The sequence below is a fragment of the Methanosarcina sp. DH2 genome (genome assembly GCF_020804225.1).
Lineage (GTDB): Archaea > Halobacteriota > Methanosarcinia > Methanosarcinales > Methanosarcinaceae > Methanosarcina.
Map to the genome: position 1 here is coordinate 1 of NZ_WJBI01000022.1, position 57,671 is coordinate 57,671.

The window sequence follows — 57,671 nt, forward strand, 5'->3', positions numbered from 1 at the left end:
CGTTACAGATCCTCTGATTGGAAATCTTATAGGTCCAGCTGAATCTCTGAATAACGATAATATTCTTGAAGTTGGAGAAACCTGGACRTACACTGGAACTTACACGGTAACTCAGCAGGACATAAACAGTAATGGTGGTGGTGATGGAGACATCGACAACACAGCTACGGTTGATTCGGAAGAGTTACCTCCACAGGAAGACAGTGAAGAGGTGCCAATTCAGCAGAACGCTTCTTACACTATCGATAAAATAGTGACAGATGTTGCAGGAAACGGACCAACAGGAAATGTGACAAAAGCTGGAGATGTGATCAGCTACCAGATTAATGTAACAAACACTGGAAATGTTGATCTGACTAATTTAAGCGTTACAGATACTCTGATTGGAAATCTTACAGGTCCAGTTGAGTCTATAAATTCAAATGAGATTCTTGAAGTTGGAGAAACCTGGACATACACTGGAACTTACACAGCAACCCTGATAGACGTTATCACGAATGGCGGTGGGGACGGATTTATAGAGAATATAGCAACAGTTGATTCCGATCAGCTTGGACCGGAAAGTGACAGTGCAGCTGTGCCCATAAAAATAATTCCAGTTTATGAGCCCAATCCGGCATATGAAATTGAAAAATCTATCATGGATGTGGACTCCAGAGGGCCGGCAGCCAGCGTAAAAGAAGCTGGAGATGTAATCACATACTCAATAGTGGTGACTAACACCGGAGATGCCGACCTGACAAACGTGGCTGTCACTGACTCACTGATTAATCTGGCAGGGCCAGTGGAGTCAAAGAATAAGGACAATGTACTGGAAGTTGGGGAAACCTGGACATACACAGGAATGTACACGGTTACGCAGCAAGACATTGACACAGAAGGTGGATTCGATGGATACATCGATAATGTGGCGACGGTAGACTGCGACCAGCTGGATTCGAAATCCGACAGCGCGAGAGCCCCTATAGAGGCATCTCCGGTGTTTGAGCCCTGCCCGGCATACAAGATCGAAAAATGCGTCACAGATGTTGACTGCAGAGGACCGACTGCAAGTGTCACAGAGGCTGGAGATGTCATAACATACCGGATAACAGTAGTAAACACCGGAAATATCGACCTGACTAATGTAGCTGTCACTGACCCGCTGATTAAAACGCTGAACGGGCCGGTAGAATCAAAAAATGTCAACGGTATTCTGGATGTAGGAGAGATATGGACATACACTGGCAGCTATAAGGTTACACAGGGAGACATAGAGATCAACGGAGAATGTGATAGAAATATCAACAACGTTGCACTGGTAGGCTGTGACTCAGATACCATAAGCAAGTGTTATGGCTACATCGATAACGTGGCAACGGTAGACTGCAATCAGCTGGATCCGAAATCTGATAGTGTAAGAGTAATAATAAAAAAAGCATCCACAGAAGAAGATTCGGCAGAAGAATACCCGATAGAAAAGAAACAGGATTATTGCATATACAAATCAATAATTGGAGTCGATCAGGCTGGAGATTATATAATCAACAAACCTGGAGACATAATAGAATACCAGATACTGGTGAAGAATGAAGGCAACACGGACCTGACAGGAGTTTCAGTAAGCGACCCGATGATTACACTGATAGGACCGACAGGAGATGAAATCGGACCGGGAGTCTTGAATCCCGGAGAGACATGGAAATTCGTAGGGAACTATACGGTAACTCAGACGGACATAAACAGTAACGGCGGAGGGGACGGGTTTATCGACAATACTGCAACGGTAAGCTGCAACGAGCTTCCGGACGAAAGCAGCAGTGTAAAACAGCCGATTGTCCTTACCTCAACTGATGACGTCAACAGTAGTGATGATGCCAACAGTAATGATGGTGCCAACAGCAATGGTGGCAATGGTGGCAATGGAAATGCTCATGTCTTCTCTAAACCTGCCAAAGACGTTGAAATGAATGAAAATAACGCAGGAGAAACTGGCACTGAAATATTGCTTGAACCTGAAATTAAAAGCTTTGAACAAAACATCGGAAATGCAGAAGCAAATGTTGAAAAGGTGCCAGAACAGGAAGAAAGCAAAGGTATTCCTGGATTGGTAATCTATGGTATAATCGGGCTGCTTGCAATACTCCTGTTTATATTCCTTCATAAAAGAAAGTAAAAACAGAGGAAATCACGTAAAAAAGAATTAATCGAACTCAATTCAGAAAACAATTAGATGAAGGCTTAATTCCTTCATCTAATTTATACACTTTTATTCTCAATCTTGTTCTCAATCCAAAAAGAGACGTTCAACAACAGTGAGGTTTTTTTGGCTCATTCAAATGGCAGCAAACAAAAAATAGAAATAAAAGTATTTTTCCGAGAGTTAGTTTTAGAAGGCCTTACGATGAAATTAAGGTAGTTAAGATGGTATAGACTCACAAAAACTCCTATTTTGACGTGAGAGCTTAGAAAGTATTAAACAATTAAAATAAAGAGTCGACCACGTTTGAAGCTAACTAATCTAAAAAAGATTTACATATCGAATTAATAGGCATCTGTTTTTTAATGCCGTTTTTATGTCGTTTTTAAGGATTTCGTTTTTTAGTCACCGTTTTTAAGGATCTCGTTTTTTAGTCGCCGTTTTTAAGGATTTCGTTTTTTAGTCACCGTTTTTAAGGATTTCGTTTTTTAGTCACCGTTTTTAAGGATTTCGTTTTTTAGTCGCCGTTTTTAAGGATTTCGTTTTTTAAAATAATCGTTTTTTAGGCTGCCGTTTTTCACAGATGCCTTGCACGCCAAATATCTTTTCATAAATATAAGATTACGGATGTACTGAAAATTTGATATAAACCTCCAGAGGTACTGTAAATTATCCAGAAAGTTGGAGACAAAAATAATAAAACAGAAGAACTTATTTTGTAATTATTAGAAGTCTTTGACAAGGTGTCAACCCTTTAAAAAGCTTTAGATTTTAATCAACTTTAATTGCAAAGTCTGGATTTTACAAAATCTGGATTTTACAAAATCTGGATTTTACAAAATCTGGATTTTACAAAATCTGGATTTTATGAAACTTGAGAGTCCTGGCAAAAAAATTATATAAGTGAAAATGAAATGGAAAAAAGAATAGAAAAAGTAAGCTCCCAGATAGTTAAATATCAACTAGTGGCAGCTGTCTTCTGAGATCTGGCAAATAACCTTCTCGATGCAGGGCAATCTTATAATCACTTATTGATCTGCACACTCTGTGTGTGTATTTTATGCAGTCAGTACCAACTTCCCCTTTAAACAGCAGCTTTTCTGTTTTTTCTATGAATTCAGGGTAGGTAAACACCAGTTCTTCTTTGGTGTGTAGAAAAAGGGCTGTAAAGTCCCTGTGAATACCCATGCTTCTTTTAAGCAACTCGACATTGAGGTGGTCTTCGGCGAGGTAGCTGTTGAATTTCACAAACGTATAAAAGTCTGCGATATTCTGATTTAAAGAGTTCAGAATTGAGTATAAGACGTTATCTGTTTCCGGAAGAGGAATATCCGGAAGATTGAGGTTTTCACCGTCAAAAGTTTCGTTTTCTTCAATATTTTGATCCCGGGTTGTCTCACGGTCCATTTTATCACCCTGGTATGACGTTTTATATTCTATCGTTTATCTTTTCAGAGGTAGATCTGGCAGTTTCCGTACTATAATAACGGAACCTATCTTTTACCTTTTTGAGGTGGCTTTCAGATACACCTACGGCTTGATATGGAAGCGTAAGTGTATCAACTGAAGTGCATCCAAGTGATATCTGTCCTGTGCAGGCTGTCGTAACCTGCTGCAAGTGCATCGCTTCCCCACTAGAAGCGGCTTTGCGGCATTTCACATGGAGGTCTGGACTCCGTTTTTGAATTCCGTTTTTCAATTCCGTTTTGGACTCCGTTTTTCCATTACTAATTCACTCCAGGGGTGCTGATCTTGAGGTTCTGATCCTGAAGTTGTACAAATAAACTTGATTCAACGATAGGCTTCTTGCATTTTACTATATATAAAATTATGTCTTAATAAAACTGACAAAATATAATTTTACAGAAACTTGCGTTTAGTTCTACCTAAAATTTACTTAAATGCATTATATACTGAGGAATGCTAGAATATATACCTGAGCCCCTAACCCGGAACCTATAAGACCTGTAAACTGTGGGACCTGTAAACTGTGAGATTTGTAAGTTGTGGAATCTGTAGACTATAGGAGATCTGTAAACTATAATGAATCAACTTACCGAATCCCGGAAAAAATGAATTTCGAGCTTTTAGTGAACAGGTTTAACTGTCATTAAATGCGCCCGTAATAAAGATACCGATAGGTTCAAAAGATGTCTGTAAACCTGATTTGCATGCTTTTAACTATTCGAAACGCGTCTGCCCTCAAACATATCCATCCCGACAGCTACGAACCCATATACAAGGCTCAGCACCAGAATAATAGTAGCTCCTGATGGGACATCAAGAGCATAGGAAAGGCCTATTCCGGTAACACTGATCGCTGTCCCGAAGGCGATGGAGATAAGCATCATGTGCTTCAGGTTATTGGTGAATTTACGGCTCAGGGTGGCAGGAATTGTCAGGAGGGCAATCACAAGGATAATGCCCACGACTTTGATAAGGACAACAATTGTAAGGGCAATAATACAGAGCAGGAAAAGGTAGAGCTTTTCGGTAGGAACCCCCTGTACAGTTGTGAACTCTTCGTCAAAGCATAAAGCAAGAAACTCCTTATAGAACAGATAAACTGCGCCCACTATGATGAGGTCAAGGGCAAGCATCAGATATAGATCAATACGGGGGACCGTAAGAATATTTCCAAAGAGGTAGGTCATCAAGTCAGGAGCATATCCTGGAGTAAGGTAGACAAAGATAACTCCCAGAGCCATTCCAAGAGACCAGAGTATGCCTATTGCACTGTCTTCCGGAATTTTTGATTTCTTGCTAACGGTACCCATAACAAGAGCTGCTAACAGGCTAAACGGAAGAACTCCGTACATAGGGTTGATTCCAAGATAATACCCAAGTCCTACGCCTCCGAAAGAAGCATGGGCAATCCCGCCACTGATGAAAACAATCTTTTTGACGACAACATAGGCGCCTATGATTCCGCAGGCAACGCTTGCAAGGATTGCTGCTGCAAGGGCGTTCTGGATAAAAGTATATTGCAGAAGATCAAACATTTTTTATTTCTCCTTGAGAGACTGTTTTTCGAACCTAATCCTTGATCTTCAGGAACTCCCTTTGTGCTGCTCCAGCACTCTATGGGGTACCCCATGAGCAATCAGTTCGACAGGGCACTGGTAGGTGGCTTCCAGATCCTCAGCCGGAATTTCTCTCGAGTTATGGTAGTGAAGTGTGCGGTTCAGGCAGGCTATCCTGTCCACATAGACAGAAACCGCACTGAGATCATGTGTGACCATAATAACTGCCATTTCATGCTTGAGCCGGTCCAGGAGCCGGTAAAGTTCGTCCTGCATGTGAGGGTCAAGCCCGGAGTTGGGTTCGTCCAGAAGCAGGAGTTTAGGATTTGTGGCAAGAGCTCGGGCAATAAAAACCCTCTGCCGTTGGCCTCCAGAGAGCTGTCCTATCTGCCGGTCCTTAAGCTGGAACATCTCAACTGTTCTCAGAGCCTCTTCAGCAGCCTTTTTGTCTTCTTCACTGTACTTTTTCAAAAAACCCGTATGGCTCATTCTGCCTGTCAGGACCACTTCCCAGACACTGATCGGAAAATCAAAGTCAAAACCTTTGTACTGGGGAACGTACCCTACAAGATCCCTACTTTTTTCCGGAGATTTCCCAAATATTTTCACGCTGCCTTTATAGGGCTTCAAGAGCCCGAGGAGCACTTTGAGAAATGTGGTCTTTCCTCCACCATTAGGTCCAATAATTCCGAGCAGTCCATTGGGCTCTTTTAATTCCAGATTTATGGCTTCAAGGATTGTCTGGTTTCCGTAACGGACCCAGACATCCTCTAGCTCTATAACCTTCTCCATTACCCTTCCTTCATAATATCGTTTTTTTATCTTACCCCGAATTATGTTCTTTTTATATTTAGATATAGAACCTGAATACAGGTTTTACACAAGGTTTCTGGCAAAAATATCGGATACGTTATCCATATTTGTGATGTAATCTTTTGCAATGGGGTCAACAGCCACTACCTCACCGCCAATCTCCTGAGCTAAAACTTCCGCACTCCGCGTACTGAACTGAGACTGGACAAAGATAACTTTAACATTCTTTTCCTTTGCAAGATCCACAAGCTTCGCGAGATCCTGCGCACTCGGCTCTTTTCCTTCAATCTCAACGGAAATCATGTTAAGCCCGTAGTCCTCGGCAAAATAGCCCCATGATGGGTGATAAACCAAGAAATTACTTCCCTCGCTTCCTTCTAGCTTTTCGCGGATTCTCTCGTCCAGAGCATCCAGTTCTTCAAGGTAAGCATCTTTATTCTGGGCATAATAAGCTTCGTTTTCAGGATCAAGTTTTACAAGTCCTTCATAAATATCTTCGACCATTATCTTTGCGTTTGCGGGAGATGTCCAGATATGTGGGTCCAATTCTTCGTGATCCTCATCGCTTTCTTCATCACGTTCTCCTTCTTCCTCCTCTTCATGGTCGTGTTCCTCAAGCTCTCTCAGTTCTAGCCCTTTGGAGCAATTTACAATAAGAGTGCCACTATTCATGGTCTCGAATTTGTTAATCCAGACCTCTTCGAAAGGCATACCGACTCCGACTGTCACTAACATGCTGGCTTTGCTAATTTCCTGGACTTCCTTTGGAGAAAGTTCATATGTATGGGGGTCCGCTCCGGGAGGGATTATGACAACGGTTTTTACTTTATCCCCTCCGACTTTTTCTACAAATTCAGCCTGAGGAACAACACTTACAGCAACTAGTATTGGCTCGTCAGTTTCTGACATTTCGGCTTCCTGTCCTGTATTCTCATTATCCCGTGAGTCGCCGGAATCTGTACAACCGCTGACAAAAATGCTCAGACCAACAATCAAAAGCACTAATATAGTTATGATTTTTAGCTTCATAGTTGAACTCCTGTTTTTTCACTTTCATTTTTATTTTATTGCTTCAATTAATTTATTTCTGGAAGGGACTGAAATAGGATTGATATGCGTAAGATAAATTTGACATATACCCAAAAGTTGAAATTATATCTGAGTTTTTTTGGCATTACCCCAAATTAGTCTCAAAGCCAGACGCGGATTTCATTCAACTCTTTATCATTCAACTCTTTATTAATGCTGGAAATTAATGATAATGCCCCTCATGAAAGCATTTCTCGTGGCTTATTTCTCCGCATACGCCGATCATCGGATGGCCCATCGAGTTGCAGATTTTGTTTACAGCATCCCTGGAAACAAAAGTTTCAAAACGAGAAACCTCAGCACATGCTTCCTCCGTTGAGAGGCCATAATGAGTAAAGAGAAGGCTCAAAATCCTGTGCCTCCGGACAAGAAATTCCGCATATGCCTTTCCCATTTCAGTCAGATCCACACCCCTGTATGGGACATGGTTCAGGTAGCCAGCCGTTGCAAGTTCGCTTAAGGTCTTGGTTGTTGTTGAAGGATCGACCTGCAGACAGGAGGAAATTTCAGTAGTTTTTACAGTGCCTTTTTTTTCAAGAATAAGCTTGAGATAATCTGCCTTTCTCGGAGAGAGCTCAAGGCCTGTAAATTCAGGATAATTTTGCTCATTCATATAGAGAAATATAAAAAACTGGTATTTATTGTTTGTTATACACCAAATTACAAACTTATATTTGTAGGATATCAAACTTAGAGGAAACTGGAATGTGCCTCTGGCAAAAAGTAAGAATATTAAAATCTGAGAAATAAAGTTCCAGTATAAAAAGACCGGTAAGTATGAAGAACTAAAGAACTCAGCAAGCATAGAAGACACAATAAACAAAATACTCGCCAAGGCCCGGGGAGTATAGAAATCTAGCAGGTATGAAAAAAGCGGATATGAAAATTCAGTAGAAAAAGATGTACACTCCGGAAACCAGCAAGAAGCTCACCCACCCATCAGGGCGCCTCCAAGAGTATTTGACCTGAAAACCTCGGAGGGTTCAAGTTCTGCCAGCTCTCTGAAAATCCAGAAGAATGGGTTATTCACATGTGAGATCATGAAAGTGCCTGAAGCCATTGCAAGGATCAGGATTTCCGCAGGAAGCCCAAGTTCCGGAACCAGAGGAAGAAGAAGGGATGGTGCAATAAGCATAGTTACGACTTTTGACCCCTGAACAGTTTGCAGGGCTGCTGCAACAAGAAAAGGTACAAGGATATGAGAGGAAAAAAGGTTAAGCTGTAGGAAAAACCTGCCTAGGGCCTCTCCTGCCCCTGTCATGGCGAGAGTTGCGCCAAGAGCTCCTCCCCCCACACAGGTCAAGCAGAACAACACCACTTCTCCTTACAGCTTTTTCGACCAGGACCCTGAACCATTGCAAACCCCAGTAATCTGCCGGAAATAATGGAAAGAAGAAACCCCATAAGCAATGCAGCGTTAGGGTTTCCCAAAAAAACAAACAGGGGGTAGGGATGCTCAAAGACGGCCTGAAACAGAATGAGGAGCAAAGGAAAAAAATCGGTGCATAAGTTTCAAGCCTGTTTGGTTTTCCAGTTTCTCTTCTCTGTACTGCATCCTTTCTTTGTATCCTCTCCTTTCTTTGTATCCTCTTTCTTTGTATCCTCTCCTTTCTTTGTACCCTATCTTTTCTTTGTACCCTATCTTTTCTCTTCGCTTCGATAGCTTTTTCCTGTATTACTCCTGACTCGTTCTTTTGTGCAGCTTCTACAACTTCTGTAAATGCTGCTTCTGTAAATCTTGGCTGAACCTGTTCCTGATTATTGTTTTCAGAAATTCTGACAGTTTCAATCTTTCCCAATCTTCTGGCATAGAGGTAACCTACAGTAGAAGTGGGAACAGCGATAAAAAACCCTAAAAGAATAAGCGTGTCCGTATTTGCTGAAAGTTCTTCTGCTGCGGAAATAATCACAGGGGAAGGGTATACCAGATTAAATGAGGCAACGGCCCCGAGTGCAAGGGCAGTTGCAGTGGAAATGGAGGGGTTATTAAGCTTGGAAGCCAACTCTTTTGCTATCGGAATAAAGATAACATAGGCAAGGATATAGCACATCGTTGGCACGGAAAAAAGAAAACCAAGGAAGTTCAGGGCAAACAGAGAATTTCTGGAAAAACGCATAATGTCAGACGCTATTAAAGACATTCCGCCGGTTTTCTGGAGCAAGGGTCCGATTATACTGCCACTGGTAATAATTATAGCAAAACGGGAAAAGACACCGCCCAGTCCCTGGGTTATTACTTCGACAGTAAGCATGGATTCTCCTGCAAACACTCCTGTGAGAAGAGATACAAAGATAAGGCTAAGGAAAGGGTGAAGCCTGAATTTTGCTGTAAGAAGCAGTATGGCTATAAGGGCGAAAAGGAAAATAAGGACAGGGTGCATATTTATCTAAATTTTCTTTGAAACTATAAACAATAAATTAAACAATAAATTATCGACAATAGAAAGTTTTCATCAGTCAGATATCACTTATAAGTTTTTAGATATTCTCTTCAGGAAGCTGCTCAGAAGAAGGGGATGAAGGGAATGAAGCGGAAGAAGCGGAAGAAGCGGAAGAAGAAAGCTGATTCAGTTCATCAATTTCTTCTTCTCCAAGTACTCTTGCAAGGTTCAGAAGAATAAGAAGTCTGTTCCCCGCTTTTCCGACCCCAGTTAGATATTCAGAGTTAATTTTCGATTTAATCATATCCGGAGTCGGTTCAATAGAAGAAAAAGGTAGTTTGAATATTCCGTTTACCGAGTTTACAATCATTCCAATCGTCGTATCCCTGACCCCTACTATAATAATTCTGGACAGGCTGTCATTTTCTCTGGAACTGAAGCCAAGACGCCTGTTGAGATCTATTACTACAATAATTTTTCCTCGCAGGTTGATTAGTCCTTTTACGCATTCAGGAGCCTGAGGAATACGCGTGATTTTTGAAATAGGTATGATCTCGGAGACCTGCATAATATTGACCCCGAATTCTTCTCCTGATAATTCAAAAACCACCAGCTGAAGTGATTCTTCAGAAAGTGATGAGTCTTCCTTTTCTGCTTTTTCCTTAAACATTTCAATTCCCCAAGGTCGATCCAAGATTTTAACCAGTTTATTTAAAACCAACCGTACATTTACTAATGTAACTTACCAACCATACATTTACCAACTGTAATTTACCAACCGTTATCTAACGATATTATTTAGCTAACCATACTTAGCAGCCGTATTTAATCAACCGTTATTTAACTAGCCATATTTAGCCAATAATGCTTTCTGGTTCCTCTTTTAAACTGCCCAGCCTGAACTTTTCAGTGGCTTTTTTCATCTTTTCCCCAAGTAAAGAGAGATCATTTGCCATACTGGCAAGCTCAGACATCGATGCACTCTGTTCTTCAAGAGCTGCGGCGGTTTCCTGGGTTCCCGCAGCGGACTGCTCCGATATAGAGGATATGTCTTCCAGCGTAGAGGTAATTTCTTCGATAGATGCAGACTGTTCTTCTGTAGCAGCTGCTACGTCCTCTATCATATTTGTGATTTCATTGATTGTAGAGACAATTCCAGTAACCATCTCAACTTCTTCACTAACCGATAATGAGCCATTCTCCACATTCTTTTTACTTGCTTCTATGCTTTTCACTGTATCACCGATACTGTTCCTGATCTCGTCAATCAGCCTGGAAATACTCTTGGCTGCACTTCCGGACTCTTCGGCGAGTTTACGGACTTCATCGGCTACAACAGAGAATCCTCTTCCATGTTCGCCTGCCCGTGCAGCTTCAATTGCGGCGTTCAGTGCAAGCATATTGGTCTGGTCTGCAATTCTGGTTATAACAGTTATGATCTCATTGATTTGCTGAGACTTAGAATCAAGTTCCTTAATAACAACATCAGTTTCATCTACAGAAAAGCGGATAAGGTCCATCTTTAACAGGACGTCCCTTGACACGTTTCCGATATTGTGAACGGTATCATTTACCAGATTTGTACTTTTAGAAACTTTCTGAGTATTATCCGCAACTTCCTGGATATTGTGGGTCATATCCTGCATTGCATGAGTTATATCAATAATTTTTGTGCTCTGCACCTCCGCCCCATTAGAGATTTCAGCTGCGGTTTCTGAAATCCTCCTTGATGCAGATGCCACTTCTTCGGAAGAGGCGGACATTTCTTCCGAAAGTATGGCAAGGTGCAGTGAACCTTCTTGAATTTCCTTTATCAGACTGCACAGGTTTCCAACCATTGCCTTAAAAGCCTCTGAAAGCTGAGAGATCTCGCTTCTCGAGGAGCCTTTAATGTCAACGTCAAGGTTTCCTTCCGAGACCATATCAGCAGCTTCAAGCAGTTCGTAAATGGGCTTTCTGTAAATGCTCAAAATGACAAAAACAAGTAAAGCACCAACGAGCATTGAAAGAAAAGTTACCAGAAAGATCTTGTTTATGGAGTTCGCAATAAGTGTATCCAGTTTTCCTTTCTGGTCGGCACTGGAAGCTGCAGCTACTTCTCCAACCCGGGCAGCTATAGCTGTCATATTTTTCTCTTCAATTGTTTTTCTTTCTTCTAGAATCTTAAACTGCTCGAAATCAGCCTGAAAATTTTCCGCACTTGTAAGTATTTCCTTTCCTGCGGCAATATTTTCAGGTCTTTCCATTCGCCCGTTTAAGTCTGTGGAAAGTTCAATAATATCTTCCATAAAGATATCGAAGTTATCTGCATATTGCTGCTCAGGGCTCACAGCATAATTTTGATACTCACTTTGGGCTTTCATTGTCAATACAATGATCTGCTGAGCGCTCTCGGCATTGGCAAATTTTTTCTCGAGAGTTTCATTTGGATAACCAGCTTCGAATTCCTCCCTATACTCAACCATCTGGTTTCTAGAAAGTTCATCTGCATTTGTTATTAGATTTTCACTATTTACAGCCAGTTTGTTTCTTATATCTGCCTGTTCGTCATCTGCATCAACGTATTTATCAAAAGCCTCCCGGAAACCACTGGAAGCTGCTAGAACAATATCCATCCTGTCGCGGTTCACAGGATCAAGGTAGCCTATGTATATTTCTTTGGATATCGCTGCCTGTGTGGGCACATGATCAAGATAATAGTAAACTTTTCCTTTATAATCCGGATCGCCATGAATAATGTAACTTTCCTCGGCTTGCAGGGCGCCCTGCATATCATTCATAATAGAAGTCATATTCTGGATAGCCCGGCTCTTTTTCTCAACTTCGTTCATACCTTGATAACCTGTATACCCCACAAAAAAAATCAAAACCAGGAGTAGGGCAAATCCTATTACCACGTGCCCTATTTTTGTGCTTTTATACATCTTTTTTCACCCGTACTTCCAGCTTCTTCGTCTTTAAACCCTTTCTATCCTGTAACCGAAATACAACTGCATGCGGTACCTGTTTAAATGAGTAGAAAGATATAAACTGTAAAAGATTTTTATCCAGATTTCCCAACTAGTATTCGATATAGATTGTTTAAGATTTGATATAGATTGTTTAAGTAGATTATTTAAGGATTCATAAATTTTCTGATTCTTGAAAAGAGTAAGAGCCTCAAATATTAGGACCGGAAGTCCACGCTCATCAACGATACTTCTTCTGAAGATTTCATTCAGGGAAATTCAGTAAGATAACTCGTTACTGTAAGAAACTCTTTGACCTGCGATCCAAAAATATCAAAATTTATGGGTTTGGAAAGGACAGCGTAACATCCGGCTTTAAGAAATTTCTGTTTACTTTCGGAATCACAATGTCCTGTGACAGCAACCACTCTTATGCTTTGTGTATCAGGATTACATTTTATTCTTTGTAGCAGTTCAAGACCATGCATCTTTGGAAGCTCCATGTCCATCAGTACAAGATCAACTTTGACCTTACTTAGAACTTCTAGAGCTTCAAAGCCGTTTTTTGCCTTCTTCGGATCATATCCGCAGGACTTCAGAAGATCAGCTTCAACAACAAGGTTAAGCAGGTTATCCTCAACGATAAGGATTTCAGGCATTTGATCAACTCCTGTGCTTGCTTAAAGGACTCTATGAACGAAATCTGTCTTACAGAAGTGCCGTTCTTACAGAGATATCGTTTTTACTGGGGGATATTTTGTAAAACGATTTTTACTATAGGGAACAGGTAAATGGCCTAATTGTATGGAATATTTTACCCACATCTTAGCAAAAATTCCATTATATACTCGCATAAATTTTCTATCGCAAGCAAACTTTCTCTTATATTTACGCATCTGAACATAATTTGTATGATTTGAAGGCAAATTGGTGGGAATCTGCAGGCTGGCGCTCAAACACTTACAACTAAATTTTAACACCAAATAAAACGGGTTTCAGTGACAAAAAAAAGACATTTAGTTCCCAGTGTCGATCCTTTGCATAGCGGTATAGCAAACAGCAGTAAATTCCCTGACTTAATAAAGATACTATGAATTCCCGTCTCATATAAAGTTATTTATTAAGATTTATACCACTATATCAATATATAAATTAAAAATAAAAGCATTCTGTTTTATTTTAATATGTTTTCAGAAAAAGATCAGCCCTACAGCGGTATGAAAACACCACTACCAAGCCTTTTAATGTTATTCTATGCATGAGCAAGCCCTGACAATTTAAGTAGGGATTTTTAAACTTAACAAACTTTTAGAAACGTTTGTCAACATGGGGACATTCCAAAATTGAGACGGGTTTAAAGCTATATAATTTACTAAAGATAATTAAAAAAGTTTAATATAGCAGGTCTCGTATATACTTTTTCATATTATCAGGAGAGACCTGATTAAAAAGAGAACTTGTGTTATCCATTTATATCAACCTTATGTGTACCTTTACAGGACTCCTCTGATTTTAGCTTTAACGGGATGCTTTAGTTAGCTGCCCCACTAAGAATCCTCTAGTTAACAGTTTTAATAGAAATTCTATAGTTGGCAGTTTCAGTGTGATCTTTATTCGGCAGCACAGACGCTGAAAGAACAGATTACGGCGAACCTAGCTACAAGGAATAGAGTCATAGTTAGCACGATATTCTGAAATTCTGAGTACTCTTAAATTACCCTCAAAAAAGAAATTGTGTGTATTCCAGAAGAAGTTATGAGGGCAGATGATTTTAGGGCGGTTTCAAATATAAAGTAGAACGCAATCGTCCCATAAGATATTTTCATAAAAATGGTGTCACTTACTTAGTAAAAATAAAGGAAGGTAAATCGATGGCAAGAGTAATGATCGTGGACGATGCCGAGTTTATGCGAATGGTAATTAGAGATATCCTTCTAAAGCACGGACACGAGGTGGTTGCCGAGGTAGGTGATGGGGAAGAAGCAGTTCAAACATACCTGGAGGTAAAACCTGACCTTGTGTTAATGGATATAATAATGCCAGATATGGATGGTAAAGAGGCACTGCAAAAACTTCTTGTGATGGACCCTGACGCGAAAGTAGTAATGTGCTCTTCTCTTGGGCAGCAGGCTTTGATAACGGAATCCATGAAAATAGGTGCCATGGGGTTCATAGTAAAACCTTTTGAGCCCAATGGCATGCTCGATGTAATCAAAAAAATTGCTGAGCCAAATTAACTGAAAAATTGCTGAGCCAAATTAACTTAACTGGTAGCAAATTTCGGGATCGGGATAATTTAGTTCCGGATTAAATGATTTGTTTCTCAATAAGATAATTGATTATTAAAGTTAAGCATCAATTCCGAATTAAATATCCGAATTTCAGATGAAAGATTTTTGATAATGGTTCAAATGTAAAATCTCTCGATTAAATATAATATGACTTGATTAATTAGAAAATATTTGCATTAAATGAAAAATTACCGGTTGAGTATTAAGTTACCGGATTAAACACAAGTTACCGGCTTAAACACCGTTTTTGGATTACGTAACTGGGTTCTGGATCAAGATAGACTGAATCGAAATACTTGAGTTAAATAAAAACGAGTTTTAAATAAAACGATTCAACAAAAAAGTGCTTGAGATGACTATCCGTGCACTCATAGTAGATGATTCTGCTTTAATTCGCAGGGTTCTTTCCGATATTCTCAACGAAGACCCGAAGATCAAAGTCGTCGGAACGGCAGTCAACGGAAAGGACGGTCTTGAAAAAGTCAAGAAACTCAGGCCCGATGTAGTACTTCTGGACAATGTAATGCCTGTTCTTGACGGTCTTACGACTCTTGCCCGTATCATGAGGGAATGCCCGACGCCTGCAGTTATAGTGTCGGCTCTGGGAGAAAAAGCTGAAGAGATTACCCTTACAGCTTTTGAGTATGGGGCAGTAGATGTAATCGAAAAACCCTCGGGTATCCTCAGTCAAAGTATGCCTGAAATGGCAGAGGAAATTTGCAGAAATGTCAGGACAGCTTCAAAAGCTAACCTTAAAAACCTGGAGTGCATGCGAGATTTAGAACTGCAAAATCCTGAGAAAGGTGAGAAGAAAGAGACCAGGTTTAGGAAGAAAGCGGCCTCTGTAAGAAATATACTTGCGATAGGCGCGTCCACAGGAGGCCCAAGGGCCCTGGAAAAACTTATAAGCTCATTTCCCGCTGAGATTCCAGCTGCAGTTCTCGTAGTACAGCATATGCCGCCGGGTTTTACAGCATCTCTTTCTAAAAGGCTTGATGCAAAGTCAGCCCTCAGGGTAAAAGAAGCACAGGAAGGAGATAGAGTAGAAGAAGGAACTGTGCTTATAGCCCCGGGTAATTATCATATGGAAATTGTACGAAATAAAGTAAACGGCCCTGAAGAAGAAGTAGTACATCTGTCCTGCAGCCCTAAAGAACTGGGATCCAGACCCTCAGTGAATGTCCTTTTCAGATCAGTTGCACCGGTTTACGGCTCCAGAGTTATTTCCCTTGTCCTTACGGGAATGAACTGTGATGGAGCAGATGGAGCTGAAGAGATTAAAAAAATGGGTGGCAAAATAATCGCAGAAGCCAGGAGTTCATGTGTGGTATACGGAATGCCGGGAGAGATTGTAAGGCGAAACCTGGCAGACCTCGTGCTTCCTCTGGACAAAATGGCTGAAGAAATTATCAGACTAATAGAATGAAGTTAAGATAGAATTTTTTTATTTACCTTTCGATTAGCCTGAAAAAGCAAACTAGCCGGAAAAGTAAAAAGTAGAAATAAGACAAAAAACAAAGAAAAAAGAAAAGAGAGTAAAGAGTTAAGAAATTTTTTAGAAATTTTTAGAATAATTAGGAATTCCAGGTATCTCAGGACTTAAAGGGCAGGGAAAATCATGGATATGTCAAAATATATAGGCATTTTCAGATCAGAGTCTGAAAAAAATATTAAAGAAATAAGTGATTCCCTGCTAGTGCTTGAACAGGATCCTGAAAATATGGAGCAAATGAATGTAATGTTCCGTGCAGCCCATACTTTCAAAGGTATGGCTGCGACCATGGGATTCAAGCAGATTGTCGAATTAACACATGAGATGGAAAGCCTGATTGACAGTGCCCGTACTGGACGCTTAAACATTGATTCTTCTTTAATTGATATCTTCTTCGAATGTCTGGATGCTCTGGAAGGACTTATTGAAGATGTCTGCAAGGATACGGAGAGTAAAAGCGAAGAGAAAAAAAATAGTCGAAGTGAAAACAGTAGATCTTATCCTGATGCCGAAGAAGTTCTAAAAACTCTCAGGACTATAAATAACCCTTCAGAAGAAGTTATTTATCAAAAAAGTGAGTCAGATTCCTTTTCTGCAGACCGAAAAATAGAGCAAGAAAGAGAAAAAGAAGAAAGAGAAAAAATAGAAGAAGAAAAAGAGAAAAAAATAGAAGGGAAAAAGGAAAAACAGGAAGATAGAAAGGAAGAAGAAAATGAACTCAAAAATATAAATGATGAACTAAAAGAAAAGAAAGGTTTCACTTATTCTGGGTCTGATTCTAGAGTAAAAAATGAGCAGAGCTCAAGAATACAGGATTCGAAAATACAGGATCCAAAACCACAGGGCTCGAACACGCAGGGTCCGAAAAAGCAGGATTCAAAACCACAGAATTCAAAACGACAGGGTTTAAAGATACAGGGTTCAAAGACACAAGATTCAAAGATGCAGGGCCTAAAGATACAGAGTTCAAGGATCAGCACGGAACAGTTAGATAAACTGATGAATCTTGTAGGTGAGCTCGTAATTAACAGAAGCAGGGTAAAAGAGCTTACAGGAGAATCGAAATCAAAGGATCTGGAGCTTGCACTTTCCGATTTTCAGAAACTGACCCGGGAGCTTCAGGAAGAAGTGTTAGAGATCAGAATGGTGCCTCTGGATCATATAACCAATATTTTTCCCAGAATGATAAGGGACCTTTCAAGGGCGCAAAATAAAAAAATTGACTTTATAATAAGGGGAAAAGAAATCAAGCTCGATAGAGCCATTATGGAAGAGATCGGAGACCCTCTGGTGCACCTGTTAAGAAATGCAGTGGACCATGGAATAGAAATTCCTGAAAAACGTATGGAACTCGGAAAAGAGGAAAACGGCACTATAATAATTACGGCTTCAAGACAGCAAAATTATGCTCTTATCAAAATAGAAGATGATGGAAGAGGAATAAATGCAGAAGAAATTCGGAAAACTGCGCTGGAAAAAAGACTTATTTCAAGAGAGGAAGCTGAACAGCTTTCGGAGAGAGAAGCAATACAGCTGATCTTTACACCAGGATTCAGTACTGCCAGCGTGGTTACAGATCTTTCAGGCAGAGGAGTAGGAATGGATATCGTAAAGAACCGGATTGAACGCCTTGGAGGGTCTGTAAAAGTAGAATCAAAACCCGGATTAGGCTCAAAATTCGAATTGAGATTACCCATAACAATCGCTCTTTATCAGGCTATGCTTGTCAAGGTCGGAATGGAAAGATATGCAATTCCTTTCACCAGTATAGTAAAAAGTATCTCGGTCAGTAAAGAAGAAATCCGGCATATCAGGGGTGAAGAGGTCATTATCGTATACGAAAAAGCGCTCCCTCTCCTGAGACTGCGTAAGTTATTTCAGTTACCTGCTGTTCAGAGAGAAGAAAGCCTGGTCGTCGTTATAGTAGAAAAAGCAGGGCAATATATAGGACTTGTTGTAGATGCGCTGCTTGGAAAGCAGGAAGTGATTATAAAAAGCTTTAAAAGCAGGCTGCTGGAAAGAACTCGGGGATTTGCAGGAGCGACAATTATGGGAGATGGGAGTGTTATTTTAATTCTCGATGTTAACTCCATAATCTGAATCTTAATTACAGGTAAAAAGAAAATGAATGGAGATAAACCAAGGTGGAGTAAAGATAAATGAAGAAGGAGTAGGAAGAAAAAATGGAATAAAAGTAAATAAAGAGAGAGTAAAGGGCAATAAAGATGGAATAAAAGATGGTAAATATGGAACAAAAACAAGTAGAGAAGAAGTAAAAATAAACAAAGAGAGCATACAAACAGGTGAAGATAGAACAAAGGCAGATAAAAATCTAAAAGCAGATAGAAGTCTAAAGGCAGATAAAAATCTAAAAGCAGATAGAAGTCTAAAGGCAGACAGGAATCTCGAAGAAGATCCTGGATTCGAACTGTTAAAAAAAGTAATTAAGGAAAGTACCGGTTTTAACTGTGAGCAATATAAAGAAGCTCATTTCAAGCGTAGAGTGAATGTCCGGGTCAGAGCTACCAATTCAGAGAGCTATGAAGAGTACCTCAGGCTGCTAAAGAAGAACTCAGCAGAACACGAGTATCTCATTAAAGTCCTTACCATAAATGTTAGTGAGTTTTTCCGAAACCCGGAAACCTTCGGAGTAATTGAAAAAGAAGTTATTCCTTTTCTGATAAAATCCAGATCAGATTCGCTTGTAAAATCAATCCGTATCTGGAGTGCGGGCTGTGCAACAGGAGAAGAGGTCTATTCTCTTGCCATTTTGCTACACAGGGTTCTTGGGAGAGACTTGGACAGCTATAGAATAAGCATTACAGGTACTGATATTGATAATTTAAGCCTTGAAAAAGCCCGAAAAGGGGCTTACCATGAAAATGTGCTTAAAAATGTAGGCGCCAGTACAAAAGAAAGCTATTTCGTAAGGCAGGGTGAGATGTATCATGTTTCCGATCAGTTAAAAAGTATGATACGTTTTAAACATCATGATATGATATCTGAATCCTGTACAAACCGTTTTGACCTTATAATCTGCCGAAACGTCATGATATATTTTAAAAAAGAGATTCAGGAACAGCTACAGCTTAATTTTCATCACTCATTAAACAGAGGAGGTTTCTTTGTGATAGGAAAGGCAGAGACACTGCTGGGAACCGCTTCAAACCGTTTTAAGCCATACAACGCAAGAGAACGCCTGTATATAAAAGAAACTTAGTATGTTTAAAAGATTTGAAGGTTTTGAAAAATCTGAAAAATCTGAAAAACCTGAAAAACTGAAAAGTCTGGGGCCTAAAAACTAAAAGGATTAAAAAACCTAAAAGGATTAAAAAAACTGAGAGAACTGAATAAACTTAAAAGACCTGGAAAAACTGAGAGACCTGAAAAAACTTAAAAAATCTCAAAAATCTGAAGGGAATTAAAGGGGAAGCTCATGGAAAAGATTAAAAACTTGAGTGAATTTGAGTATGGAGCACTTAAAGAGATAGGAAATATAGGGATCGGAAACTCAGCAATTTCTCTTTCCAGACTAGTAAACAGTCTTGTCTGTACCAGAGTTATCGATACAAAATTTGGGTTAATCGAAAATATACCGAAAATTGCAGGCTTTTCAGAGTCACCTGTGCTGGGTACATTAATGCGTATTAAAGATGACCTTAATGGTTATATTCTTGTCTTTTTTTCTGAAAATAGCGCAGAAAGCCTCTACCTTACCCTTTCGGGTGAAAAGGCGAGCAGAGATTTGACAGATCCTATAAATCTGTCTTTAATTGAAGAAGTTAGTCATATCCTGGCAAGAACCTATGTAACTTCTCTTGCGAAATTTTTGAAGCTTAACATTTCGATTTCAGCGCCTTATGTGACATACGATATGTCTGATTCCATTTTCAATTCAGCGGTTACAGAGATGAGTTATATAGCAGATTTTGCACTCATCCTTGATGCAGAGTTTCTAATAAAAGAAAAGAAAATTAACGGAAACATATTGATTTTGCTTGATCCTGAGTCTCTGAACCATCTGTTAGAAAAAATTAGTACAATGGTTGATCAAAACTCCTGACTTACCGAATACGAACCAGTACATTATGAAAGGCCATCAGCAAACCATAAGGAGGCTTTTATAAATTGACCGATTCAGGCATATTTATAGTGGGTATAGGGGACTGTGCAATAGCTAAAAGCCCTGCAAAAATTAAAACCTCCGGACTGGGTTCCTGCCTGGGCATAACACTCTATGACAGGCAGGAAAGAATAGGAGGCCTTCTTCATACCATGCTTCCGAATATAGAAAAAGCAAAGATAAAGGATAATCCTGCCAAATTTACAGATGCAGGAATAGAGTACCTTGTAAATGAAATTATAAAAAAAGGTGGTTCCAGAGAAAAACTTGAGGCAAAAATAGTTGGAGGCGCAAGCATGTTCGAAAACTCATATATGAATATAGGTGAGAGAAACATAAAGTGCGCGAGAGAAACCCTGATAAAACTTGGAGTATCAATCATAGCTGAAGACACAGGGGAAAACTACGGACGCACGATAATACTTGATACCTTTACTGGCGATCTTCTTATAAAGACAATTCTCAGAGGCGATAAAGTAATCTGAGAACGGTAAATTAAAGCCTTCATCTTTTAAAATCTTCTTCTAATTAATCTATAGATTATCTGGCATACCGAATTTTTTGATTCATTTCAATACTATCCAACCTTTTTATTTCCTGATTTACTTTAACATATCCAGCCCTTCGATTTCCAATCTTGTTCTACCACACCTTTTCTTATCTTGTTCTACCACACCTTTCTAACTTTTTCAGAATTCTTTTCTTTGAAAAATTATATATTTGATATAAATATTATAATAGACATTCATTCGCTAATTGTGAAACCGATTAATTAAATCAACGAAAATAAAAGTACCATAAAACTTTAAATGTATGCCTGAGATTAAGTAACGCTACGATTATGTGACTTTTTCTGTACGGCATAAACAATCCAGCAGAGCGTGAGCGACCAGTATAAAAAAGATAATTTAAACTAATATAAATAGCTCAAAATTATAAAAGCAGGCTAAAAAATGATTTATTATGCTGGACTGTGCTGGATTATACTGGAATATACCAAAATACGCTATACGCTAAAATACGCTATACGCTAAAATACGCTATACGCTAAAATACGCTAATTTATAGCAGACATCAAACCTGGATACCAAACTAATAATGAAAAGTAAACTAGGGGATTTTCATGGAAATCAATGGAGTAGAAATCGAAGATACATATGCAGAAGCGTTTCCGATCAAAATTTCAAGAGTGCTCATAACAGCTGTTACAAAACGCTGGGCCCAGGTAGCGGCCACTGAAGCCACCGGCTTCGGGACATCAGTTATAATGTGTCCTGCAGAGGCTGGAATTGAAAGGTTCGCAAGCCCCAGCGAGACCCCTGACGGGAGACCTGGAGTCTATATCCAGATCTGTACTTTCAAATATGAAGCTCTCGAAGAACAGCTGCTTGAGAGGATAGGGCAATGCGTACTTACCGCCCCTACAACTGCAGTCTTTAACGGGCTCCCTGACGCTGAGAAACAATTTAATATTGGCTTTAAACTCAAGTTCTTCGGAGACGGTATGGAGTCCGAGGCTCAGGTCGCAGGCCGCAGAGTATACAAAGTCCCGATCATGGAAGGAGACTTTGTGACTGAAGACAATATAGGAGCTATAGCCGGAATTGCAGGCGGAAACTTCTTTATCTTCGGAGATTCACAGATGAGCGCCCTGACTGCAGCCGAGGTTGCTGTTGATGCAATTGCAGAACTTGAAGGCACAATTACCCCATTCCCAGGCGGCATTGTCTCAAGCGGATCCAAGGCAGGAGCGAATAAATATAAATTCCTGAAAGCTACTGCAAATGAAAAATTCTGCCCCTCCATAAAGGACAAAGTGGAAAACACTGAAATTCCTGCCGATGTTAATGCTGTTTATGAAATTGTTATTAACGGGCTTGACGAGGAAAGCATAAAAGCAGCCATGAAAGCCGGAATAAAAGCTGCAGTAACTGTTCCCGGAATCAAGAAGATATCTGCAGGTAATTACGGCGGCAAACTGGGTAAGTATCAATTCAAACTTCACGAGCTCTTCTGAGCTCAAAATTTTCTCTTTTTAGTAATTCAATTTTCTTTTTGTCTATACATCTCTCTCGCATATCTTTCACATACCTTTTTATTTTCCAGACCAGAATACTTTTCAGGAAAATAACTACTGATGAAACTTGGAAAGCCGCATTCTTAGAAATCTAGTTTTTAGGAAGTTTTGCTATTAAGAAACTACTTTTCGGATTCAGAGAAACAGACGCGAGAGTGGAAAACCTGAACAGACAAAAAATCAATTATTTGGTAGACTTTGCTCTGGCAACCTTGTTTTTTGGAGGCGCAGGCACGGGTTTTTTGATGTATTTTTTCATGCCTTTGGGAGTTCAAAGGGGCAGATACCTTGCATACATGGGGCTAACGAAAGCTACCTGGGTCTGGATACACAGTAGAATTGGAATTCTGATGTCAATTCTTGTGGTCATTCATTTAATCCTTCATTGGAAGTGGATTGCACGCACTACGAAGAGTTTCTTCAGGAAAGAAAAGTGTAAGTTATAAAACATAATTTATAAAAAGAATAAATTATAGTAAAGCCGTTTATAAGAGAAAAAAGCCGATTTATAAAAGAGTGCGAATCGTAAAAGAACAGGGATCTTCAAGAAGCGAACAAAAAATAAAAAAATCGGAAAAACCTGGAAAGCAAAGACATCGTCCAGCTACCAGAGAATTATCCTTAAAGTCCGAGCGCACTGATCCCTGAACGGAGAAGATCCTGCGGGTCGAGACCTGTAACCTGCATCATTACATATGCCCCAAGGAAAGTGCCTATTACACTTCCTATATTGGCAAAGCTGGCTACAAGTAGAACACGCATGAACCTGTTTTTGAACATTTCTTTGAAGGTTTCTATACCTGCAAGGGCTTTAATGTCGTCAGTGGTAGGATTTCGCTGTTTTGCTTCTACCAGCCCTGCAAACCAGCCTGCAGCCATCATAGGGTTCAGAGAGGTTAACCAGGCAACCGAAAAGGCAGTAAGAGCAGAGTATGGATGTCCCCCCGCCAGTAGGGCACCGGCTGCGCTCAAAACCCCGTTAATCAGGAACCACCACCCGAAAGCTATCAAGAGGAGTTTCAGAGGAGTGCCCGATGCGAGCAGCAGCAAAAAAACAAGGATCGCAAGACCAACGATTCCAAAACCGATAACTTTACCGATTCCAATGCGCTTTTTCGGAACCTCCATAAGAGTATTGAGAGGCGGGATGCTCTTTGGGTGTTTCAGGTGATTAATTACTCCTGGCTTATGTCCTGCTCCAATAACTGCAACAATCGTTTTATTTCCGCCAGCAGCGACCTTGAGGATGCTCCCTGCAAGGTATGCATCCCGCTCATCTATTAGAGTTTCAGCCGCAGTTGGGGCAAATTCTCTGAGCTCACTGACAAGGGCTGTGACAACATCCTGTTGAGTAATCTGATCGATATCGATATCGACTCCTCTTCCTATTCCTATAAGGCCGCCTATGAGAGAGCCGAGCATCTTTATTTTTTCCAGGAATTTCATGCGGCCCCAGAACCGCTGGAGAGTAACCTGAATATCTCTGTCAATTAAAGCTACTCTGGCTCCTGACGCTTCTGCTTCCTCGATTGCAGAAATCATCTCAGAACCGGGTTTTACACCCATGTCTTCACCGATCTTTTTCTGCACATAGGCTAGCAGCCAGTGGACAAGGTAAAAGTACACCTTTCCTTCAGCGAGAATTTCCTTTATTGGAAGCTGGTTTGTCTGCTGGACGTTTCCTTTAAGAGAGTCATAACGTGCACGGCAGAGCTCGATGGCTACAATATCGGGTTTAAGCTTCCTGATAGTATCCCTGACTTCAGCCACGCTCTTTTCAGAAACATGTGCCGTACCTATGAGCACAACCTTTGAAGGCTGAAACTTGATAGCCGGATTGTTCCCATCCGCAGAAGGAGGCTGGAAAGAAGAAGGAACTGAGACTTCTGAAGCTGAGTCAGGAAGAGGTTCCGCAATAAGCTCGGAACTTATATCGAGCTTCACTTCAACCTCTTCGACTTCCGCTGCAGACACCGGCACAGAAGCCCTGGTTTCCTCGGGCTTGTTGATCGAAGAATCGGAAAGTTTAGACTTCCCGACAGAAACGCTATCTTCTGTGGATTTTGTTATAAGTTTGTCCATAGAGTATATTGACTCCTGAGATGAACTATGAAAATTGTATTCAGGATCCTTGTCCTGAGAATCTGTAATTTCAGACCTATCCATTATCAGTCTCTCTGCTGCGGTAGATTAGAAATAACGGATAAAAGTGCATAGAGCAAAGCATTTCACTGTATTGCTACGTACTGCTGTCCAGAGCACATTACTTTACTTCAAGCCCATTGCCAGAATACGTAATTTATCCATCATATTTATGAATATAAACATTCACTGCCGCGAATTAGGAGATATCAAGTAATGATTTAGTACACAGGTAATTCAATACATGGTATAATTAATCCATACATATTAAATAAGTTACGTATGATATATAACTGATCCGTAAATAACTGATCATAAATAACTGGTCTTTAAATAACTGATCTTAAACGTCTGGCCTGTTAATAACTGATCTATTAATAGCCATCTATCATAATCAATCTATACATCATAGCCAATTTATAGATATCCAATATGTAAAATTTATAGATATCCAATATGTAAGACTCCAAATGTAAGATAGGTTGTATTTATTGAATTGTCCACGGTCAAGTAATTAATGTTTTGGCACTCCATTTATCCAGTGCGGTTGAAGATTAATCCCTAATTTGATTGAAGCCGATTGGCCAGGTCACGCGCAGCGTCTATAAAGAAAGTTAAAAGATGCCATAAGGCTGCCCTGCAGTAATATCGACCTTCTAGCTATGTACCACCGTTTATTGTGAATAATTAACTTACAATTGCCTTATACTAAACTACGTATCTAAAATATTAAAATATATTTCAAAGTATTAAACCATGTATTCAAGATTAAACTATACTTCAAAGATATTAAATTATACATCTAAAATAACTAGAACATACACGTGGCAGACTAGTACAAATAAGCTATAAAAGAATTTAGTTTAGGCAGATAATTAGCCAGTATGATTACCTGCCAGAAATTTACACTTTGCTATTTACAGTTCTCCTTTAATAATTTAGTTTAGATTCTCCGTGTGCATTTATATAATTCTTTTTAGGTTCACATTTTTCTTCAGATGCGCTCTTCTTCAGATACGCCTTCCTTCAGTACACTTCTCTTCTGATGCACATTCTTCTTCTGATGCACATCCTTCTTCGGATGTATATTTGCAGGAAGGAATATTAGTGCATCATTCTGATCTAAGCCTCAATGTCCGGACCAAGTCTGTTCTGGAAAGTACTCCTACAAGAGACCCGTCATCAATGACCAGGACTCTTCCTATGTTTCTAGACGTAACCAGTTTGAGGACGTCACTTGCCTGTGCACTCGAAGGAACGGATAGGACATCCCTGGTCATAATATCCGAGACTCGGGTTACAGGGCGGTCAAGAATAGAAACGCGTTGGATGTCGGTAAAAGTTACAATACCTTTCAGACTTCCCCCGTCTATTACAGGATAACCCATATGCTTATTCTCAAACATGAAATGAACCAGTTCTTCGATATTCATGGAAGAGGGCACGGAAACTACATCTTTCGTCATTATATCTCTTACCAGGACATTTTCTAGAGTTACGGATGCCTGAGTGGAACGTTCTTCCTCGGATGCACCAACGTAAATGAAGAGAGCAATCAAAGGGAACCAGAGGTTTCCTACGAGAATTCCGAAGATCGCCATCAGGATAGCAAAAAACTTCCCTACCGCAGCTGCACTCTGTGTAGCTTTAACGTAAGACATTCTCCTGGCATAGAAAGAACGGAGCACCCTGCCTCCATCCATTGGAAATGCGGGCAACAGATTGAAAATTGCGAGCACTATATTCATGGCTCCAAGAATCCAGATTGTCAGATAAACAGGATTTCCAGAAAGCGCAGGGTTTGGCGCAATTATATTTCCGTATACGAGAAGGCAGGCAGCACCTATAATCAGGCTTGTTAGAGGCCCTGCAAAAGCCATCTTTGCTTCCTGTCCGGGGTCCCTTGGCATCTCTTCCATTGAAGATACTCCTCCGAAGAGGAAGAGCGTGATGCTCTCAATATTGACTCCATATCGCTTTGCCAAATATGAATGTGCAAGCTCATGCAAAAGAATTGACGCGAAGAGCAGAATTGCAGTGAGAGCGGAAAGCGCGTATTTTGTCGCAGGCGGTTCAACCCCCTGAAAGCCATAAGGATATGGATTGATTGCAAATACATATGCAAAAATGGGAAGTATCAAAAGAAAAGTGATATGCAGTCTTATAGGTATGCCCAGTACACTTCCGATTTTCAGTGCAGATTTCATGAAACAAAATACCCCCTATTTAGTTTATATAAACACAAGTACTTGATAAGTTATATACAATTTAACCTACTTAAGAGACAGGAATCAAAGGTTAAAAACGTGTATTATATTATTTTAAATAGTATAATTATTTTTGCATCATATCCGAATCGGTGAATATGTACAGCAAACCTGAATAAACAGACTTGATAAATGCTTGTAACAAACTTGATGAATGTGTATAACAAATCTGATAAGAATTATTAGTGGATAAAGTAGTCTGACAAAAAAGTAGTCTGACAAAAAAGTAGTCTGACAAAATAATTCTGAATCATACATCGGACTGTTATATAAAAGACTGTCACGTAAAAATAAGATAAAGAAAAAGTGAATGGCTTGCGACAAATGACAACTTTAATTTTTAATATCTAAATTTTTAATAGCTAAAATTAACAGCTAAATTTTAATAGCAAACTTAATATCTTTAAATTTCTGCTATCACTGTTTTAAGATCCCGCAAAAATATTTCGATATCTTCTGGATTATTGTGGGGCATCAGGACAAGGCGAAGGGCCCTTGGAATGCGGGTGATTGAGACATTCCAGCCAAATCTTTCAAGAAGCTGTTCTCTAACAAGGTCAGGATCCGGGACTTTCAGAGCAACTACATTCATTACAGGTTCGAGCAGGGGTTCGAAACCGATTTTCCGAGCTTCTGCAACCATTTTTGCAGTAAGTTGCATGCAATACTGTACATTTTTTCTGTAGCCTTCGTGACCAAGATATTTCATGACCGCGCAGGTAGCGGCAGCTGAAGCTCCACTGCGGGTACCCGTAAGTGTGAACTGAGATTTTGTGGTAAGATATGGGGTATTTACCTTGAGGGAGTCCAGGAAAGAAGGGGATCTGAAAAGCAGAGCGCCTGATGGAATTGTGGACAGGCCCATTTTGTGAGGGTCTATAGCGATAGAAGTAACTCCTGGCACTTTGAAATCAAAAGGTTGGGGCTTTTCCAGGAAAGGAATTACGAAGCCTCCGAATGCCGCATCAACATGCAGGAAAAGTTCGTTTTCAAGAGCTAGTTCCGAGAGTTTATCGATAGGGTCCACCTGGCCAAACTCAGTGTTCCCTGCTATTCCTACAAGTCCTATGGTGTTTTTATTTATATGACTTTCAACAGATGCCAGGTCCACCCTGAACTCCGAATCAAGAGAAGCCCTTCTGACTTCTATACCCATCATGTCGGCAACCTTATCAAAAGAAAAATGAGCCGATTCGGGAATTACAATATTTGGAGTTCCTTTTAATCCTTCCTTCCCTGTGGTTACAAGATTTTTCATTCCTCTTACAGCCTGAATATTCGATTCAGTACCTCCTGTGGTAAGGTAGCCGCAAACCGAACTCTCACACGAGTCTCCAGAAGGAATATTGATTGAAGGAGCGTGAAGGAGCTCCCCGAGCATTCTGACAACCTCCTGCTCAAGCCTGTGGGCTCCGGCAAAAAGACCGAGATCGCCCAGGTTAGCCTCAATAAAGAGCCTGTGACCTTCAACTGCAATCTTATGAGGGTGAGTGCACATAGAACTTAAAACCCGATAATAATCCGTATCTTCTGACTTTGCATTTTCCAGATAGGAAAATATCTCTCTTTCAGAAAGACCCTGCTCATTCATACAGATAAAGTAAAACCAGTTTTATTTAAAAGACTTATGGAATAAAACTCGAAAAACTAACTTTCCGCACTTCCTGGAAGTCCAGTATGGTTTTAATTAGCCACCTGCTTGGGATAGATTGGAATGAATTCAAATAAAAAATGCATTGTTAATAAATAAAAAACGAAGTGGTTAAAAAAATAAAAATAGTGGAATGATTTAAAAAATCTAAAAACAAGGAAAAAAGAACTAAAAACTAAAAAAACATAAGAAAAAGGAAAGGAAAAAAAAGAACAAGAAAAAATTAAAATAAAAGAAAGACTTTGAGAAATACTCAAAAAAGCATCAACTTTTGAAAATAAATAAAGCGAACTTTTGAAAATAAATAAAGCGGATAGAAGGAGAAAAAAGAAAGAAGAAGGAAAAGAAGAAAGAGGGAAAAGAAAGAAGAAGGAAAAGAAGGAGGAGGAAAAAGAAAGAAGGAGGAAAAGAAGAAAGAGGAAAAAGAAAGAAGGAGGAAAAAGAAAGAAGAAGGAAAAGAAGAAGGAAAAGCAACTATATAGGTTCTTAAATTAGTTCTTAACTAGTTAAAAAACAGTTTAGCTTATAACTCGAAAGAGATTCAATAGTTTTGATTAGTAGTTTTTGAGTACTTTTTTACATATTTTCTAGTCACTGCATAGGGTTTTCCAGTAAATGGAGAACCTGAATGACCAGATTATCAAGGATATTTTGATAAAAAGAATTGTTTTATTTGAGAGGGACCCCTTCATTTCTACTGGAGAGGGATAAAGCGGTCGAAGTATAGATTTTGTTGACTAATTAATAAATTTAATTAAAAATTTGTAAATTTATTTTAATTCTTGTATAAAAGCATTTTATTTTCGTTTAGCTCGTAAAAACCTCTAAATTTTTATACCTTAATAATAAACTATATATACAATTAGAATTATAACTAAACAACATTATTTTGTTGTTATATCAAAAATAAAATGTGATTTTATTTTGTTATTCAAATTCCTGAAACCTTTCAGTAGAAACCATGGGGTCCGGGGGTTATATAAACGTTCCAGTGGAAACAAAGGGGGGTTTACATTTCTTTCTTCTCTCCTTTTTATTCTAGTATTTCACCCAGCTTTTATACAATAGACAAAACACTTCAGAACATGTAAACTCCTGGAAACAAACTATTAACTACTAAATCTTAAACTATCGAATCTTACCATTAATTCAAAATCTAATTTTTTAAGTTATGATTCCTAAAGCTCGCTCTACTTTCTGAAACTTAGTCCTTTAGGAAATCTGACCTATTCTCTAAAACTTAGCCTTTCATATTAATTTGGAAACCAATATTCAAAATTAAGTCTCAAAATCCTGAAAATCCAATCCTTAAATCCAATCCTGAAAATCCAATCCTGAAAATCCAATCCTTAAATCCAATCCTTAAATCCAATCCTTAAATCCAATCCTGAAAATCCTAATCTAACCTTTAAATCCTTGGGTTTACGAAGTTCAATTTGAAGCTTCAATTTATTTCAATTTTTTGACTATGTATCCCATCTTTTTGGTCATCGACTTTCATCTGATTACATTTTTAAGCAAATATAAATCACAAAATGCTGGCTCGAAATCTTGTTGGGAGCCGTACAATGATCTCGAGTCCAGAGCCGTACAATGGTATTCGTAATCTTGTGTCATTTTTGTCTTCGGGAATCAGTTCGGCCTTTGTCTTCGGAAGTTAGTCCGGTCTTTAAGAGTAAAAAAAGAAGAGAAAAGAGAAAAGAGAAAAGAGAAAAGAGAAAAGAGAAAAAATTAAGGAAGTAGTGCCAGGCTAACTGGCGGAGGAACTCTTATAGAGTCTGGATTAAAAGTGATTTACAGGGTCTAGAGAAGTAATTCTCAGACCCTACTCAGATCAGGTTTCGAAAGGTTCTGTATCTTCTCTGTGAATGGTCTTTCCATGGAGAGCTACATGATTTACGCGGTCGAATTCTTTGAGGATTTCTTTTGCAGGGCCTTCCTTATCCAGAATGCTGATGGTATAGATTGTTATGCATGAGAGGAAGAATCCAGGGACGATTTCATACAGGTCAAAAATTCCACCCGAGAGCTGCTTCCAGATGATAACGACGAGGCCGCCAACAACCATTCCACCGAGTGCTCCGTTTCTGGTTGTTTTTCTCCAAAAAAGAGAGAAGAGAACAACAGGCCCAAAGGCAGCTCCAAATCCTGCCCATGCATATGAGACCAGACCCATAACCGAGTTATTCGGGTCCCTTGCTATTAGATAGGCAATTGCTGAAATTACAATAACTGCAAACCTGCCCATCCAGACAAGCTCCTTTTCACTTGCGCTTTTTTTCATGGCTATCCTGTAAATGTCTTCAGTAAAGGCAGATGCGGCAACAAGGAGCTGGGAATCAGCAGTACTCATGATGGCTGCAAGGATAGCTGCAAGGAGAATTCCTGCAATAATGGGCGTGAATAAGGTATTTACCATTACCATAAAGATGGTCTCGCTTCCAGCTGCTCCAAGAAACTCAGGATACAGGTAAGCTCTTCCAACAATCCCGATCGCTACGGCAAAGAAAAGGGAAATAATGACCCAGACCATCGCAATAATTCTTGCCTGCTTAATTTTGTCAGGGGATTCTATAGCCATAAAACGGACCAGGATGTGCGGCATACCAAAGTATCCCAGGCCCCAGGCAAGGTTTGAGATAAGAGGAATTGCACCACCAGCAAGAGCAGTCCAGGGATTAAGCATTTGTGGGTCTATACTCTCAATCAGGCTCACGGTCGAGTCGTAACCTCCAATTCCTTTCATAGCTGCAAGAGGCACAAAAACAATGGCACAGAGCATTAGCATACCCTGGAAAAAATCAGTCCAGCAAACAGCCATGAAACCTCCGAGGAACGTATAGCTGATAATCACCAGTACACCGATAAGAAGAGCTTGCTGATAAGGGATTTCAAAAACGGTGTTAAAAAGCTTTCCACTTGCAACAAGTCCTGAAGAAGTGTAAAGCAGGAAGAAAACCAGAATCAGTATAGATGAGATAATCCTCAAAGCATGGCTTTTATCTCTGAACCGGTTTTCAAAGTACACGGGAATAGTAATGGAATCCCCTGCAATCTCGGTATACTCGCGTAATTTTTTTGCAACAAATTTCCAGTTCAGGTAAGTTCCAGCAGCCAATCCCAGTGCTAACCAGATAGATTCCATTCCTGACAGGTAAGCATACCCCGGTAATCCCAGTAGCAACCAGCCACTCATATCCGATGCCTGAGAACTCAGCGCGGTAACCCAGCTGTTTAGCTTTCTTCCTCCTAAAATATAATCCGCAAGATTCTCCGTTTTCCGATAATAGAGAACTCCGATGGAGATCATGAAAAGCAGATATATTGCGAAAACAAGTACAATACTGAAATTATCTGATACCATTGTTTAACTCCATTTTTAAGAAAATTCCATTTTTAAGTAAAACTTTATTTTTAAGTAAAACTTTATTTTTAAGTAAATTTCGTTTTTAGTAAGTTTTTTGGAAGTTCCTTATATCTAACAAAATATTATCTGCTTCCGCTAAAATTACTTGTGTTAGCATCATTTCCTTTAAAATTTCAGACTTCTGTTAGGCTTCTGTTAGGCTTCTGTTAGGCTTCTGTTAGGCTTCTGTTAGAATTCCTGCTAGAAATTCTGTTAGAAATTCTGTTACAATTTTTGTTAGATTATTTCCTTTAAGATACTTCTGCTAACGTTAATTCTATCTTCATATTTACTAGTGCTTCGATTCCAAAATAAATTCCTTATTTAATGGGAAAATTGGTGACTATTGATATATTCAAACTTCAACTTTTGTGAACATACTTCGGAATCACAATACTAGTTAATACCAATTCTGTCGGCGATTATGTCTTCAGAAATGTAATTATTTGTCACACAATTTTTATAGTAGGCTACTTATAATATTGTCTATAATTTATAACAGTTCTATAGCACTATCCTGTTATCCAGATATTATTAAAGCAGCTCATTTTATTTCGGTTCATTGAACTAATTATTAACGGATTGTCACTTTTAATTTATTTCAGTCGAATACCCCGCTAGCTTGCTGCGGGGATGGAAAACTTCCCCGGTAACCGTTAATGATAATATGATTTATCAATCCCATTTTTTGGTTGTTAACTTCTGCTCAAACTAAATTGTTTAGGGATATTATCTCCTTTAACGGAATTTGGAGCGGTGGCGCGAACATACCCCGTTGCTTGCAGCGGGGTGCGCCAGCACAACTTTGATTTTTTCAAAAAATTCTTTGTTATCATAAACGCACATGAAATTCTTCGAATAACAGGTACAAAAATATGAAAGTACTTTTCAAGTTGCAGTACTTTCATGCTAAATTAGTAAGCAAAACTATAGTTATAACTAAATTAATAACTTCAAAAAGCCGGTTTTCTGAAACAGAATATTTTGAAAAGTATATATTCTAAATAAAAACTCATAAGTTAATATCAAAACATATCTAATTTTTTGCTCATCAAGACTTCATCAATATATTTGTTATCAGGATCAATTCTTATTTTTCTTCCTTCTCTTTGTATTTTCTTACTAACTAATTTATTGTCAATGGCTTTATTCATAACAAAACTGTTTTTGTTTTTGACACATCCACTTTCGTTTCAACACAGTCATTTATTTCCCTTTTATTATTATTCTCTAATAAATATTTTTAGTCATTGAATGGAAATAAAGGGGTTCAAAAATTCTTGATCTTCTTCCACGCGAAAAAGAGGATTTAAATCTTACCTTCAGGGGTTCTGGAACTATTTACTCTTCATTTTTTTATAAATGAGTCTGATGATATTGATTCCTTCAATAGATATTTAAGGTAAACATCAGTTCCAGTAGAAATAAAGGGGTCTTTACCATAACTATTAATACGGTGTACTTCCATTGCATCTACTGCAAACCTACCTTGAAATCAGGTGTTTATATACAAATTTAACTTAAAATTTTAGCTAAAGAATGTTCCGAGTACAGATTTATCAGGGTTTAAGAGATGGCTTAAAGTGCGCAACTGAATTTTCATCTTACCCCCAGCCTGCTGGAAATAAAATTTCAGGCATTAACTTTAAGAAACATGCATTTATCTATCCATCTCCCTTTGTGAATCCCTAATTCACAAGGTTTAGCTTATCAAAATTATACAAAATAACAAACCTGATTTCCAGAGTTACTGAGAATCAGGAGTGAAAGACACTTTGAAAATTCACAGTCAAGTCTTTCAATAGATCTTTTCCATGTTTGGATAATGTTTTGAGCTTCCAGCATGCGGAATTCCAAATGATAAAAACTATCAAAAACATTTTAAGAACTTGATTTAAACTTTGAGAATTTAATTTAAACTTTGAGAATTTGATTAAACTTTGCAGTTTTCTCCCCCCATCTTGATACATATAAATGATAATCTAGCTCCTTAAGCAGGGCTTTCAATGCCTAAATTTACTCCAATAATTGGGATCGAAAATTAAGACTCCAAAGTAAAAGTCACTCCAAAGTAAAAACCATTCTAAAGTAAAAAACCATTCTAAAGTAAAAAACCACTCCAAAGTAAAAAACCACTCCAAAGTAAAAAATTCACACCAGGCAGATTAAACTAAAAAAATTAAACTAAAAAGCTAAACTAAATCACTAAACTAAAAACTGAACTGGACTATGAAATACGAAAATTTGAAATTACAGGAAGGGCAAAAATTTTGCGGTTCGTTAATTCCTTAAGTATTTTCAACTTTGAATATCAACACACGCATTAACTGTCAATTGTCCATATAGACTATCTTAACCCGTTACATCTGCGATATTATAACTTTTATGAAGAGGGTCATTTATGATAAAAGCTCAATCATTAGACGGCTTATTCGAAAAATTACTTGACGGAAAGTCAATTTTCAAAAACAAAGAGGTTCTTCGTCCTTCTTATACACCGGACCTGTTATTACACAGGAATGAACAGATAAACAGTCTTGCAACTATCCTGGTTTCCGCACTCCGTGGAGAGACCCCTTCGAATGTCCTGATTTACGGAAAAACAGGGACAGGAAAGACTGCAGTGACCAGGTATGTAGGAAAAGAACTCGAAAGAGTAAGTGAAGACAAGTCAATTTTCTGTTCTGTTGTTTATATTAATTGCGAGGTAATCGATACTCAGTACAGGCTTCTTGCAAATCTTGCCAGGCATTTCGAAGAAGAGGTGCCCATGACCGGGTGGCCTACAGATCAGGTTTTCATGAAATTTAAGGAAGCGATCGATGCAAGAGACCAGGTTATTATTATCATTCTGGACGAAATTGACAAGCTGATCAAGAAAGGCGATGATGTACTCTACAACCTTTCAAGGATCAATACAGATCTCAAGAAAGCCAAGGTCAGCATGATCGGGGTTTCCAATGACCTCAAATTCACGGAGTTTCTGGATCCCAGAGTAAAAAGTTCCCTGGGTGAAGAGGAGTTAATCTTTCCACCTTATGATGCCGAGCAGATAAGTGATATCCTGAAGCAAAGGGCAAAAATGGCTTACAATGATGGGGTGCTTGGCGAAATGGTAATCCCGCTCTGTGCAGCTTTTGCAGCCCAGGAACACGGCGATGCCCGCAGGGCACTTGATCTTCTGCGCGTTTCTGGAGAAATTGCAGAGAGAGAAAACCTGCCTCAGGTTCTTGAGGAACACGTAAGGCGCGCGCAAGAAAAAATCGAAATAGACCGCGTAGTGGAAGTCGTGCGTACTCTCCCGACCCAATCCAAACTTGTGCTTTACAGTATCATCCTGCTCAGGAACCGCGGAAGAGAGGGCAAGAATATCACAACCGGCGAGATGTATAATGTTTACCGCCAGCTCTGCCATCATATTGATGTGGACATCCTTACTCAGCGCAGGGTCACTGACCTGATGTCAGAACTTGACATGCTGGGTATAGTCAATGCAGTAGTAGTAAGTAAGGGACGGTACGGAAGGACAAAAGAAATCTCTTTGAGCGTTCCTGTGGAAAACACTCGCAAAGTCCTCCTCGAAGACTACAGGCTCAAACCTCTTGTAGATTTTAAAGCCTCCGTTTTCAACAAGATGTTCTCTTAAATTCTATAGATTTCTTTTTAAAGCCCGGATTATCTTTTTGATCCGGCCTTTCTGGCTTTTCTATGCATTCGATAAGCTTTTTCATGCACTCAATAATTTTCATGTTTTTACTGAGAAGCTCTTTTCTCATAATTTTCTTTCCTGAGGCTTTTCCTTCAATTTTTCAGAAATAGCCTTATTTTTTCAGGAAATAATATATATGATCCTGTGGTTTGACTAGGATCATATCATAATTCACATGTCAGGTATATGTCAGGTATAGATCTATATTATTCAGTAATATTCAGTAATATTCAGTAATATTCACTAATTTCAGAGTCCATACTGCTCAAGCTTCTATCATATCTTATGGTCTAAAGATTATTTCATGGTCTAAAGTTATAACTTGAGGTTCCACTGAAATTCTAAGTGAGATTCCTATCTAAACTTCTACTCAGATTTATAGTTCAGGCTTATAATTAAAATCCAAGGATTCAGGTTTAAAAAGGTAATTTTTGATGAAGATAATAGCGTTCGTAGGCATGCCAGCTTCGGGAAAATCCGAAGCTTCAAGGATTGCCACTGAGATAGGCATTCCTGTTATTATTATGGGTGATGTGATCCGGAAGGAAGTTCTGAAGCGTGGGCTTGAACCCAACGATTCAAACACCGGAATGGTTGCAACGGACCTTCGCAAGTGTGAGGGCATGGATGCTGTTGCCAGACGTTGCATTTCTCAAATAAAGGAAACAGGCTCTGAACTTGTGGTTGTTGACGGTGTACGCGGGATTGCTGAAGTAGAGTGTTTCAGGCAGGAATTCGGAAGAGGCTTCATCCTTATTTCCATTTATGCTCCCATTGAGATCCGCTTTTCCAGAGTCCAGAAAAGAGGAAGAAGCGATGATATGAACAGTATCGAAGGTCTCCGCCACAGGGACGAACGAGAACTTGGCTGGGGCATGGGAGAAGCCATAGAAGCTTCCAATGTGGAAATTGAAAATAACTCCACGCTTGAGATCTTCAGAAAAGATGTTGTCGAGGTTTTAAGGAATTATTTACCATAAGTCCAGAGAGGCTGCATTTTGAGAGCCCTGATAGGACAACGCTCAAGAACAAACCCTGCAAATGATGGTTTAATAAATTATGTAAATTAACTTTCCCGAAGAGAGCAAGTTAAGACAATTATCAATTTCTGTTGAGCAATGCCGAAAAAGCAATTCAACTGAAAACCTTCCAGAACAATAACATTTGAAAGTATAAGTGGAGTAAATTTATGATAAGTGTAAAGGTTTCAGCAGCTGTATACCCTACGGAAGACCCTGAAAAAGTCATTAAAGCAGTTTCGGGCCTTTTTACAGGAATAGAACTTCAACAAGAACCTATTGATGCAACGGAACCCGAAAAAGGAGTTTCTCCTTCTTTTCTCCTTACAGGCAAGGGAGGGCTTGATCTCCTGCTTACACTGCACGGACTTATTCGTAGAGAACAGATCATAGATAGTATCCGCAACAAGGCTTTCAATAAAGGATTATCCAGGGATGAGCTCTCGGTCCGTTTTTTACTCAACAAGCAGGCAGCTTTTGTCGGAATTCCCAGCGTACCTGCTGAAGAAGAATACATGGGGTCTATTGAAGTCATTATCAGGGCAGACTCTTCTGAGGAAATGGAGAGGCTTTTTGAGTGGCTTTTGCCTCTTACCGAAGAAGGGGTGCCAGTTGTTGAAATGGGAATCGACTATGTGGAAATGGGCTGAAGTTCTCGAGTTTTTAGTTAATACGGAATTAGTTAATACGGAATTAGTTAATACGGAATTAGTTAATACGGAATTAGTTAATACGGAATTAGTTAATACGGAATTAGTTAATACGGAATTAGTTAATACGGAATTAGTTAATAATTAAATTAGTGACTATTGTTCCAGTTACTTGCGAATCTCGGCCGAGAAATTCAGTTAATCATTGAAATTTAGTTAATTATATTTCAATTCCCGCCCCAAATTTATCTTAAACAGGATGAATTAAGAGGAATGAATTAAGAAGGACGAATAAAGGACGAATTAAAGGGGATGAATTACAACCATGCAGTTGCAAAGAATCAGTTTCTCATCGCGTGCGGTCGTTGAGGATCCCTTTAAATGGGCATACAAGCTCGAAGATAGTGGGTATACGGGCTGGGAGATCGTACAGGAAGGATCTCAGTGCCTGAGTAGCAAGACTGTTCAGAACCTGAAGAATATTTATGATACTACCAGTCTGGAGTTAACCCTGCATTTGCCTTTTTCGGACATGAACCTTGCAGGCCTGAATAACTCAATCCGCACGGAAGTCCTCAGGCAGATGAAGCATTACCTGACACTTGCCTCTAATTATGTTAATCTGGCTGTAGTACATCCCGGATACCTCTCTCCCTATGGGGTACAGGTTCCGCAGCAAGCCTATATGACAAACCTTGCCTCTATCCGGGAATTATGTGACTTTGCAGCCGATCTCGGAGTTCTGATAGCTGTTGAGAATATGCCCGATCTTCCAAAGATTTTCGGCAAATATCCTGATGAAATGCAGGAAATGCTTGATGCTGTCGGAAGTCACAACATAGGTTTCACCTTTGATGTAGGGCACGCAAATACAGTTGGACTTACAGATGAATTTCTGGACCAGCTTGGAGATCGGATTTCCCATGTACACATCCACGACAATATGGGCAAAAAAGATGAACATCTACCTCTTGGAGAGGGTAATATAAACTGGAAGCAGGTTATGGAAAAACTCTCAAACTACAAAGGAATCTTTGTTACCGAAATGGCCTCGGTTGAAGAAGGGGTCAAAAGCCTCGAGTTTTTAAGAAAACTGTAATCATCTGTAGTTTCTTGTCTGTTTTTCTTCTCAGCTCTTACAGTCTTTTCTCTTATTTTTTTCCTTATTTTTATTTAATTTTTTCCTTTGAGTTCTTTTTCTTTAAGGTAATGGACCCAATCACCGTGCTCGATTATTTCAGCTTCGGGTTTTTCATCGTAAACGTATATAAAACCCTTTAATTTTTGTTTCTCTATTTCAAGGTCCACATATTCTCTGTGATACCCCCCGAAAAGCTCCATATAATCAATGGATTTTGCAACTTCGAGCTGCTGTTTCCCTGAAAATCTGCGCACTTCTGCAATCACATAACTGTTCTCAGCCGGGTAGACAGCCGGATAAGGGCCCAGGGAGTAAAGGGCATACCCCTCGATTCTTGTTATTCCCAAGAAATCCGATCTTTTTGGGAGGTTTAAACGGCGATTATTATATAGTCCATTTCTGAGACTACCATAGAGAGCCATTGTAATCTCTTCGCTTTCCACCCTTTCGTATGAACGCTGCCAGCAAACATTCCTGTGAAAGACCCTGCCATAGAGAGCCCTGTCTGTCTCCGGAGCCATGTTTTTCTCTTCTGAACTCTTTCCTTTCTGGACTCGTTTCTTTTTCACCCAATAATTTTTAATTCGATTTCTTTTAATTCGACTTCTTTTTATCCAGTTTTAAAATTATCTTATTTAGAAAAGCCGTAAGCTGCAAAGCGCTGAGTCAGGTCAAGGTTTGCAAGCAGGAAACGGTCTTCTTTGCTATAGGCAACCTTTTTGTTTCCAGAAAGTTCCAGCACGCAGGTAGTGCCTGGCTTTGCTTCTTTTACTTCATTTTCATTAACCAGTATTTTTTCAACACGCACAGGTTCGGACTGAAGCCCAACAAAAAGGTGAAGTACACTTGCGGGTTCTATTTTTTTCGTAAATTTTGAGATCGTGCATTCCAGGATATAGTCGGTAGTAACGATTTCCTTATCAGAGATGATGAAGCCTCTCTCTATGTCCTTTGCCTGTACGTTTTTCAGGCGCATCCCGACTCTTGTGCCGGTTGGAGCTTCAGTTATATCTACATCATGGCTCTGGATTGACTTAATTTCGATATCTCTGTCCAGTGGGAAAATTTTGGTCTTATCTTTATCCTTTGAGATGCCCTGCTTGACAACCCCGAGGACAACACATCCTTTTCCCATCACATTAAAAGCGTGGTCTATAAAGATCCTTGCAGGCAGATTGTTGAGTTCCGTGTGTTCGATTTCTATTTTCCCTGCCATTTCATTTATTCTGGCTTTAAGATCGTCCACACCTTCAAAAGGATTCTTTGCACTTTTATTTGTGTTCAGGACGATACATTCCCAGTCCTGGAGCGCGGTTCCTGCAGTGATTACTTTTATCTTTGCCTTCAGTTCATCAATTGCATGCATGTGGGTACTGTCCGACCTTGTCAGGGCAATAATTCCATATTTAAAGCCCAGAAGGTCCAGTGCAATAATACATTCTCCGGTGTGGGCGTCCAGGCCCTGGGAGGGGATGCACAGGACTGCTATATCGGAAATGTTCAGTGCCGTAACCAGAGATTTCAGGGTTTTCGGATAGCTATGAGCATCCACAAAAACCATGTTACGACCTTCCTTATCGTTATTATACATTGTTATATCGGAAGCCGTTCCTTTTCTCCCGAGGTTTGCGGCAAGGGAGGTCCTGCCGCTTTTTTCTGTTCCTATAATTGCAACGTTTACCATTTTGAGTCCCCTTTCTGAATCAATATTCTGAACCAATGTTTTCCAAATCAATGAGGTTTAATGGAAATATTTTCAGATTTAGTGAATTTACTTAGAATGTAAGAGTTAATTGAAGCTTAAAGATTAATTGAACCTTAATTTTTTCCAAATAATAGATTTTTGAACACGCGACCTTTCCTAAATAAGCAACTTTTAGACTGTAAATTTCGCCAGCTTTCTATCTGCCACTGGTATTAAGATACTGTAATATATTTCTTTTCGCACTATTACCAAGGAGAAACTAACCAGGAAAAGAAAACCAAGGAGAAACTAACCAGGAAAAGAAAACCAATCCGGAAAAATAACTCAAAGCCTGTAAAATAACTCAATCAAGAAAAATAACTCAGCCAGGAAAAAGAAAGTCAATCAAAAATAGCCAGAAATAGTCTTATGTAGGTAAACACTGTTACCAGAGATCCCCTTCTAAGATTGCTTGAGTCTTATCATTGGTGCTTTTGTTTATTTTTTTAATAATTATCAGATACTCATTTCCTATCGGCTGCGGCTCTTCAAAAATCGCATCAATCCCAAGCCTTTTTAGATAATTCTCAAATTCTGTAGCGGTCTTAAGCTCTTTTACTCTTATTCTAGCTTCCTCGTAGAGCCGTTGACCGTTCTTTACACTCCGTATCGACTCTCTTAGAGGGTTCAGGATGCTTTCCCCAAGCTGCATAAAACGTTTTTTGAACTCGACTTCATTTTCGTTCCATTCCACTGTCTGGAATCCTTCTCTAACAATTCTGGAGAGCATATAGTCCCTGCCAGCTTCATTGTAGAACTTGAAGGCGTGCCTCAGGTCCGAGCAGTTGCTCTGGGACGAGGTATATTTCAGGGGGGTAAGAACCATTTCAGGGTCCTTTATAACCACGCCTTCGTACTCTTTTTCTCCAAGCTCCCTGATAATTTTAGCAATCTCCTCTGCCGCTGTCTGCAGGGGAGTTTCTCCGAAGCATCGAACTTGCAGAAAGCCGTATTTTTCCAGAATTTCATGTTTTCTGGCTATGGAAAGGGGGTGGCCGCTATTTTTCTCCCGGATATCGAATATATAGAACTCCACGGATTCGATACCATAGATTTCTTTTGGAACGTACGGATTGTCAGGACCCAGCATTTCCCCATAAAGTACGAGTTCGGGGAAGTCGTCAAAAAATTTCAGGTCAAGTTTCTCTTTTGCCCTTTCAGTCGTGTAAGGACAGACATAGCCGCTCCGGGTAATTGCCAGGATCTCGCCTTTTACGTTTGCTACCCTAACATTATATCCGTTCATTTTTTCTTCAACAGCTACCTTTTCAAGCCCGCTGAAATGTTTTTTAAGCGTTGGATCAAGCACCATCGCTCTCCGGATTTTAGGAAAACCCATAATTACTTCAAACGAATCCTCTTTTTCATAAAGCACTGTTCCCCTTTCTATCCGGGAGATTTCTTTGTCGAAACGGAAAAGATAGTCATGCTTTCCCCAGTTTCTGGCAAGATAATTTTTTTCGAAGAGGTGTTGAACTCTCCCCTCATCAAATCCCAGGTAGCCAGCCAGCCGCGCAACAAACTCAGGGCTTATTTCCCCATTTTCCCCTCTGTTCATATTTGTTAATCTGTTTTCAGGCATGAAATAAGTTATCATTCCCTTATTAAGTTCCAGAGTGCATCAGTCCATAAGAAACCGGTTGGTCTATGAAGAATAAGCCAGTTTATCAAAAATCTTTTTAAGTATGTTGCTCCTAATTTCTGTACTTAAATTTCAATATAAACCAGGAAATGTAAACCAGGAAATGTAAACCAGGAAATGTAAACCAGGAGGCTACAAAATGGCTGACGATATTGACTACGAGATTATTGGCAACGATATGCAGATCGTTGAGATTGAGCTTGATCCAGGTGAGGCTGTTCAGGCAGAGGCTGGGGCTATGGCATATATGGGGCCCGGAATCCAGATGCAGACAGGTATGGGTAATGAAGGCGGCGGACTCCTGGGAGGTCTGAAAAAGGGACTGAAACGAGCCCTGACAGGCGAGAGTTTCTTTATTACAAGCTTTATTCACAAAGGTTCCGGAAAAGGGCATGTAGCCTTTGCGGCTCCGTATCCGGGCAAGATTCTTCCCCTTGACCTCTCCAAATTTGGAGGCAGTATTCTCTGCCAGAAGGATGCTTTTCTCTGTGCTGCTCGGGGCGTGGAAGTAGAATTAGCTTTTACCCGCAAACTAGGAGCAGGGCTTTTCGGCGGTGAGGGATTCATTCTTCAGAGGCTCCGGGGTAACGGATTGGCTTTTGTGCATATCGGAGGCACGGTTATAAGAAAAGACCTGGCTCCAGGTGAGACTTACCATATTGATACGGGCTGTGTAGCAGCTTTTACCGAAACTGTAACTTATGACATAACATGGTCAAAAGACTTTAAAAATGCCCTGTTTGGTGGTGAAGGAGTCGTCCTTGCTACCCTGACAGGTCCGGGCACTGTGTACATGCAGAGCCTGCCTTTCTCACGCCTTGCAGACAGGATTTTTGCAGCTTCTGCTTACGGCCGCAATCGGGATGAACAGACTGGCATTGGTGGCAGTGGGGTTCTGGGAGGCCTTCTTGGCGGAGACAGGTCATTCTAAAACAGAAGCAATTACTAAGTATAGTCGCAAGTATAGTTGCAGGCAAGTGAAAACTGTGAACAGGAATCAAGAATTAACATGTTAATTTAAACTGATAACGGATAAAACAGGAAATAAAACAGGAAATAGAATAAGAAATATAACAAGAAATAGAACAGGAAATATTAAAAGATAGGAAGGTCTGTCCTTCAAGGAGCAGACCTTTTATATCCTTCTCTTTCTTCTTTTCTCTTTTTTTCCTCTCAGATTTTATTCCTGGATTGTGTTTATGATATTCCTGCGTGCGAGGAAACCAACCAGTTCTTCTTCCAGATTGAGGACAGGAACACCTCCAACATCATGTTCCATCATGGTATTAACCGCATCTGAAAGTGGGGTGTTGGTGTACACACTGACAACACTCCGGGTCATAATGTCTCCAACAAGCAGGTTTTTAATTCTGGAATCCTGCTGATTATCAGCTACCAAGTCCCTGAAAGAGCGCATTGCAAAAGCAATGTCATCTTCTGCAACGATCCCTACAAGCTTCCCGTTTTCGATCACAGGCAGCCTTCCCACATTCTTGTCAAGGATAAGGCGTCTGGCGTGGCTTACACGGTCTGAGGGACTGATAGTGATCGGATCTTTTTCCATTACTTCCCCGGCAAAGCCCGTGAAACGGTTTGCTTTCATGAACTCCTGTGGGGTCACCCAGCCCATTGCGTTTCCATTATCAGTGACAATGATCACGCCTCCCTTCTTTTTCATCAGGGTGAGGGCATCTTTAACGTCGGTATCTGGCAAAATCTTTACAAAGTTGTCGGATACGGCTGTTGCAACATGCAAAGAGGATGCGGGTTTGCTCTGTTTCCTGCGAGTTCCGAGCTGCTCTGTCAGACTTCTCATGGTAAGTACCCCGAGCACCTGGTTGTCGTGAACTACCAGCAGGCGCTTTGTATCCTTCTTTTCCATGATATCAAGGGCGTGAGATATGGTGTCTGACTTATCAATCTTGTGTGGTTGTACCATTATGTCTTTAACTTGCATGCATTTCACCTCATGCGTATCCAGAATTTTAGTTTCAGTTCTCCACATTCCCGTTTTTACAGACCTTTTCTGTTTTTACAGGCCTTACTACATCCATTTTTCTAATTTTTATTTTGCATCCTTCTTTTGCGTCCAACAACCTTTTCCGTTTCTTTTTTGCCGTATATACCTCCGTAATGTACATGCTGCAGTGTACTTACTTAGTTAATTAATCATTACCATCTTAAAGGTATTTTGCTCCTCTTTTACTTTCAATTTCTTTTATTTTTGATTTTTAACGGATTTTGATCTGAATCAGGTTTTCAGAGCATCCTTTTCAGAGCATCCTTTTTAAATCACGGCTTTCATAATGTCTGTCCTGCTCAGTATTCCTACTATTTCTTCACCTTCACTGACAGGCAGGGCCGTTATACCTTCTTCAATCAATTGTTTTGCAGCACTGCTAATTTTCTCGTTTATATCGATGGATACTATTGGAGAAACCATGATGTCCTCTGCTGTTAAGGGTACTTCTTTTACATACCTGTAAGTTTTCTGGCCTCCGGGCGAGGACCTCCGGGTCATCTTGATGCTTTTTGTTGAAAGTTTGCCTTCGTTATCTGTTAAGAGGTTTAAGGCAAGGCTTCTGCTTGAAATGATTCCCACAGGTTTTCCTGTATCATCTTTAACGACTACTCTTTCAATTTCATTTTTGTTCATTTCGTCTATGACATGGTTGATTGTGTGGTGTCTGTGAACAGAAATGATATCTTCGGTCATCAGTCTGGGAATCTTTGTATCTATTTCATCCGCATGTTCGGAAACATAGCGCACGATATCTGTCCTGGTGACAATGCCTACAATATCATTTTTTACCACCGGAATGTTATGTACTCCGTTCTCAAGCATCAAGGCGACTGCTTGGGAAATAGAGGCCTCGGGATAAATGGTGATTACGGACTCTGTCATCAGCAACTTGATTGGGATCTGGTCAATAGGCCGTCTCCTCCAGAGGGGTTCGGCTTGAGCCAGGCGGTTGGTGATGTCTGATTTCGTGACGATTCCCACCATTTTGCCCTCGTTAAGGACAAGCAATGTACTGATTCTATGTCTTAACATCAGATTTCTTGCATGTGACACGGGTTCATCCACGTTTATAATATATACAGGTGAACTCATGATGTCCGCCACATTCATGGAATACCTCCTACATTTTTACAATATATAAGTATTAACAATTATAGTTTGTGAATCAGATATGGACTTTGTAATTTTCAGCTATTTTGAATCTTTATTTTAAGACAGGCTCCGCTCTGAAACATCAGAGAAATCAGAGCACAGAATTATTCTGGTCTGTCCAGCCAAGAAGTTTGTCCCCTATCTAACTCTTTAAGCTACCCGGATTCCTTTTCATGAGTTCTCCGGATTTAATTCTGGCTTATTCAGTTCTGGTTCGGTTTAGCAGAAGTTTGTTTAGCAGAAGTTTGTTTAGCAGAAGTTTAATCTTGCTTAGAATGTTTATTCCAGTCTTATTCAGACTCCTGTTAAAAGTCAAAACCTCGAAGGAAATCGCTCTCTGTGATAATACCATGTAGCATTCCCTCTTCCAGTATCGGAAGTGAACCTATCTTTTTCTCGAGCATAATTTCCATAGCTTTCCCCATATCTGTGCCAGGGCTGGTCCAGATCAGTTCTTTTGAAACGATAGAGCCTACAGGCTGGTCCAGAGCCTCATGAATATTTCCTGTTGTCAATTTGCTGAACGCATCCCCTCTCCCAAGGAAATGGACAATATCGGAGGCAGTGACTATTCCCGCAAAAATTCCGTCCTTTACTACGGGAAGTCTTCGGAACCTGTTCTGTACCATTACTTTTGCTGCATGTCCGATGGGTGTGTCTGTTGTTACCATTGTAACGTTTTTGGTCATATATTCATCAACAGTTTTATTTGTCACAAGCCCACCCATCAGTTCCACGGCGTTTCTTTCAGTAAAGATCGCGACAACCTGCATTTCATTATTTACTATTGGCAGGCCTCCTGTCCTCCTTTCAAGCATTGTTGTGACGGCTTCTTTAAAATCTGCCCGCTCATGAATGTACGCAACATCAGTCTCCATAATTTGCCGTACTTCCTCGTTTATTGCAGCCAGAAGGTTGCCTTTGAAACGATTTTCAACAAGGAGATTCCTGCTGCCCCCTCCCAGGAAATCAATGATATCAACAGAGGTAACTACTCCTTCCAGTCTCCCTGTTCCCGCGTCTGTGATCGGGATACGCCTGAATCTTCTTTCGGTCATAATCCTGACTGCTTCCATAATTGTTGCAGTAGGAGGAAGGGTTACTACATTTCTTGTTGCCAGAGCAAGAATTTTTCCCTCATGTTCCGCAATGCGGGACTTGAAACTGGGGCCTATTCTCATTGTGCCCATGCTGCTGACCATATGTGAGTCTTTCTGCTGAGCTTTTTTGCTTGATTTGTTCAGTTTTGGCTGAACATTCATTTTTTCGACTGGTACAAATGTCGTATTTTTGTTCAATAGGATCACCGAATCGAGTTGCAGTTAATTGCTTTTTTCATATTCCGTTTTTCATCTACCTGCATTTTGCAGGAATCTTTTCCCTGAACCTGCAATTCACATTTTAGCAGCCTCATGGTTTACTGCCGGAAACAAACAAAACCTCATAGCAACTTCTCTCGAATCTTTCTGAACACTTACTTTTGTTTGTCAATCTGTAATCGTTACTAATTATAATCTTTAATCATTATAATCCTTTTGCGCGATAACGTGTCCATTACCTTTCTGCAACCTGAGAATTTACTCAGACCACCCATTGACCATGGACTCCAGGAGGTCTTGCCTATCAGCGATTCCGGATATTTTCCCCTGGTCATTTACTATAGTAACTCTTCCGATATCATGATAAATAATCATTTCAATCGCACGCTTGACGGAATCGTTCTCTGAAAGCGTGTATGCAGGAGTTGACATAATCCTCTCAACTTTGGGACTTTCATTTGGCCTTGTCGCCCTCTCGTCTTCTATAGACATCCTCAAAATACCTGATTTAATTATGTCCCTTCTTGTTATCATTCCGATGGGATCGCCTTTCTTTGAAACTACTGGAATGCCGGTATAATCTGTCTCTATCATGTAATTCCAGACCCTGGAGATCCTTTCATCAGGAGAACAGGTTTTGACTTTTTTCGTCATAATCGCTTCTATGGTTTTCGAAACGTTTCTGGGGAGCTCCACGTTTTTGAGAATATCAACATCACTCAGGACTCCTACGACCGTACGGTCTGTTGTTGATTTGACAACCGGAACCCTGTTCTGTTTCGATTGTACCATTAGTTTTGCAGCTTTGCCAACATCCATATCCGGAGTGACCGTCGGGGACTGCCTTGCATATCCGCCTACCGTAACGTTCGAGCGCGTGGATGTCACATTCATGATATCCTGGTCATTTAACATTCCCACAAGCCTGTTTCCTTCATCAACAACGACAAGACCCCGAAAGAAGTAATCGCGCATCAGTTGACGAGCGTGAGTCACAAACTCACTCTCTTTGATACTTACAGGCTCTTCTGACATAATCTCGTTGACAATCATTGTTTACCTTCCTATATTCCTTTTAAAACAGAAAGCTTAAACGTTGGAAAGTTAGAAAGTCGAAACCTCAATGTTATATTTATTCGTAGTTCTCCCCTTCTTCCTGCCGGCAGTTTGCACATAAATACCTGCCATCTACGAATTTAAGGTCCACTGAAAAAACATCACAGGATTCACATATTCCTGTGCTGAATTCCTCTGAAACCTCCTCAATTGAGGGAATGGAAAGGAGAGCCTCCCGATTCATATCAATAAGGTCTTTGAGAATGGTGTTGAGACCGGGTGATATCATTAAGATATCAGTGTTCGAAATCATTCCAACTATCGTATTGTCTTCTAGAACTGGAAGCCTTTTTATATTGGCTTTCAACATGATCCTGGAAGCTTTAATTACACTGGTTGTAGGTTCAACAGTTATCAACGGAGTAGAGAGGATTTTGCTCGCTTCGATCTCACTTGGTCTTTTATCCTCTGTAATAATACTTTTTACAAGGTCCCTTTCAGTTATGATCCCCATGGCCTTTCCATCTTCCGTGATGATGACGCTTCCCGCATCACGGCTGACCATTTCCTTTGCAATGGCAGGAATATCCGAGTCGATATCCATTACTATAACTGCTTTATTCATAGCTTCAGAAACCGAGACCTCTCTCTCAAGCTCTCTACTGTGAATGCCAGAACCTTCCGCCCTATCAACATTTATTTCTCTTGTAGAGTCGCCTACTGTGTAAACACCAGTGTCTCTATCTCTATCAATGTTCCTCTCCCTATCAGCATCTCTCCCCCTATCAATATTTTTTTCCCTTTTAGGGTCATCTATCATTGAATGCCGTCCCCCTTTACTTTCAGCGCCTTTAAACCTACGATTCACAAAATAAGTTTTTTCAAGCTTCCAGCTTCCTTTAAAAACATTCCAGCTTACTTTAATTTTTCTTTTTAATCAATATTAAAAATTTAGCTTTTGAAAACTGGAGTTCTGGTGGAGCTTGCCATTTTAGACTCATTATCTTGTCCGCTCCCCTAATGTGTCTTCCCAACACTTTTCGGACGTTTTTATAACACTTATATATACGAGTCAATGGTACATAATGATAACGGCATTTCTTTTTTTTTGCAAATATCTCAAATTTATACAAAGTAGGCAGAGCAACCTTTTTTTGAATCAAAGACCTTTATTTTCTTCACGAGAGCTTTATGTAAGTCCGGCAGGAATTTTTTCAGAACCCCCTCATTTCCACTGGAGATTTTTGCTCATAATGAATAATATCGAATTTTCTGGAAAAAATATCAGGGAGAAATAGCAGAAGCAAAATACACTTCTGAAAAAAATCTCAAATCGAATAAAACATTCTTAATTATATTTTTAATGCTATTGATTTTTCTCACAGGAAATTTTTTAGACCCCTTTATTTCCACTGGAACTTACTTTCCAGACTTTTTGCCTTCAAATTTCTGAGTTTCAAGCTGCTAATATTTCCTATGAAGAATAAAATGATACTAGTGTCGCGACAATTTAATTATTAAACATAATATTTTGATAGTTTGTTATCGGTATAAAGGGATTCATAGCTTATTAAGTGATCAATAATTAAATTTCCATGATACTAGTGTTGGGGAAATTTATTTATGAGCCATCATAATTACGAAAAAAAACTACTTATGGGGGGTAATCTAAATATTAATGCCCCATAATTAAGTTGTCATGACACTAGATAAAAATTAAACAGCACATAAAGTAATGATCAGATGAAGTTAAAAAAATCTGGACAAATTTCGTAAATCCAGAAAATACAAAAGAAAAAACCAAACTGAAGCCAACAATTATCCAATAAAGACGTGAAAGGCAGATGAAAATAAAAACGGGAATAGATCAAAAAAATGAAATAGTAAAGAATAAAAATAGGTAAAAATAGGGAATAATTATAGAATAATCACTCTACTCCTATTCCCAACACTCAATTCCATCTCTTCGTTCAGCCCATACTTGGCATAAGCGTCAATGATCTGGATTTCGGAGTCGATATCCAGATCCTCTATCACATAGGCCTGTTCACCCCAGAGGGTTAGCCGGATATTGCCTGTTTCGTCCTTAAGTTGCAGGTTTGCGACCACATTTTCAGTTCCGTCTTCCTTCTCAAATTCTCTGAGTTCCCCGATTTCGGTAACCTTACCCTGAACAGAATAACTTTCTCCAGGAATAATGTCAGCTATGTCAGTAAACTTTTCCCTGTACTCAACCTTTTTTTCACTTTTTTGAATTATCCCTCTGGCTCCCAGGCTGAGTTCAACTTGCTGGCTGAAAGTGTTTTCCCGGGAATAAGCGTTAAGAACCTCAACGGTTTCGTCAAAATCAATCTCTTCAAGAAAATCGGTTTTTTCATCCCAGAGTGTAAGTCTTATTTTGCCTGTAGAATCACCCAGAAGAATGTTTCCAACCCTGCCGGCAGATCCGTCTTTTTTCTCAAAAGCCCGGACTTCTGAGATATCAAGCACCCTTCCTGAGATGTTAACATTATTCATTTCGGCCTTTATTTCTGCAATTGGGGTAAATTCTTCTTTGTATTCGACTTTCTTTTCACTTTTCCTGATTATGCTCCGGTTTCCTATCTGCAGTTCCACTTTCTGGGTAAAGGCATTCTCCCGGGCGTAAGCATTGATCAGCTCAACTATATCCCCATACTCAAGCTGGCTTAGAAAATCGGTTTTTTCATCCCAGAGCGTTACTCTGAGTGTACCTGTTTCATCCCCAAGCAGCAGGTTCCCCACCCTTCCGCTGTTACCATCCTTGCGCTGGAAGGTCCTGATTTCAGAAACCTCAAGTACCTTTCCTGTAAGGTTAAGGTCTCCCATCCCATCTTTTATGTCCTTTATTTTCTGGCTGCTCGAAGCCACATCAACTTCCTCTTCACTTTCGGTCAGGACTCCATTGTTACCGATATTAACTTCCACTCCGGAATAGCCCTGCTTTGCAAATCCGCTGACCTGAACTGTTTGTCCTACCTTTACTTTTCCGATTTTAATCAGGTCTGCCATGTTATCCCACAGGGTTAACTTTACTTTTCCGGTCTCGTCTCCAACGATAAGGTTTCCTACTCTGCCTATAGTGCCGTCGTTCCGGGTAAACTCTTTAATATCGAAAATTGAAACAATCCTTGCGATGAAATTAACAGGTCCGCTTTCCGGGGTAATATTTTCTACTTTTATGCTGTCTCTGCCCGCATCCGAGAATCCCAGTTCATTGGCAACTAGCATGGCAGCCATTGCCTCATCACACAGTCCTCCCATGTTCTCGACCTTTTCCTGTGTGCGCTGGAGGAAATCTTCTTTACTGATGACATGGCTGAGCTTCTTGTAAATAGTATCAATATCGGTCATGTTACTCCCTTGAATTGTTGATATTTACTTTCAGTGTTCTTTAGTCTTTGGTGATGTTTTCTTCAATATATTCTTCAATGTATATTTGACTTAAATGTCAGGCATTTTTTTCCTGAAAAACCACTGCTGCGAGTGTTATTTTAAGACATCACGCTATTTTAAGACGTTAAGCGTTTTGGAAATGTGATATATTTCAGGTGAAAGCTTGAGATAAAATTTAGATTAAATATTTTCAAATTAAAATAAAATATTTTTCAATCTTATATGAGAATTACTAGATTCTATACGTCCTTTAGTTGATGCATAATAAGAATATCCCTGAAAACGCATAATAACAATATCCCTGAAAATTAAATATGATTTGGTAAGTTTTTTCTTTTTTTGGCTATTTTTTAAAGATCCCTTGATACCGTATGTAAGGTGTCTTACTAAAGATTACTGTATGCAGGGTGAAAGTATTCGAGATGCGGAATGAGATCATTTTATGCGGTGAGTGTACCTTGAGAGTGAGTATCTCGAGTGAATAACTCTACCTTACTTCACATTTAGGAAAATATAATAAGTTATGGAGATGCTCTTATAGTGTGAATCGGCTTGATGAGGGTAAACAACATCCAGTTTTTTTCAAACATGGCCAATGTTCTCTCATTGCTTTTTATTCCCGTTTTTGCTGCATCTCTTGGTGCCTCTTACATTGATATCGGATTTATAGTAGGGATCTACTCTGCCACAACCCTTCTTTCCTCCTTTATTTTCGGAAGGCTTGCTGACCTTTATCACCTGCGTACAGTGCTTCTGGGAGGTTTTGGATTTGCCATAGCCTCTTTTTTACTTCAGGCTTTTGCCACCGATCCTTCTACCCTCATGCTTGCAAGAGCTTTAGCCGGCTTCAGTGTTGGGATTCATCCGGGAGCCCTGATAGCCTATGTCCATTATCAGAAGCAAAGCCTGGGAAGGTTTATTTCTCTGGGTTCTCTCGGCTGGATGGCGGGCTTTCTCGTAGCAGGGCTGATAGGGGTAAGAATGGACCTGCTTTTTATATTTTCATCCCTCTGTTATGCCTTCTGTTTCTTACAGGCCTTCATGTTAAAAGACATTAAAAAGCCGAAGCTGAGTGACTCTTACTTTTCCCTGAATACCTTGCTGAAGAACTCAGGGGTTTATTTCTCCCTCTTCCTGCGGCATACAGGAGCTGTCGGAATCTGGACTATTTTTCCCCTTTACCTCAAGGAGCTTGGGGCAAGTGCCTTCTGGATAGGAGTTATTTATGCTATAAATCCCGCAGTCCAGTTTCTAATTATGCGTATGCTTGACCCGTTTGAAAATGAAAAGCTGATCCGTGCAGGCTATCTGCTCTCAGAGGTCGGTTTTATCAGTTTCTTTTTTGCCCCCTCTTATCTTTACGTCATTCCGGGGATGTTCGTCATTGCCTGTTCCTGGTCTTTTCTCTATGTTGGCTCAACCCGCAGGGTTGTGGAGCTGAACCCTGATAAAGCTACGGCAGCAGGTCTCATTAACTCAATGATCGGGGCTGCAGGAGTTGCTGGAGCTCTCTTCGGAGGGGTCCTTTCCCAGTTTTTCGGTGTCAGGGCAGCAATCCTTGGAGCTGCCGTGTTCTCTATTTCAGGCTTCCTTCTCTACAAAACCCTGGAAAAAGCTGCAGGCATGCGGGGTCATTAAGAGGTAGAAAAATATCGTTTTTCAAAGTAAGGACTTAAAATTTTCTTATGAAAAAACTAGTTTTAAGAAATAAAGTTAATTAAAACAAAACCTTATTTATGGTAAAGTTTCATTATGTACGTGATACCATGATTCGAAAATGCACTGAGCACGGCTATTTTAGAGGAGTCAGCTGTCAGCAGTGTAAACACCCTGGTAGATACGTGCTGGACGATGGAAGGGAGGAAAAGCTCGGCAGGTTTGTATCAGGTACTCTCAGGCACTTCCCGGCATCTGCAGGGGTTAAAATGGACGAGTGCGGCTGGGTGGACCTTAACGCTTTTTGTGATGTTATGAAGAAGCGTTATAACTGGATGAGAAAAGAGTACCTTTATGCCCTTGTGGAGTCCGATGAAAAAGGAAGATATCAGATCAGTGGGCCCATGATCAGAGCACGTTACGGACATTCTGTTAACGTTAACCTTGATTACGAAGAAAGCGATACTCCATACGTGTACTATGGAGCAAGTCCGGAGGAAGTCGATGTCCTGCTTGAGAACGGAATTTTCCCTATCAAACAGCGCTATGTTCACCTCAGCACTTCGTATGATAAGGCAGCTGAAGTTGCCCTGATCCATACCGAAAATCCTGTGATCCTGCAGGTTGATGCCTTTAGAGCTCAGGAAGATGGAATTTCTCTAAAGCTTGCAACGGATTACATCGTACTTGCGGAAAAGATACCTCCCGAGTATCTGTTTGTACTTGAGGACTAATTCTTTTTCACTCGTTTTTTCTAGTTTTTTCTGATTCTTTTTTCCAATATCTTTTTTCTGGTCTTTTTCCTCTGAATTTCTTCTTACTATTTCTTCTTACTAATTCTCATCAATTATTTCTTTCGTTATATTTTTTCTATTTTTCCTCATTTATTAATTTTTTCAGTCAACAGATACTTCAAAAAGTCCTTCTTTTTCCTCTATCCTGAACTTCACATCCAGAAACTGTTCTGTGACCCAGATGTTTGTCGCCGCATGCAGGGTCAGCTCTCGGACAGTGTAAGAACTGTTTCCTGCGAGTGCCATATACGGAATCAACTGGTCTGCCAGATGTATATCCACGGCGGCGCTTGTTCTGAATTCTGAGATAACTTCTTCTGCAGCGCGCCTACCCACTTTTTCAGCAGGCAGCCCCCTCTCTCCAAGGGCACTTCCTCCACAGTAACCTGTCCAGAGGGTTATTCCACTTCCTGTGGAAAATGATTCGTGTGACTGGATATCGATCCGGGAATCATATCCGGCTTCAAGAAGAAGGGATTCGGCAGCTTCGGCCTGGCGTGCTGGCACATGGGCTGGAAGGTTCGATGCATGTGAAATTCCAGTGATTTCTCCCTCCTGACTCTGCCCTCCATGCAGATCCTCCTCACTTATTAGGTTCTTCCCAGCTCTTTTCTTTTCTTGTGTCTTCCGGAAATGAAAACCATGAAGCCTGCAGGGTTCAAAAACAGCTGAGACCTTTCCTCCTCCCCTGGGATAGTAACCGCGCTCTTTCAGGGTTACGTTGCCTGCATATCCAAGCTGTTCAAGTGCCCCGAAAGTTACATGCTGAAGGTAGTCCGTTGTCGGAGACCAGGCAACGTCAGTCCCCCCTATAATCGTTAACTCAACTTTTTCTTTTGCAAAAGGCAGGGCAGGCATAAGGCATTGTAAAAGCAGAGTTATGCTTCCTGCGGTCCCGATATCAATATCATACTTGCCCCCCTTTATTTCCACTGGAGCAAAAAATAACTCTGAAGAACCCGGAAAAAGCCCTGAAACCCGTGCCCCGCAGATCCTGGCTGCAGTTTCCAGTGCTTTCAGGTGCTGCTGTTTCAGGCCGGGATTTGGTCTGTTTTTCCTTATATTCGTAACCTTCACTTCTTTTCCGGTAACTGCAGAAAGGGCAACAGCCGTTCTGACTAACTGCCCTCCTCCTTCCCCGTAAGAACCATCTATTTCTATCATTTCCCTCTCCCCTTTTTCATTCAGCTTTTTACCCAGTTTTATCATTTTGTGATTTAATCGTATCTTTCATCTGATCTCTCGTCTGGACCCTCTTAATTCGTTTTAGTTTCAATTTGTTTTAGTTTCCCGCATATTTCTGACTGCAGCTTTTACAGCCGGCACAAGAGGGTCAACAAGCATGGAAACCGGAGGAGCATAGCAGGTTTCAAGGCTAAGAAAGTCTTTAATTGTTGTTTTCTTTCTTATCGCAAGGGAGAGGGCATCAATTCTTTCCTTTATACCTTCTCCTCCTGCGAGTTGCGCTCCTGCAAGGCAGCTGTCTTTAAAAAGAAGTTTTATGTAGAGATCTTTTCGTCCTGGATAGTAAGAAGCTCTTGTGCGCCCACGGGAAAATCCTGTTACAACTTTTATTCTCTGTTTTTCCGCCTGTCCGGATGTGAGCCCTACTCCGCCGAATTGCAGGTCTCCAGCAACAGCTACCCAGGGGTCAGCAAGAGGTCCGAAAGTGGAGTATTTGCCTGTAATATTATTTCCTATGACGTCTGCCATGCGTCGCGCTGTTGTGCCCAGCTGACTTAGCCTGATTTCCCCGGTTACAAGGTCGGTAACTTCCGCACATTCGCCGCCTGCGTATACATGCGGGAGAACCTCCCCTCCTGCCTTTACCTGAAGCATTTCATTTACGACTATTCCTCCTGCCTTTCCAATATCTAATCCTGCTTCTCTGGCAAGGCAGATTTCAGGCATTACACCTGTTGCCAGGAGCACGAGGTCTGCAGGAAAATACCTGTTCTTTATAAATACAGTTCTCTGTTTCCAGAAATTTTCAGGCAAAATCACAGGTTCCCCGGTGATAACTTCCACACCAAGCGCTTCAAGGTGTGCTCTCACAATTGCAGACATATCGGAATCAAACTGTCTGGAAAGAAGGTCTTTGCTTCTGGTTATAAGGATAGTTTTAATTCCTCTCTTTGTGAGTTCTGAGGCACATTCAATTCCTATCGTACCTCCACCTACGATACATACTGTTTGGGCAGTTTCCAGTGCTTTTCCAAAGAGCATGCCGTCAGCAAGGCTCCTCAGAGTAAAAATTCCGTAAGGTAGAATATTTGCCTGGCTTTCGCGGGATATGAAGGGCAAGCTCCCTGTAGCAATCACCAGTTTGTCAAAAGGATAGACTCCTTCTCCTGTCTGGACAACCTGCCCGGTCAGGTTTATTGACATTACTTTCTCGTTCAGTTTCACATCTATGTTTTTTTCCCTGAAAAAACCAGGAGTTTTTACAATCAGTTTTTCAAAACTTTCAATTTCCCTGCCCAATACAAAAGGAATTCCGCAGTGGCTGTAAGCAGTGTGGGAGTCCCATGAAAGCACGGTTATGTCAAAGTCGCTCTGCCTTCGAATTTTAGTAGCAGCTGCCATCCCACAGGCTCCCCCTCCTATAATGACCACTCTTGTAAGGTTTTTCTCTGTCCGGGCCTGTGCCGGGACTTTTCTAAAAACCTCTTCCTGAATTTCACCTGCTGTTCGAGAACTTTCACCTGCTGTTCGAGAACTTTCACCTGCTGTTCGAGAACTTTCACCTGGGGCACCTTTTATACTGAAATCGATTCCCATGCTTTTTATATGGCGTTTTGCGCCTATTATAGGTTTTTAAAAACAAAAGAATTCCAGTACACGAGGTACTTCAGACGATATGGAGAGATTTTCAGATGGTGTAAAAAGACTTTCAAGACTTTCAGTTAGTATGGAAAAACTTTCAGTTTCATTAAGTTTAATCAAACTGGTTTAATCAAGCTGTTAACCCTTTATTCTCAAAATTGTTTAACTAAAATTAGTTTTTCTCGAAAATAAATTCTATTTTGACCTTTTTCCTGAATGCCTATTTCCAGAAGTTCTTTTTCCTGAAGATCTCTTTCCTGAAATATCATTTGAAGGCGTTTTCCAGAAAATTAAAAAGGATGATGACGGTTTTCAAAAGAGGCTGATGTCGGTTTTAGTGGGGGTCTGAACGAGCGAGTTGGGAGTGGGGGGGTTAATACATAAAACAGTGTATTTGTCTCGCTCGTTCAAATTTTTAGACGTCTTTTGTTTTATATATACTTTTCTAAATTTTTCTAATTAGTCATTCTTTTAGAATTTTAAGAGCTTCCCAGAAGGTCACTATCGTTAGATTTATCGATAATGGATTAAAATAATTCAGGTTTAACGAACCCTTTAAATAACCACAAAGTTCTTAAAGCCTGCAGGCATTAAACATATGAATTTAAGACATGTGACGTACAGGATTCCTGTTTTGCCGAAATTGCTTTAAGGCGGGCGGGAGCTGTTCTGTCAGATCATATTATAAATTAACAATTTCATCCATTCATCACTACTGGATTCGTAAAGAATTTCGCGTAACTAAACGTATGCAAATTTAATAGAAATTTCAGATTATACTTTATTACCAATTCAGGGCTAATATCATTAAGTCCAAAATAAACCTTATACATATCACCCATGAAGCGAAAGTCAAAAAGTGCTTTCAATAAACCTGATGCATTCCATTCACTGCTTACCACTTATCACTTAGGGATACTTGTTTAAGATTAAATAGGCGTCTGGCACACTTCAGTCACTTACGCCTCAGGTTTATCCCATCTCTGGGAATACCCTGGAAATCTTCAGATCAGGCATATTGAATGGTAAACACATTATTTGACTTACGGCTCTGAGAGTTATTTCAGATCCATTAATAAGCTTATGTTAGGGCGAAGATTTTCGGGCAGGTACAGAAAACCTCCGATATTGTGGGGGGTATACTGTTCACTTTGACCGAAAGTCAGGAATAGCTCTATCTGTGAGAGCTTTAAAACCAGGCTGGTGCTGATCTGGCATTTGCCTTGCAGGTAAAGAGCTTTCGTCAAGCAACAGTCAGGAAGTATCCGCCGGTTTAATCATCCTGGCATAAGCATAACAGGCAGTTGCAAGCAGGTTAGGAAGTTTTCTTCCCGGTTCATAGTAACCTTCAATTATGAAATCTGCTTTTTCAAGGGTGTATTATCCCTGATCTGGTTTTAAATCTGATTTTTACTACTATTTTTGCATTTTCTGGCCTTTATGGTTTCCAGCCCGTTTCCAGGATATAAAGGATAGTTTGGACTACCAGAAAGGTACTATGAGCCGGCAGTCGGAAAAAGAATTATGTCCCGAATTTGTTCGAGTGTATAAAGAGTATTCCTATCGAATAATTAAAAAAATATCCAAAGAAAAAATCGTCCAAAATAAACCATTCATAATAAATCGTTCATAATAAACCCTTCA

At 40.0% G+C, this 57,671-nt stretch carries 45 protein-coding genes and 1 pseudogene; 17 read left to right on the forward strand and 29 right to left on the reverse strand.

From position 1 onward, the window contains the following. A pseudogene (locus FXV91_RS18045) lies at positions 1 to 2,155 on the forward strand (DUF11 domain-containing protein); the annotation flags it as partial. A 975-nt stretch (positions 2,156 to 3,130) separates the two neighbouring features. Here FXV91_RS18045 and FXV91_RS18050 read toward each other — a convergent pair. The 11 genes from FXV91_RS18050 to FXV91_RS18100 form a co-directional block, all read right to left on the reverse strand. Beyond that, positions 3,131 to 3,586 carry a hypothetical protein gene (locus tag FXV91_RS18050; RefSeq protein ID WP_229392182.1) on the reverse strand — a complete coding sequence of 152 codons (456 nt, stop codon included), beginning with the start codon at positions 3,584 to 3,586 and terminating at the stop codon, positions 3,131 to 3,133. A 22-nt stretch (positions 3,587 to 3,608) separates the two neighbouring features. After that, complete coding sequence (locus FXV91_RS18055; protein ID WP_229392183.1) at positions 3,609 to 3,839, reverse strand: hypothetical protein; 231 nt, start codon at positions 3,837 to 3,839, stop codon at positions 3,609 to 3,611. Between the two features lie 517 nt (positions 3,840 to 4,356). Then, positions 4,357 to 5,181: a metal ABC transporter permease gene (locus FXV91_RS18060; protein WP_229392184.1), complete on the reverse strand. Its 825-nt coding sequence runs from the start codon at positions 5,179 to 5,181 to the stop codon at positions 4,357 to 4,359. Positions 5,182 to 5,229: 48 nt separating this feature from the next. Further along, positions 5,230 to 5,994, reverse strand: a complete 765-nt coding sequence (locus FXV91_RS18065) for an ABC transporter ATP-binding protein (protein WP_229392185.1) — start codon at positions 5,992 to 5,994, stop codon at positions 5,230 to 5,232. 84 nt (positions 5,995 to 6,078) lie between these two features. Next, entirely contained in the window at positions 6,079 to 7,044 is a 966-nt protein-coding gene (locus FXV91_RS18070) for a zinc ABC transporter substrate-binding protein (RefSeq protein WP_229392186.1), read from the reverse strand. Between the two features lie 223 nt (positions 7,045 to 7,267). Next, positions 7,268 to 7,717 carry a metal-dependent transcriptional regulator gene (locus tag FXV91_RS18075; RefSeq protein ID WP_229392187.1) on the reverse strand — a complete coding sequence of 150 codons (450 nt, stop codon included), beginning with the start codon at positions 7,715 to 7,717 and terminating at the stop codon, positions 7,268 to 7,270. A gap of 315 nt (positions 7,718 to 8,032) precedes the next feature. Next, positions 8,033 to 8,398, reverse strand: a complete 366-nt coding sequence (locus FXV91_RS18080) for a hypothetical protein (RefSeq protein ID WP_229392232.1) — start codon at positions 8,396 to 8,398, stop codon at positions 8,033 to 8,035. Continuing rightward, complete coding sequence (locus tag FXV91_RS18085) at positions 8,319 to 9,485, reverse strand: SLC13 family permease (protein ID WP_229392188.1); 1,167 nt, start codon at positions 9,483 to 9,485, stop codon at positions 8,319 to 8,321. The genes FXV91_RS18080 and FXV91_RS18085 overlap by 80 nt, the downstream gene beginning before the upstream one ends. 97 nt (positions 9,486 to 9,582) lie before the next feature. After that, positions 9,583 to 10,155, reverse strand: a complete 573-nt coding sequence (locus FXV91_RS18090) for a chemotaxis protein CheW (protein ID WP_229392189.1) — start codon at positions 10,153 to 10,155, stop codon at positions 9,583 to 9,585. A 184-nt stretch (positions 10,156 to 10,339) separates the two neighbouring features. Next, entirely contained in the window at positions 10,340 to 12,409 is a 2,070-nt protein-coding gene (locus FXV91_RS18095) for a HAMP domain-containing methyl-accepting chemotaxis protein (RefSeq protein ID WP_229392190.1), read from the reverse strand. A gap of 293 nt (positions 12,410 to 12,702) precedes the next feature. After that, positions 12,703 to 13,092: a response regulator gene (locus FXV91_RS18100; RefSeq protein WP_229392191.1), complete on the reverse strand. Its 390-nt coding sequence runs from the start codon at positions 13,090 to 13,092 to the stop codon at positions 12,703 to 12,705. A 1,212-nt stretch (positions 13,093 to 14,304) separates the two neighbouring features. On the opposite strand from FXV91_RS18100, the gene FXV91_RS18105 reads away from it, so the two are divergent. The 8 genes from FXV91_RS18105 (at position 14,305) to FXV91_RS18140 (ending at position 22,862) form a co-directional block, all read left to right on the forward strand. Continuing rightward, on the forward strand, positions 14,305 to 14,670 hold the full coding sequence (locus FXV91_RS18105) for a response regulator (protein WP_229392192.1): 366 nt from the start codon (positions 14,305 to 14,307) through the stop codon (positions 14,668 to 14,670). A 406-nt stretch (positions 14,671 to 15,076) separates the two neighbouring features. Next, positions 15,077 to 16,150 carry a chemotaxis response regulator protein-glutamate methylesterase gene (locus FXV91_RS18110; RefSeq protein WP_229392233.1) on the forward strand — a complete coding sequence of 358 codons (1,074 nt, stop codon included), beginning with the start codon at positions 15,077 to 15,079 and terminating at the stop codon, positions 16,148 to 16,150. Between the two features lie 192 nt (positions 16,151 to 16,342). Beyond that, positions 16,343 to 18,316, forward strand: a complete 1,974-nt coding sequence (locus tag FXV91_RS18115; RefSeq protein ID WP_229392193.1) for a chemotaxis protein CheA — start codon at positions 16,343 to 16,345, stop codon at positions 18,314 to 18,316. A gap of 28 nt (positions 18,317 to 18,344) precedes the next feature. Beyond that, on the forward strand, positions 18,345 to 19,436 hold the full coding sequence (locus FXV91_RS18120) for a protein-glutamate O-methyltransferase CheR (protein WP_229392194.1): 1,092 nt from the start codon (positions 18,345 to 18,347) through the stop codon (positions 19,434 to 19,436). Between the two features lie 216 nt (positions 19,437 to 19,652). Continuing rightward, the gene (locus FXV91_RS18125; RefSeq protein ID WP_229392195.1) at positions 19,653 to 20,279 is read left to right on the forward strand and encodes a chemotaxis protein CheC; all 627 of its coding nucleotides are present in this window, start codon (positions 19,653 to 19,655) and stop codon (positions 20,277 to 20,279) included. A gap of 65 nt (positions 20,280 to 20,344) precedes the next feature. Beyond that, complete coding sequence (locus tag FXV91_RS18130) at positions 20,345 to 20,824, forward strand: chemotaxis protein CheD (RefSeq protein WP_229392196.1); 480 nt, start codon at positions 20,345 to 20,347, stop codon at positions 20,822 to 20,824. A 638-nt stretch (positions 20,825 to 21,462) separates the two neighbouring features. After that, positions 21,463 to 22,356 carry a formylmethanofuran--tetrahydromethanopterin N-formyltransferase gene (gene fhcD, locus FXV91_RS18135; protein ID WP_229392197.1) on the forward strand — a complete coding sequence of 298 codons (894 nt, stop codon included), beginning with the start codon at positions 21,463 to 21,465 and terminating at the stop codon, positions 22,354 to 22,356. A gap of 305 nt (positions 22,357 to 22,661) precedes the next feature. After that, positions 22,662 to 22,862 (forward strand): DUF4405 domain-containing protein, encoded by a 201-nt coding sequence (locus FXV91_RS18140; RefSeq protein ID WP_229392234.1) that lies wholly within the window; start codon positions 22,662 to 22,664, stop codon positions 22,860 to 22,862. 175 nt (positions 22,863 to 23,037) lie between these two features. On the opposite strand, the gene FXV91_RS18145 is transcribed toward FXV91_RS18140, so the two are convergent. From FXV91_RS18145 to mfnA, 3 genes are all read right to left on the reverse strand, one after another. Next, positions 23,038 to 24,582 (reverse strand): TraB/GumN family protein, encoded by a 1,545-nt coding sequence (locus FXV91_RS18145; protein ID WP_229392198.1) that lies wholly within the window; start codon positions 24,580 to 24,582, stop codon positions 23,038 to 23,040. A 1,088-nt stretch (positions 24,583 to 25,670) separates the two neighbouring features. Continuing rightward, positions 25,671 to 26,765 carry a CBS domain-containing protein gene (locus FXV91_RS18150; RefSeq protein WP_229392199.1) on the reverse strand — a complete coding sequence of 365 codons (1,095 nt, stop codon included), beginning with the start codon at positions 26,763 to 26,765 and terminating at the stop codon, positions 25,671 to 25,673. Positions 26,766 to 27,228: 463 nt separating this feature from the next. Next, complete coding sequence (gene mfnA, locus FXV91_RS18155) at positions 27,229 to 28,416, reverse strand: tyrosine decarboxylase MfnA (RefSeq protein ID WP_229392200.1); 1,188 nt, start codon at positions 28,414 to 28,416, stop codon at positions 27,229 to 27,231. Between the two features lie 354 nt (positions 28,417 to 28,770). Between mfnA and FXV91_RS18160 the strand changes: the two genes are divergently transcribed. Further along, positions 28,771 to 28,971, forward strand: coding sequence for a hypothetical protein (locus FXV91_RS18160; RefSeq protein WP_229392201.1), 201 nt, complete (start codon positions 28,771 to 28,773; stop codon positions 28,969 to 28,971). A 1,339-nt stretch (positions 28,972 to 30,310) separates the two neighbouring features. On the opposite strand, the gene putP is transcribed toward FXV91_RS18160, so the two are convergent. Together putP and FXV91_RS20075 are read right to left on the reverse strand one after the other, a co-directional pair. Beyond that, positions 30,311 to 31,840, reverse strand: coding sequence for a sodium/proline symporter PutP (gene putP, locus FXV91_RS18165; protein ID WP_229392202.1), 1,530 nt, complete (start codon positions 31,838 to 31,840; stop codon positions 30,311 to 30,313). A 1,067-nt stretch (positions 31,841 to 32,907) separates the two neighbouring features. Then, on the reverse strand, positions 32,908 to 33,036 hold the full coding sequence (locus FXV91_RS20075) for a hypothetical protein (RefSeq protein ID WP_255680705.1): 129 nt from the start codon (positions 33,034 to 33,036) through the stop codon (positions 32,908 to 32,910). A gap of 1,247 nt (positions 33,037 to 34,283) precedes the next feature. Between FXV91_RS20075 and FXV91_RS18170 the strand changes: the two genes are divergently transcribed. Then, on the forward strand, positions 34,284 to 35,528 hold the full coding sequence (locus FXV91_RS18170) for an ORC1-type DNA replication protein (RefSeq protein ID WP_229392203.1): 1,245 nt from the start codon (positions 34,284 to 34,286) through the stop codon (positions 35,526 to 35,528). On the opposite strand, the gene FXV91_RS18175 is transcribed toward FXV91_RS18170, so the two are convergent. After that, a complete protein-coding gene (locus tag FXV91_RS18175; protein WP_229392204.1) occupies positions 35,509 to 35,658 on the reverse strand; it encodes a hypothetical protein in 150 nt (49 codons plus the stop codon). The genes FXV91_RS18170 and FXV91_RS18175 overlap by 20 nt on opposite strands. A gap of 367 nt (positions 35,659 to 36,025) precedes the next feature. Here FXV91_RS18175 and FXV91_RS18180 point away from each other — a divergent pair, with 367 nt between their 5' ends. The 3 genes from FXV91_RS18180 to FXV91_RS18190 all read left to right on the forward strand — a co-directional run bounded on the left by FXV91_RS18180 (position 36,026) and on the right by FXV91_RS18190 (position 38,359). Continuing rightward, the gene (locus tag FXV91_RS18180) at positions 36,026 to 36,571 is read left to right on the forward strand and encodes a dephospho-CoA kinase (RefSeq protein WP_229392205.1); all 546 of its coding nucleotides are present in this window, start codon (positions 36,026 to 36,028) and stop codon (positions 36,569 to 36,571) included. A gap of 209 nt (positions 36,572 to 36,780) precedes the next feature. Beyond that, the gene (locus tag FXV91_RS18185) at positions 36,781 to 37,260 is read left to right on the forward strand and encodes an RNA-binding domain-containing protein (protein WP_229392206.1); all 480 of its coding nucleotides are present in this window, start codon (positions 36,781 to 36,783) and stop codon (positions 37,258 to 37,260) included. A gap of 325 nt (positions 37,261 to 37,585) precedes the next feature. Beyond that, positions 37,586 to 38,359: a sugar phosphate isomerase/epimerase family protein gene (locus tag FXV91_RS18190; RefSeq protein ID WP_229392207.1), complete on the forward strand. Its 774-nt coding sequence runs from the start codon at positions 37,586 to 37,588 to the stop codon at positions 38,357 to 38,359. A gap of 74 nt (positions 38,360 to 38,433) precedes the next feature. Here the strand turns inward: FXV91_RS18190 and FXV91_RS18195 are convergent, their stop codons facing one another. The 3 genes from FXV91_RS18195 to FXV91_RS18205 all read right to left on the reverse strand — a co-directional run bounded on the left by FXV91_RS18195 (position 38,434) and on the right by FXV91_RS18205 (position 41,703). Next, the gene (locus tag FXV91_RS18195) at positions 38,434 to 38,970 is read right to left on the reverse strand and encodes a gamma-glutamylcyclotransferase (RefSeq protein ID WP_229392208.1); all 537 of its coding nucleotides are present in this window, start codon (positions 38,968 to 38,970) and stop codon (positions 38,434 to 38,436) included. Between the two features lie 62 nt (positions 38,971 to 39,032). Continuing rightward, the gene (locus FXV91_RS18200) at positions 39,033 to 40,085 is read right to left on the reverse strand and encodes an elongation factor Tu (protein WP_229392209.1); all 1,053 of its coding nucleotides are present in this window, start codon (positions 40,083 to 40,085) and stop codon (positions 39,033 to 39,035) included. A 445-nt stretch (positions 40,086 to 40,530) separates the two neighbouring features. After that, the gene (locus FXV91_RS18205) at positions 40,531 to 41,703 is read right to left on the reverse strand and encodes an RNA ligase (RefSeq protein ID WP_229392210.1); all 1,173 of its coding nucleotides are present in this window, start codon (positions 41,701 to 41,703) and stop codon (positions 40,531 to 40,533) included. 223 nt (positions 41,704 to 41,926) lie between these two features. Here FXV91_RS18205 and FXV91_RS18210 point away from each other — a divergent pair, with 223 nt between their 5' ends. After that, entirely contained in the window at positions 41,927 to 42,718 is a 792-nt protein-coding gene (locus FXV91_RS18210) for a TIGR00266 family protein (protein WP_229392211.1), read from the forward strand. Between the two features lie 249 nt (positions 42,719 to 42,967). Here FXV91_RS18210 and FXV91_RS18215 read toward each other — a convergent pair whose 3' ends face one another. The 7 genes from FXV91_RS18215 to FXV91_RS18245 all read right to left on the reverse strand — a co-directional run bounded on the left by FXV91_RS18215 (position 42,968) and on the right by FXV91_RS18245 (position 50,709). Continuing rightward, on the reverse strand, positions 42,968 to 43,744 hold the full coding sequence (locus FXV91_RS18215; RefSeq protein WP_229392212.1) for a CBS domain-containing protein: 777 nt from the start codon (positions 43,742 to 43,744) through the stop codon (positions 42,968 to 42,970). A gap of 34 nt (positions 43,745 to 43,778) precedes the next feature. After that, positions 43,779 to 43,928, reverse strand: coding sequence for a hypothetical protein (locus FXV91_RS18220; RefSeq protein ID WP_229392213.1), 150 nt, complete (start codon positions 43,926 to 43,928; stop codon positions 43,779 to 43,781). 146 nt (positions 43,929 to 44,074) lie between these two features. Beyond that, positions 44,075 to 44,920 (reverse strand): CBS domain-containing protein, encoded by an 846-nt coding sequence (locus FXV91_RS18225; RefSeq protein ID WP_229392214.1) that lies wholly within the window; start codon positions 44,918 to 44,920, stop codon positions 44,075 to 44,077. A 347-nt stretch (positions 44,921 to 45,267) separates the two neighbouring features. Beyond that, a complete protein-coding gene (locus FXV91_RS18230; protein ID WP_229392215.1) occupies positions 45,268 to 46,269 on the reverse strand; it encodes a CBS domain-containing protein in 1,002 nt (333 codons plus the stop codon). Between the two features lie 270 nt (positions 46,270 to 46,539). Next, complete coding sequence (locus FXV91_RS18235; protein ID WP_229392216.1) at positions 46,540 to 47,334, reverse strand: CBS domain-containing protein; 795 nt, start codon at positions 47,332 to 47,334, stop codon at positions 46,540 to 46,542. A gap of 79 nt (positions 47,335 to 47,413) precedes the next feature. Then, positions 47,414 to 48,157 carry a CBS domain-containing protein gene (locus FXV91_RS18240; RefSeq protein WP_229392217.1) on the reverse strand — a complete coding sequence of 248 codons (744 nt, stop codon included), beginning with the start codon at positions 48,155 to 48,157 and terminating at the stop codon, positions 47,414 to 47,416. A 1,097-nt stretch (positions 48,158 to 49,254) separates the two neighbouring features. After that, positions 49,255 to 50,709, reverse strand: coding sequence for an OB-fold nucleic acid binding domain-containing protein (locus tag FXV91_RS18245; RefSeq protein WP_229392218.1), 1,455 nt, complete (start codon positions 50,707 to 50,709; stop codon positions 49,255 to 49,257). Between the two features lie 597 nt (positions 50,710 to 51,306). Between FXV91_RS18245 and FXV91_RS18250 the strand changes: the two genes are divergently transcribed. Together FXV91_RS18250 and FXV91_RS18255 are read left to right on the forward strand one after the other, a co-directional pair. Further along, a complete protein-coding gene (locus tag FXV91_RS18250) occupies positions 51,307 to 52,389 on the forward strand; it encodes an MFS transporter (protein ID WP_229392219.1) in 1,083 nt (360 codons plus the stop codon). A 128-nt stretch (positions 52,390 to 52,517) separates the two neighbouring features. After that, on the forward strand, positions 52,518 to 53,141 hold the full coding sequence (locus FXV91_RS18255; RefSeq protein ID WP_229392220.1) for an RNA 2'-phosphotransferase: 624 nt from the start codon (positions 52,518 to 52,520) through the stop codon (positions 53,139 to 53,141). Between the two features lie 162 nt (positions 53,142 to 53,303). Here the strand turns inward: FXV91_RS18255 and rtcA are convergent, their stop codons facing one another. Beyond that, entirely contained in the window at positions 53,304 to 54,365 is a 1,062-nt protein-coding gene (gene rtcA, locus FXV91_RS18260) for an RNA 3'-terminal phosphate cyclase (RefSeq protein ID WP_229392221.1), read from the reverse strand. A 108-nt stretch (positions 54,366 to 54,473) separates the two neighbouring features. Continuing rightward, on the reverse strand, positions 54,474 to 55,982 hold the full coding sequence (locus FXV91_RS18265) for an FAD-dependent oxidoreductase (protein WP_229392222.1): 1,509 nt from the start codon (positions 55,980 to 55,982) through the stop codon (positions 54,474 to 54,476). Between the last annotated feature and the right edge of the window lie 1,689 nt (positions 55,983 to 57,671).

Coding starts and splice junctions, on each gene's coding strand:
- FXV91_RS18105 (WP_229392192.1), top strand. CDS start 14,305: ATGGCAAGAGTAATGATCGTGGACGATGCCGAGTTTATGCGAATGGTA.
- FXV91_RS18170 (WP_229392203.1), top strand. CDS start 34,284: ATGATAAAAGCTCAATCATTAGACGGCTTATTCGAAAAATTACTTGAC.
- FXV91_RS18150 (WP_229392199.1), bottom strand. CDS start 26,765: ATGAAATCTGCACTGAAAATCGGAAGTGTACTGGGCATACCTATAAGA.
- FXV91_RS18240 (WP_229392217.1), bottom strand. CDS start 48,157: ATGATAGATGACCCTAAAAGGGAAAAAAATATTGATAGGGGGAGAGAT.
- rtcA (WP_229392221.1), bottom strand. CDS start 54,365: ATGATAGAAATAGATGGTTCTTACGGGGAAGGAGGAGGGCAGTTAGTC.
- FXV91_RS18200 (WP_229392209.1), bottom strand. CDS start 40,085: ATGGTAAACGTTGCAATTATAGGAACAGAAAAAAGCGGCAGGACCTCC.
- FXV91_RS18255 (WP_229392220.1), top strand. CDS start 52,518: ATGATTCGAAAATGCACTGAGCACGGCTATTTTAGAGGAGTCAGCTGT.
- FXV91_RS18075 (WP_229392187.1), bottom strand. CDS start 7,717: ATGAATGAGCAAAATTATCCTGAATTTACAGGCCTTGAGCTCTCTCCG.
- FXV91_RS18145 (WP_229392198.1), bottom strand. CDS start 24,582: ATGGATAGGTCTGAAATTACAGATTCTCAGGACAAGGATCCTGAATAC.
- FXV91_RS18205 (WP_229392210.1), bottom strand. CDS start 41,703: ATGAACAGAGGGGAAAATGGGGAAATAAGCCCTGAGTTTGTTGCGCGG.
- FXV91_RS18095 (WP_229392190.1), bottom strand. CDS start 12,409: ATGTATAAAAGCACAAAAATAGGGCACGTGGTAATAGGATTTGCCCTA.
- FXV91_RS18100 (WP_229392191.1), bottom strand. CDS start 13,092: ATGCCTGAAATCCTTATCGTTGAGGATAACCTGCTTAACCTTGTTGTT.
- FXV91_RS18245 (WP_229392218.1), bottom strand. CDS start 50,709: ATGACCGATATTGATACTATTTACAAGAAGCTCAGCCATGTCATCAGT.
- FXV91_RS18265 (WP_229392222.1), bottom strand. CDS start 55,982: ATGGGAATCGATTTCAGTATAAAAGGTGCCCCAGGTGAAAGTTCTCGA.
- FXV91_RS18235 (WP_229392216.1), bottom strand. CDS start 47,334: ATGATTGTCAACGAGATTATGTCAGAAGAGCCTGTAAGTATCAAAGAG.
- FXV91_RS18120 (WP_229392194.1), top strand. CDS start 18,345: ATGGAGATAAACCAAGGTGGAGTAAAGATAAATGAAGAAGGAGTAGGA.
- FXV91_RS18185 (WP_229392206.1), top strand. CDS start 36,781: ATGATAAGTGTAAAGGTTTCAGCAGCTGTATACCCTACGGAAGACCCT.
- FXV91_RS18175 (WP_229392204.1), bottom strand. CDS start 35,658: ATGAGAAAAGAGCTTCTCAGTAAAAACATGAAAATTATTGAGTGCATG.
- FXV91_RS18125 (WP_229392195.1), top strand. CDS start 19,653: ATGGAAAAGATTAAAAACTTGAGTGAATTTGAGTATGGAGCACTTAAA.
- FXV91_RS18220 (WP_229392213.1), bottom strand. CDS start 43,928: ATGTACATTACGGAGGTATATACGGCAAAAAAGAAACGGAAAAGGTTG.
- fhcD (WP_229392197.1), top strand. CDS start 21,463: ATGGAAATCAATGGAGTAGAAATCGAAGATACATATGCAGAAGCGTTT.
- FXV91_RS18065 (WP_229392185.1), bottom strand. CDS start 5,994: ATGGAGAAGGTTATAGAGCTAGAGGATGTCTGGGTCCGTTACGGAAAC.
- FXV91_RS18225 (WP_229392214.1), bottom strand. CDS start 44,920: ATGAATGTGGCGGACATCATGAGTTCACCTGTATATATTATAAACGTG.
- FXV91_RS18250 (WP_229392219.1), top strand. CDS start 51,307: ATGAGGGTAAACAACATCCAGTTTTTTTCAAACATGGCCAATGTTCTC.
- FXV91_RS18210 (WP_229392211.1), top strand. CDS start 41,927: ATGGCTGACGATATTGACTACGAGATTATTGGCAACGATATGCAGATC.
- FXV91_RS18085 (WP_229392188.1), bottom strand. CDS start 9,485: ATGCACCCTGTCCTTATTTTCCTTTTCGCCCTTATAGCCATACTGCTT.
- FXV91_RS18060 (WP_229392184.1), bottom strand. CDS start 5,181: ATGTTTGATCTTCTGCAATATACTTTTATCCAGAACGCCCTTGCAGCA.
- FXV91_RS18140 (WP_229392234.1), top strand. CDS start 22,662: ATGTATTTTTTCATGCCTTTGGGAGTTCAAAGGGGCAGATACCTTGCA.
- FXV91_RS18110 (WP_229392233.1), top strand. CDS start 15,077: ATGACTATCCGTGCACTCATAGTAGATGATTCTGCTTTAATTCGCAGG.
- FXV91_RS18090 (WP_229392189.1), bottom strand. CDS start 10,155: ATGTTTAAGGAAAAAGCAGAAAAGGAAGACTCATCACTTTCTGAAGAA.
- FXV91_RS18070 (WP_229392186.1), bottom strand. CDS start 7,044: ATGAAGCTAAAAATCATAACTATATTAGTGCTTTTGATTGTTGGTCTG.
- FXV91_RS18215 (WP_229392212.1), bottom strand. CDS start 43,744: ATGCAAGTTAAAGACATAATGGTACAACCACACAAGATTGATAAGTCA.
- FXV91_RS18180 (WP_229392205.1), top strand. CDS start 36,026: ATGAAGATAATAGCGTTCGTAGGCATGCCAGCTTCGGGAAAATCCGAA.
- FXV91_RS18050 (WP_229392182.1), bottom strand. CDS start 3,586: ATGGACCGTGAGACAACCCGGGATCAAAATATTGAAGAAAACGAAACT.
- FXV91_RS20075 (WP_255680705.1), bottom strand. CDS start 33,036: ATGAATAAAGCCATTGACAATAAATTAGTTAGTAAGAAAATACAAAGA.
- putP (WP_229392202.1), bottom strand. CDS start 31,840: ATGGTATCAGATAATTTCAGTATTGTACTTGTTTTCGCAATATATCTG.
- FXV91_RS18115 (WP_229392193.1), top strand. CDS start 16,343: ATGGATATGTCAAAATATATAGGCATTTTCAGATCAGAGTCTGAAAAA.
- mfnA (WP_229392200.1), bottom strand. CDS start 28,416: ATGAATGAGCAGGGTCTTTCTGAAAGAGAGATATTTTCCTATCTGGAA.
- FXV91_RS18190 (WP_229392207.1), top strand. CDS start 37,586: ATGCAGTTGCAAAGAATCAGTTTCTCATCGCGTGCGGTCGTTGAGGAT.